The organism is Pseudomonas sp. WS 5411, from assembly GCF_012985595.1.
GTDB lineage: Bacteria > Pseudomonadota > Gammaproteobacteria > Pseudomonadales > Pseudomonadaceae > Aquipseudomonas > Aquipseudomonas shahriarae.
In genome coordinates this window covers 1-57155 of record NZ_JAARMC010000030.1, presented here as the reverse complement: position 1 = coordinate 57155, position 57155 = coordinate 1, and the positions used below count along the sequence as shown (strand labels likewise).

Annotated in this window: 51 protein-coding genes, 4 tRNA genes, 1 pseudogene and 1 riboswitch (1 of these 57 running past the window's edge); of the genes and pseudogenes, 41 read left to right on the top strand and 15 right to left on the bottom strand. The window is 59.2% G+C overall.

The window, feature by feature from the left end; genetic code table 11:
• From acs to astE, 14 genes are all read left to right on the top strand, one after another.
• Window positions 1-300 carry the end of an acetate--CoA ligase gene (gene acs / locus HBR93_RS24950; protein WP_057439717.1) on the top strand. 1656 nt of this gene lie to the left of the window's left edge, so only the last 300 of its 1956 coding nucleotides appear in the window; the start codon falls outside the window, past its left edge; it ends in the stop codon at window positions 298-300.
• Window positions 301-883: 583 nt separating this feature from the next.
• Entirely contained in the window at window positions 884-1669 is a 786-nt protein-coding gene (locus HBR93_RS24945) for an ABC transporter substrate-binding protein (RefSeq protein WP_057439716.1), read from the top strand.
• A 91-nt stretch (window positions 1670-1760) separates the two neighbouring features.
• Entirely contained in the window at window positions 1761-2450 is a 690-nt protein-coding gene (locus tag HBR93_RS24940) for an ABC transporter permease (protein ID WP_029294434.1), read from the top strand.
• Window positions 2447-3145, top strand: a complete 699-nt coding sequence (locus tag HBR93_RS24935) for an ABC transporter permease (protein ID WP_029294436.1) — start codon at window positions 2447-2449, stop codon at window positions 3143-3145. Before HBR93_RS24940 ends, HBR93_RS24935 begins: the two co-directional genes overlap by 4 nt.
• A 1-nt stretch (window position 3146) precedes the next feature.
• Window positions 3147-4259, top strand: coding sequence for a succinylglutamate desuccinylase/aspartoacylase family protein (locus tag HBR93_RS24930; protein WP_057439715.1), 1113 nt, complete (start codon window positions 3147-3149; stop codon window positions 4257-4259).
• A 27-nt stretch (window positions 4260-4286) separates the two neighbouring features.
• On the top strand, window positions 4287-5051 hold the full coding sequence (locus HBR93_RS24925) for an ATP-binding cassette domain-containing protein (protein ID WP_169961312.1): 765 nt from the start codon (window positions 4287-4289) through the stop codon (window positions 5049-5051).
• A 228-nt stretch (window positions 5052-5279) separates the two neighbouring features.
• Entirely contained in the window at window positions 5280-6260 is a 981-nt protein-coding gene (locus HBR93_RS24920; protein WP_057439714.1) for a GlxA family transcriptional regulator, read from the top strand.
• A gap of 241 nt (window positions 6261-6501) precedes the next feature.
• Window positions 6502-7722, top strand: coding sequence for an aspartate aminotransferase family protein (locus tag HBR93_RS24915; RefSeq protein WP_057439713.1), 1221 nt, complete (start codon window positions 6502-6504; stop codon window positions 7720-7722).
• A 194-nt stretch (window positions 7723-7916) separates the two neighbouring features.
• Entirely contained in the window at window positions 7917-8936 is a 1020-nt protein-coding gene (aruF, locus tag HBR93_RS24910; RefSeq protein WP_032861580.1) for an arginine/ornithine succinyltransferase subunit alpha, read from the top strand.
• 51 nt (window positions 8937-8987) lie between these two features.
• Window positions 8988-10013 (top strand): arginine N-succinyltransferase, encoded by a 1026-nt coding sequence (astA, locus tag HBR93_RS24905; RefSeq protein WP_057960449.1) that lies wholly within the window; start codon window positions 8988-8990, stop codon window positions 10011-10013.
• The gene (astD, locus tag HBR93_RS24900; protein ID WP_169961313.1) at window positions 10010-11479 is read left to right on the top strand and encodes a succinylglutamate-semialdehyde dehydrogenase; all 1470 of its coding nucleotides are present in this window, start codon (window positions 10010-10012) and stop codon (window positions 11477-11479) included. Before astA ends, astD begins: the two co-directional genes overlap by 4 nt.
• A gap of 204 nt (window positions 11480-11683) precedes the next feature.
• Complete coding sequence (gene astB / locus HBR93_RS24895) at window positions 11684-13030, top strand: N-succinylarginine dihydrolase (RefSeq protein ID WP_057439710.1); 1347 nt, start codon at window positions 11684-11686, stop codon at window positions 13028-13030.
• Between the two features lie 23 nt (window positions 13031-13053).
• The gene (locus HBR93_RS24890; protein ID WP_029294458.1) at window positions 13054-13344 is read left to right on the top strand and encodes a hypothetical protein; all 291 of its coding nucleotides are present in this window, start codon (window positions 13054-13056) and stop codon (window positions 13342-13344) included.
• Between the two features lie 12 nt (window positions 13345-13356).
• Entirely contained in the window at window positions 13357-14361 is a 1005-nt protein-coding gene (astE, locus tag HBR93_RS24885; protein ID WP_169961311.1) for a succinylglutamate desuccinylase, read from the top strand.
• A 130-nt stretch (window positions 14362-14491) separates the two neighbouring features.
• Here astE and HBR93_RS24880 read toward each other — a convergent pair whose 3' ends face one another.
• Entirely contained in the window at window positions 14492-15001 is a 510-nt protein-coding gene (locus tag HBR93_RS24880) for a 6,7-dimethyl-8-ribityllumazine synthase (protein ID WP_057960446.1), read from the bottom strand.
• Window positions 15002-15114: 113 nt separating this feature from the next.
• Window positions 15115-15284: riboswitch (FMN riboswitch) on the bottom strand.
• 185 nt (window positions 15285-15469) lie between these two features.
• On the opposite strand from HBR93_RS24880, the gene ltaE reads away from it, so the two are divergent.
• The 8 genes from ltaE to mgtE all read left to right on the top strand — a co-directional run bounded on the left by ltaE (window position 15470) and on the right by mgtE (window position 23255).
• A complete protein-coding gene (gene ltaE, locus HBR93_RS24875) occupies window positions 15470-16474 on the top strand; it encodes a low-specificity L-threonine aldolase (protein ID WP_057439708.1) in 1005 nt (334 codons plus the stop codon).
• Between the two features lie 146 nt (window positions 16475-16620).
• The gene (alaS, locus tag HBR93_RS24870; protein WP_169961310.1) at window positions 16621-19239 is read left to right on the top strand and encodes an alanine--tRNA ligase; all 2619 of its coding nucleotides are present in this window, start codon (window positions 16621-16623) and stop codon (window positions 19237-19239) included.
• A 97-nt stretch (window positions 19240-19336) separates the two neighbouring features.
• Window positions 19337-20578 carry an aspartate kinase gene (locus tag HBR93_RS24865; RefSeq protein WP_057439706.1) on the top strand — a complete coding sequence of 414 codons (1242 nt, stop codon included), beginning with the start codon at window positions 19337-19339 and terminating at the stop codon, window positions 20576-20578.
• Window positions 20579-20761: 183 nt separating this feature from the next.
• Entirely contained in the window at window positions 20762-20950 is a 189-nt protein-coding gene (csrA, locus tag HBR93_RS24860) for a carbon storage regulator CsrA (RefSeq protein ID WP_003178872.1), read from the top strand.
• 62 nt (window positions 20951-21012) lie between these two features.
• Window positions 21013-21103: transfer RNA gene (locus HBR93_RS24855), tRNA-Ser, on the top strand.
• Between the two features lie 108 nt (window positions 21104-21211).
• A tRNA-Arg gene (locus HBR93_RS24850) sits at window positions 21212-21288 on the top strand.
• A gap of 72 nt (window positions 21289-21360) precedes the next feature.
• Window positions 21361-21437 (top strand) — tRNA-Arg (locus HBR93_RS24845).
• Between the two features lie 375 nt (window positions 21438-21812).
• A complete protein-coding gene (mgtE, locus tag HBR93_RS24840; protein WP_169961309.1) occupies window positions 21813-23255 on the top strand; it encodes a magnesium transporter in 1443 nt (480 codons plus the stop codon).
• Window positions 23256-23351: 96 nt separating this feature from the next.
• Here mgtE and HBR93_RS24835 read toward each other — a convergent pair whose 3' ends face one another.
• The 3 genes from HBR93_RS24835 to HBR93_RS24825 form a co-directional block, all read right to left on the bottom strand.
• A complete protein-coding gene (locus HBR93_RS24835; RefSeq protein ID WP_057439705.1) occupies window positions 23352-23678 on the bottom strand; it encodes an Arc family DNA-binding protein in 327 nt (108 codons plus the stop codon).
• Between the two features lie 412 nt (window positions 23679-24090).
• Window positions 24091-24270: a PA3371 family protein gene (locus HBR93_RS24830; RefSeq protein ID WP_057439704.1), complete on the bottom strand. Its 180-nt coding sequence runs from the start codon at window positions 24268-24270 to the stop codon at window positions 24091-24093.
• An 11-nt stretch (window positions 24271-24281) separates the two neighbouring features.
• The gene (locus HBR93_RS24825) at window positions 24282-24506 is read right to left on the bottom strand and encodes a hypothetical protein (protein WP_115128775.1); all 225 of its coding nucleotides are present in this window, start codon (window positions 24504-24506) and stop codon (window positions 24282-24284) included.
• A gap of 330 nt (window positions 24507-24836) precedes the next feature.
• Here HBR93_RS24825 and HBR93_RS24820 point away from each other — a divergent pair.
• Window positions 24837-24913, top strand: a tRNA-Arg gene (locus HBR93_RS24820).
• Between the two features lie 190 nt (window positions 24914-25103).
• Window positions 25104-25736 carry a hypothetical protein gene (locus HBR93_RS24815; RefSeq protein ID WP_169961308.1) on the top strand — a complete coding sequence of 211 codons (633 nt, stop codon included), beginning with the start codon at window positions 25104-25106 and terminating at the stop codon, window positions 25734-25736.
• An 82-nt stretch (window positions 25737-25818) separates the two neighbouring features.
• Here the strand turns inward: HBR93_RS24815 and HBR93_RS24810 are convergent, their stop codons facing one another.
• From HBR93_RS24810 to HBR93_RS24795, 4 genes and pseudogenes are all read right to left on the bottom strand, one after another.
• On the bottom strand, window positions 25819-26247 hold the full coding sequence (locus HBR93_RS24810; protein ID WP_169961307.1) for a recombinase family protein: 429 nt from the start codon (window positions 26245-26247) through the stop codon (window positions 25819-25821).
• A gap of 441 nt (window positions 26248-26688) precedes the next feature.
• Window positions 26689-28056, bottom strand: coding sequence for a PIN domain-containing protein (locus HBR93_RS24805; protein WP_169961306.1), 1368 nt, complete (start codon window positions 28054-28056; stop codon window positions 26689-26691).
• A 314-nt stretch (window positions 28057-28370) separates the two neighbouring features.
• A pseudogene (locus HBR93_RS24800) lies at window positions 28371-28838 on the bottom strand (IS3 family transposase); the annotation flags it as partial.
• Window positions 28839-28978: 140 nt separating this feature from the next.
• Entirely contained in the window at window positions 28979-29902 is a 924-nt protein-coding gene (locus tag HBR93_RS24795) for a universal stress protein (RefSeq protein WP_057439697.1), read from the bottom strand.
• Window positions 29903-30165: 263 nt separating this feature from the next.
• On the opposite strand from HBR93_RS24795, the gene HBR93_RS24790 reads away from it, so the two are divergent.
• From HBR93_RS24790 to HBR93_RS24780, 3 genes are all read left to right on the top strand, one after another.
• Entirely contained in the window at window positions 30166-31239 is a 1074-nt protein-coding gene (locus HBR93_RS24790; RefSeq protein WP_057444072.1) for an NAD(P)-dependent alcohol dehydrogenase, read from the top strand.
• Between the two features lie 315 nt (window positions 31240-31554).
• The gene (locus HBR93_RS24785; protein ID WP_169961305.1) at window positions 31555-32793 is read left to right on the top strand and encodes a DUF4010 domain-containing protein; all 1239 of its coding nucleotides are present in this window, start codon (window positions 31555-31557) and stop codon (window positions 32791-32793) included.
• Window positions 32794-32894: 101 nt separating this feature from the next.
• The gene (locus HBR93_RS24780) at window positions 32895-33818 is read left to right on the top strand and encodes a universal stress protein (RefSeq protein WP_057439696.1); all 924 of its coding nucleotides are present in this window, start codon (window positions 32895-32897) and stop codon (window positions 33816-33818) included.
• 54 nt (window positions 33819-33872) lie between these two features.
• Here the strand turns inward: HBR93_RS24780 and HBR93_RS24775 are convergent, their stop codons facing one another.
• Window positions 33873-34436, bottom strand: a complete 564-nt coding sequence (locus HBR93_RS24775; RefSeq protein ID WP_169961304.1) for a GNAT family N-acetyltransferase — start codon at window positions 34434-34436, stop codon at window positions 33873-33875.
• A 280-nt stretch (window positions 34437-34716) separates the two neighbouring features.
• Here HBR93_RS24775 and HBR93_RS24770 point away from each other — a divergent pair, with 280 nt between their 5' ends.
• Both HBR93_RS24770 and HBR93_RS24765 read left to right on the top strand, forming a co-directional pair.
• Window positions 34717-36105 (top strand): MBL fold metallo-hydrolase, encoded by a 1389-nt coding sequence (locus HBR93_RS24770; RefSeq protein ID WP_169961303.1) that lies wholly within the window; start codon window positions 34717-34719, stop codon window positions 36103-36105.
• Window positions 36106-36489: 384 nt separating this feature from the next.
• Window positions 36490-37869: an MFS transporter gene (locus tag HBR93_RS24765; protein ID WP_057960434.1), complete on the top strand. Its 1380-nt coding sequence runs from the start codon at window positions 36490-36492 to the stop codon at window positions 37867-37869.
• 60 nt (window positions 37870-37929) lie between these two features.
• Here HBR93_RS24765 and HBR93_RS24760 read toward each other — a convergent pair whose 3' ends face one another.
• The 4 genes from HBR93_RS24760 to flgA all read right to left on the bottom strand — a co-directional run bounded on the left by HBR93_RS24760 (window position 37930) and on the right by flgA (window position 40514).
• A complete protein-coding gene (locus tag HBR93_RS24760; RefSeq protein WP_169961302.1) occupies window positions 37930-38679 on the bottom strand; it encodes a flagellar brake protein in 750 nt (249 codons plus the stop codon).
• Between the two features lie 95 nt (window positions 38680-38774).
• The gene (locus HBR93_RS24755) at window positions 38775-39242 is read right to left on the bottom strand and encodes a flagellar protein FlgN (protein ID WP_057439691.1); all 468 of its coding nucleotides are present in this window, start codon (window positions 39240-39242) and stop codon (window positions 38775-38777) included.
• Between the two features lie 48 nt (window positions 39243-39290).
• Complete coding sequence (gene flgM / locus HBR93_RS24750; RefSeq protein WP_057439690.1) at window positions 39291-39608, bottom strand: flagellar biosynthesis anti-sigma factor FlgM; 318 nt, start codon at window positions 39606-39608, stop codon at window positions 39291-39293.
• 141 nt (window positions 39609-39749) lie between these two features.
• Window positions 39750-40514, bottom strand: a complete 765-nt coding sequence (flgA, locus tag HBR93_RS24745; RefSeq protein ID WP_057439689.1) for a flagellar basal body P-ring formation chaperone FlgA — start codon at window positions 40512-40514, stop codon at window positions 39750-39752.
• 81 nt (window positions 40515-40595) lie between these two features.
• Here flgA and HBR93_RS24740 point away from each other — a divergent pair, with 81 nt between their 5' ends.
• From HBR93_RS24740 to HBR93_RS24705, 8 genes are all read left to right on the top strand, one after another.
• Window positions 40596-41528: a chemotaxis protein CheV gene (locus HBR93_RS24740; RefSeq protein ID WP_057439688.1), complete on the top strand. Its 933-nt coding sequence runs from the start codon at window positions 40596-40598 to the stop codon at window positions 41526-41528.
• Window positions 41529-41571: 43 nt separating this feature from the next.
• Complete coding sequence (gene cheR / locus HBR93_RS24735; RefSeq protein WP_057439687.1) at window positions 41572-42399, top strand: protein-glutamate O-methyltransferase CheR; 828 nt, start codon at window positions 41572-41574, stop codon at window positions 42397-42399.
• 215 nt (window positions 42400-42614) lie between these two features.
• Window positions 42615-43520 carry a hypothetical protein gene (locus HBR93_RS24730; RefSeq protein WP_162947764.1) on the top strand — a complete coding sequence of 302 codons (906 nt, stop codon included), beginning with the start codon at window positions 42615-42617 and terminating at the stop codon, window positions 43518-43520.
• Between the two features lie 308 nt (window positions 43521-43828).
• Window positions 43829-44236, top strand: a complete 408-nt coding sequence (gene flgB, locus HBR93_RS24725; RefSeq protein ID WP_057439685.1) for a flagellar basal body rod protein FlgB — start codon at window positions 43829-43831, stop codon at window positions 44234-44236.
• A gap of 3 nt (window positions 44237-44239) precedes the next feature.
• On the top strand, window positions 44240-44683 hold the full coding sequence (gene flgC, locus HBR93_RS24720) for a flagellar basal body rod protein FlgC (RefSeq protein ID WP_029294486.1): 444 nt from the start codon (window positions 44240-44242) through the stop codon (window positions 44681-44683).
• A 16-nt stretch (window positions 44684-44699) separates the two neighbouring features.
• On the top strand, window positions 44700-45431 hold the full coding sequence (gene flgD / locus HBR93_RS24715; protein ID WP_057439684.1) for a flagellar hook assembly protein FlgD: 732 nt from the start codon (window positions 44700-44702) through the stop codon (window positions 45429-45431).
• Window positions 45432-45462: 31 nt separating this feature from the next.
• Window positions 45463-46782 carry a flagellar hook protein FlgE gene (gene flgE, locus HBR93_RS24710; RefSeq protein ID WP_115128765.1) on the top strand — a complete coding sequence of 440 codons (1320 nt, stop codon included), beginning with the start codon at window positions 45463-45465 and terminating at the stop codon, window positions 46780-46782.
• A gap of 216 nt (window positions 46783-46998) precedes the next feature.
• Window positions 46999-47991 (top strand): hypothetical protein, encoded by a 993-nt coding sequence (locus HBR93_RS24705; protein ID WP_262377380.1) that lies wholly within the window; start codon window positions 46999-47001, stop codon window positions 47989-47991.
• A 101-nt stretch (window positions 47992-48092) separates the two neighbouring features.
• On the opposite strand, the gene HBR93_RS24700 is transcribed toward HBR93_RS24705, so the two are convergent.
• Window positions 48093-50984 carry a ribonucleoside-diphosphate reductase subunit alpha gene (locus HBR93_RS24700; RefSeq protein WP_115128763.1) on the bottom strand — a complete coding sequence of 964 codons (2892 nt, stop codon included), beginning with the start codon at window positions 50982-50984 and terminating at the stop codon, window positions 48093-48095.
• A 787-nt stretch (window positions 50985-51771) separates the two neighbouring features.
• On the opposite strand from HBR93_RS24700, the gene HBR93_RS24695 reads away from it, so the two are divergent.
• Window positions 51772-52497 carry a response regulator gene (locus tag HBR93_RS24695; protein ID WP_115128762.1) on the top strand — a complete coding sequence of 242 codons (726 nt, stop codon included), beginning with the start codon at window positions 51772-51774 and terminating at the stop codon, window positions 52495-52497.
• Window positions 52494-54104, top strand: coding sequence for an ATP-binding protein (locus HBR93_RS24690; protein WP_057960424.1), 1611 nt, complete (start codon window positions 52494-52496; stop codon window positions 54102-54104). Before HBR93_RS24695 ends, HBR93_RS24690 begins: the two co-directional genes overlap by 4 nt.
• Window positions 54105-54122: 18 nt before the next feature.
• On the opposite strand, the gene HBR93_RS24685 is transcribed toward HBR93_RS24690, so the two are convergent.
• Complete coding sequence (locus tag HBR93_RS24685) at window positions 54123-54839, bottom strand: 4'-phosphopantetheinyl transferase superfamily protein (RefSeq protein ID WP_169961300.1); 717 nt, start codon at window positions 54837-54839, stop codon at window positions 54123-54125.
• 148 nt (window positions 54840-54987) lie between these two features.
• On the opposite strand from HBR93_RS24685, the gene HBR93_RS24680 reads away from it, so the two are divergent.
• Complete coding sequence (locus HBR93_RS24680; protein WP_057960423.1) at window positions 54988-55665, top strand: response regulator transcription factor; 678 nt, start codon at window positions 54988-54990, stop codon at window positions 55663-55665.
• On the top strand, window positions 55662-57008 hold the full coding sequence (locus HBR93_RS24675; RefSeq protein ID WP_057439679.1) for an ATP-binding protein: 1347 nt from the start codon (window positions 55662-55664) through the stop codon (window positions 57006-57008). Before HBR93_RS24680 ends, HBR93_RS24675 begins: the two co-directional genes overlap by 4 nt.
• Window positions 57009-57155: the final 147 nt, after the last annotated feature.

Here is a 57155-nt window from a genome sequence, read left to right as displayed (position 1 = left end):
GACATCAAGGGCCAAGGCATCTATGTGTATGTCACCCTGAAAAACGGCGAGGAGCCGACCGAAGCGTTGCGCCTGGAGCTGAAGAACTGGGTGCGCAAAGAGATCGGCCCGATTGCTTCGCCGGACGTGATCCAGTGGGCACCGGGTCTGCCGAAGACCCGTTCGGGGAAAATCATGCGCCGTATCCTGCGCAAGATTGCCACGGCCGAGTATGACGGGCTGGGCGATATCTCCACCCTGGCCGATCCAAGCGTGGTGCAGCATTTGATTGATACCCACAAGACCATGAACGCCGCGTAAGCGGGTTGATGGGACCAAGCCCCATTCGGTGTAAGCCGGGTGGGGCTTTTTTGTGGGAATTCACTTTGAAGTACCAGCAATGTGGCAGTTGGCGGCTGACAGACTGCTCTCAGCAGCAAGCCAATAAATATCGGTTTATCTCGTAGGGCATTTCTGAATGTTACCCAGCGGTGCAAATGTGTAACCTTGCGCCCAAACATGAGGCAAAGTGCTACATCAGCGCCTTGAAAATGCCCGTTTTAGACGCCCGGCAAAATAAGATCAAACGCTACACTTGCCGGGATAGAAGGGTTTGCGAATAATAGGCCCGCAATTTGCAGCGTTAATAGGTTTAGTATCTTTTGCCTCTGCATAAATTTCAGGGGTTGTCAATGTGTTGGAGTCGCTTTCTCGGTGCTTCTGTAAATTGTTGTCGCATTGAGGAAATATCGGCTTCCGGCCTGTCGTTAGAATGCCGATCACTCGCTCGTCGTCGCCGTGTTGAACTGGTGTAGGACGCAGCACCGCTATTCGGTTTCACTCAGTCGCATCGTGGGCCATGGCTCATACTGCTGTTTTTGTCCTATACCGATGGAGTCCCAAGATGAAGAAACTCGTGCTGTTGGGCGCCCTGGCGCTGTCCGTGCTGTCCATGCAAGCCTTCGCTGAAGAGAAGCCGCTGAAAATTGGTATCGAAGCAGCCTACCCTCCGTTTGCCTCGAAGGCGCCGGACGGCAACATCGTCGGTTTCGACTACGACATCGGCAATGCCCTGTGCGAAGAGATGAAGGTCAAGTGCACTTGGGTCGAGCAGGAATTCGACGGCCTGATCCCGGCGCTCAAAGTCCGCAAGATCGACGCGATTCTGTCGTCCATGTCCATCACTGACGACCGCAAGAAGTCCGTGGACTTCACCAACCGCTACTACCTGACCCCGGCGCGCCTGGTGATGAAGGACGGCGTTGCCGTCAGCGACAGCCTGGTTGAGCTCAAGGACAAGAAGATCGGCGTACAGCGTGGTTCGATCCACGACCGTTTCGCCAAGGAAGTCCTGGCGCCTAAAGGTGCGACCATCGTTCCTTACAGCACCCAGAACGAAATCTACCTGGACGTGGCTGCCGGTCGCCTTGATGGCACCGTGGCTGACGCGACCCTGCTCGAAGACGGTTTCCTGAAGACCGACGCGGGCAAAGGCTACGCGTTCGTAGGTCCTGCGTTCACCGACGCCAAATACTTCGGCGACGGCATCGGCATCGCAGTGCGTAAAGGCGACAAGGCCAACCTGGAGCGCATCAATGCGGCCATCGCTGCGATCCGCGCCAATGGCAAGTACAAAGAAATCGAGAAAAAGTATTTCAACTTCGATATTTACGGCGCTGACGCCAAGTAAACCTTCGCAGTTGTCTGTCCAGAATGGCGCAAGCACCAGGGTCTCTGAAGTTTGCGCCATTTTTTCATCCGCCTTTTCGAGGACCTGAATCATGTTGAAAGGCTACGGGGCCGTTATCCTCGATGGCGCATGGTTGACGCTTCAGCTCGCCTTGTCGTCCATGGCCTTGGCCATTGTTCTGGGTCTGATTGGGGTTGCACTACGCCTGTCGCCGGTCCGCTGGCTGGCGTGGCTGGGCGACCTGTATTCCACGGTGATCCGCGGGATCCCCGACCTGGTGCTGATCCTGCTGATTTTCTACGGTGGTCAGGACCTGCTCAACCGCGTCGCGCCGCTACTGGGCTACGACGACTATATTGACTTGAACCCCTTGGCCGCCGGTATCGGCACCCTGGGTTTCATCTTTGGCGCCTACCTCTCGGAAACCTTCCGTGGCGCCTTCATGGCTATCCCCAAGGGGCAGGCCGAGGCGGGCATGGCCTATGGCATGAGCCCGTTCCAGGTATTTTTCCGGGTGATGGTGCCGCAGATGATCCGGCTGGCAATCCCTGGTTTTACCAACAACTGGCTGGTATTGACCAAGGCCACTGCGCTGATTTCGGTGGTGGGCCTGCAAGACATGATGTTCAAGGCCAAGCAGGCGGCGGATGCCACCCGCGAACCTTTTACCTTCTTCCTCGCGGTGGCGGCGATGTACCTGGTGATCACCAGCGTCTCGTTGCTGGCCCTGCGTTACCTTGAGAAGCGCTACTCGGTAGGCGTAAAGGCGGCTGATCTATGATCTTCGACTACAACGTCATCTGGGAGGCCATGCCGCTGTACCTTGGCGGCTTGCTGACCACCCTCAAACTGCTGCTGATCTCGCTGTTCTTCGGCCTGCTCGCCGCCGTGCCCCTGGGCCTGATGCGGGTGTCCAAGCAGCCGCTGGTCAATGGCGCGGCCTGGCTCTACACCTATGTGATCCGCGGCACGCCGATGCTGGTGCAGCTGTTCCTGATCTACTACGGCCTGGCCCAGTTCGAAGCGGTACGCGAGAGCTTCCTCTGGCCGTGGCTGTCCAGCGCAACCTTCTGCGCCTGCCTGGCCTTTGCCATCAATACCAGTGCCTACACCGCAGAAATCATCGCCGGCAGCCTCAAGGCCACGCCCCATGGCGAGATCGAAGCCGCCAAGGCCATGGGCATGTCGCGCTACAAGCTGTACCGCCGCATCCTGCTGCCCTCGGCCCTGCGCCGGGCACTGCCGCAGTACAGCAATGAAGTGATCATGATGTTGCAGACCACCAGCCTGGCCTCCATCGTTACCCTGATCGACATCACCGGTGCCGCGCGCACGGTGAACGCCCAGTACTACCTGCCGTTCGAAGCCTATATCACCGCGGGCCTGTTCTACCTGTGCCTGACGTTCATCCTGGTGCGCCTGTTCAAGCTGGCCGAGCGTCGCTGGTTGAGCTACCTGGCTCCACGGAAGCACTGATATGGAACGCATCGACCACGTATTGCCCTGGGGGCACCTGGGCTGCGAGCGCCAACTGACGGTGTTCCGCTTCGGCCACGGCGAGCGCAAGGCGTATCTGCAGGCCAGCCTGCACGCCGATGAGTTGCCGGGGATGCGCGCGGCCTGGGAGCTGAAAAAGCGCCTGCTTGAGCTGGAGCAGCAGGGTGCGCTCAACGGGGTGATCGAACTGGTGCCGGTGGCCAACCCGATGGGCCTCGGGCAGTTGCTGCAAGGCAGCCACCAGGGGCGTTTCGAGATTGGCAGCGGCAAGAACTTCAACCGTGATTTCGTCGAGTTGAGCGCGCCGGTGGCGGCCCTGCTGGAAGGCCGGCTGGGCGACGATCCTCACGCCAACGTGCGCATGATCCGCCAGGCGATGAGCGATGCGCTCAATGCATTGCCCGAGCCGAGCAGCCAGTTGCAAGGCATGCAGCGGGTCTTGCTGAGCCATGCCTGCACCGCCGATGTGGTCCTCGACCTGCACTGCGATGCCGAAGCTGCGCTGCACATGTACGCGCTGCCCCAGCACTGGCCGCAGTGGCGTTCGTTGTCGGCGCATTTGAATGTGAAGGTCGGCCTGTTGGCGGAAGACTCCGGCGGCAGCTCGTTTGATGAAGCCTGCTCGTTGCCGTGGCTGCGTTTGTCGCGGGCGTTCCCCGAGGCGCAGATCCCCCTGGCTTGCCTGGCAACCACCCTGGAGCTGGGCGGTCAGGCCGACACCGGTCGGGATGAGGCGATTTTTCACGCCGAAGGCATCCTCGCGTTCCTCGCCGAGCAGGGCCTGATCAAGGGTGAGTGGCCGGCGCCGCAACATGAGCCGTGTGAAGGGGTGCCCTTTGAAGGCACCGAATTGCTGTTCGCACCCCACGCCGGGGTGATCAGTTACCTGCGTAAAGCCGGTGACTGGGTGGAAACCGGCGAACCGATTTTTGAAGTGATTGATCCTTTGGCCGACCGCGTCAGCATTGTCTGTGCCGGTACGTCGGGGGTGTTGTTTGCCGTTGAACGGCTACGTTATGCCCAAGCGGGTTTCTGGCTGGCCAAGGTGGCGGGGCGCGAAGCGCTGCGTCACGGGCGCTTGCTCAACGACTGACCAACTGTTTTTGTGAGAACCGACCGCATGTACAAACTTGAAGTCCAAGACCTGCATAAACGCTATGGCAGTCATGAAGTGCTCAAAGGCGTGTCCTTGGCCGCCGCGGCCGGTGATGTGATCAGCATCATCGGGTCCAGTGGCTCGGGCAAAAGTACCTTTTTGCGCTGCATCAACCTGCTGGAGCAGCCTCACGCCGGCAAGATCCTGCTCAATAACGAAGAGCTGAAGCTGGTGGCCAACAAGGACGGCGCGATGAAGGCCGCCGACCCCAAGCAGTTGCAGCGCATGCGTTCGCGCCTGTCCATGGTGTTCCAGCATTTCAACCTGTGGTCGCACATGACCGCCCTGGAAAACGTCATGGAAGCCCCGGTACACGTGCTGGGCATGTCGAAAAAAGACGCCCGCGAAAAGGCCGAGCACTACCTGGCCAAAGTGGACGTGGCCCACCGCAAGGACGCCTTCCCCGGCCATATGTCCGGTGGCGAGCAGCAGCGCGTGGCAATTGCCCGGGCGCTGGCGATGGAGCCTGAGGTGATGCTGTTTGACGAGCCGACTTCGGCCCTCGACCCGGAGCTGGTCGGCGAAGTCTTGAAAGTCATGCAGGACCTGGCCCTGGAAGGCCGGACCATGGTGGTGGTGACTCACGAAATGGGCTTTGCCCGTGAAGTGTCGAACCAGTTGGTGTTCCTGCACAAAGGCATTGTCGAAGAGCGCGGCAACCCGCGTGAAGTGCTGGTCAACCCGCAGTCCGAGCGGTTGCAGCAGTTCTTGTCCGGCAGCTTGAAGTAAACAGGGCTGCGTTTATGCACTGAAATAGTGCATGCTTCGCAGCCTTGAGGTTGGCCTCGATTCCCTGTGGGGGCGGGCTTGCCTGCGATGGCGAGGTGACTGGCCCGCCGCTGTCGCAGGCAAGCCAGCCCCCACATCAGATCTCTGTTTGTGTTGAGTTTTGTGTTTACTTACGGGCTAGCATTGGCCCATGCCTCTACTCCCGTTTTTCGTTTCGGATAGCATTCCATGACAGCCCATCGCATCGGTTTCCTGATTTGGCCCAGCACTAAAGCCCTGACGCTTGCGCTGGCTGAGGAGGCCTTGCGCGTTGCCCAGCGGGTGCATCCGGATGTGGTCTACGAGGTGTCATTCCTGCAGGCCGAGCCGCCGGTCGAGGGTGAGTGGAAATTGCCCGGCGAACCCTGGGCCGGCAAGCTGGAAGGTTTCCAGAAGCTGTTCCTGCTGGCCGATGAGCCGCCGACGGTGATCGCCTCGCAACTGGGCTCTGCGCTCAAGCAGCTGGTACGCGCCGGCTGCGTGATCGGTGGCTTGTCGGCAGGGGTGTATCCCCTGGCGCAACTGGGGTTGCTCGATGGCTATCGTGCTGCCGTGCACTGGCGCTGGCAGGACGACTTTGCCGAGCGTTTTCCCAAGGTCATTGCCACCAGCCATTTGTTCGATTGGGACCGCGATCGCCTGAGCGCCTGTGGCGGCATGTCGGTCCTCGACCTGATGCTGGCAGTGCTGGCCCGTGACCACGGCGCCGAACTGGCGGGCGCGGTCTCCGAAGAACTGGTGGTGGAGCGCATCCGTGAAGGCGGCGAGCGTCAGCGCATCCCTCTGCAAAACCGCCTGGGCTCCAGCCATCCGAAGCTGACCCAGGCGGTGTTGCTGATGGAGGCCAATATCGAAGAACCGCTGACCACCGACGAAATCGCCCAGCATGTGTGCGTGTCGCGACGACAACTGGAACGGATCTTCAAGCAATACCTCAACCGCGTTCCCAGCCAGTACTACCTGGAGCTGCGCCTGAACAAGGCGCGCCAGATGTTGATGCAAACCAGCAAGTCGATCATCCAGATCGGCCTGTCCTGCGGCTTCTCCTCGGGGCCGCACTTCTCCAGCGCCTACCGCAACTTCTTCGGCGCCACCCCGCGTGAAGACCGCAACCAGCGTCGCAGCAGCAGCCCGTTCGAGTTGTCGTCGGTGCCGTCCGAGCGCGGCTGAGCAGCGTCTTGTCCGGCGCATGCAACTGAGCAAAATTCCCACGGCACTGCCGCAACCGCCTGTCTTCTGTTTAAACTGCGCCATTGCGAAGCTATTTGTCGCATTGGCGTAAACCCGCGTAAAACGGGGGTTGGCGCTATAAGAAGTTGTCGCTTGGCGGCAAGGCCGCGCTGAAAACTGTCCTTACAATCCCTGCATCGCCCGCCAGTTTCAGGCAGGCGTTCCTCTTCAGGAGACTCCGATGTCCGTTGAGCAAGCCCCGGTGCAACGTGCCGATTTCGACCAGGTCATGGTGCCCAACTATGCCCCTGCCGCCTTTATCCCTGTGCGTGGCGAAGGTTCCCGTGTGTGGGACCAGTCGGGTCGCGAGCTGATCGACTTTGCCGGCGGCATCGCAGTAAACGTGCTGGGCCATGCCCACCCGGCGCTGGTCGGTGCACTGACTGAACAGGCCAACAAGCTGTGGCACGTCTCTAACGTGTTCACCAATGAGCCGGCCCTGCGCCTGGCCCATAAGCTGATCGACGCCACCTTTGCCGAGCGCGTGTTCTTCTGCAACTCCGGCGCCGAAGCCAACGAGGCCGCCTTCAAGCTGGCCCGTCGCGTGGCGTTCGACCGTTTCGGCAGCGAGAAATACGAGATCATCGCCGCACTGAACAGCTTCCACGGCCGCACCCTGTTTACCGTCAACGTCGGTGGCCAGTCGAAGTACTCCGATGGCTTCGGTCCTAAAATCACCGGCATCACCCACGTTCCTTATAACGACCTGGACGCGCTGAAAGCTGCGGTGTCGGACAAGACCTGCGCCGTGGTGCTGGAACCGATCCAGGGTGAAGGCGGCGTGCTGCCGGCCGAGCTGGCCTACCTGCAAGGTGCCCGCGACCTGTGTGACGCCAACAATGCACTGCTGGTGTTCGACGAAGTGCAGACCGGTATGGGCCGTAGCGGCCATCTGTTTGCCTACCAGCACTACGGCGTGGTGCCTGACATCCTTACCAGCGCCAAGAGCCTGGGCGGTGGTTTCCCGATTGCCGCGATGCTGACCCGTGAAGACCTGGCCAAGCACCTGGTGGTCGGCACCCACGGCACCACCTACGGCGGCAACCCGCTGGCATGCGCGGTGGCGGAAGCGGTGATCGACGTGATCAACACCCCTGAGGTGCTGGCCGGCGTGAATGCCAAGCACGACCTGTTCAAGGCCCGCCTGGAGCAGATCGGCCAGAAATACGGGATCTTCACCCAGGTGCGTGGCATGGGCCTGCTGCTCGGTTGTGTATTGAGCGATGCCTTCAAAGGCAAGGCCAAGGACGTGTTCAACGCGGCCGAGAAAGAAAACCTGATGATCCTGCAAGCCGGCCCGGACGTGGTGCGCTTTGCGCCGAGCCTGGTGGTGGAAGATGCGGATATCACTGAAGGGCTGGATCGTTTTGAGCGTGCTGTAAAAACACTGACGCAAGCCTGATAGATACACATTTATCTAACGAACCGGATCAAATGTGGGAGCGGGCTTGCCCGCGATAGCGATCTGTCAGTCGACGTTGTTGTGACTGGCCCACCGCAATCGCGGGCAAGCCCGCTCCCACATTGGAACCTGGGTGATTCCAGGTTCGGTGTCCGGCATTTTTTTATGAAGTTTTCGAGTTAAGGAGTGACACCATGCTGGTGATGCGCCCCGCGCAAATGGCTGATCTGGGCGAGGTACAGCGTCTGGCTGCGGACAGCCCGATTGGTGTCACCTCCCTGCCGGATGACGTTGAACGCCTGAGCGACAAAATCGCCGCCAGCGAAGCGTCCTTCGCCGCCGAAGTGAGTTTCAACGGCGAAGAAAGCTATTTCTTTGTTCTCGAAGACACCGTTGCCGGCAAGCTGGTGGGCTGTTCGGCCATCGTCGCCTCGGCCGGTTATTCCGAGCCGTTCTACAGCTTTCGCAACGAGACCTTCGTCCACGCCTCCCGTGAACTGAAGATCCACAACAAGATTCACGTCCTGTCCCAGTGCCACGACCTGACCGGCAACAGCTTGCTGACCAGCTTCTATGTGGTGCCGGAGCTGGTGGGGTCGGCCTGGTCGGAGCTCAACTCCCGTGGCCGCCTGTTGTTTGTCGCCAGCCATCCGGAGCGGTTTGCCGATTCTGTGGTGACCGAGATTGTCGGCTACAGCGATGAGAACGGTGACTCGCCGTTCTGGGACGCCATCGGCCGCAACTTCTTCGACCTCAACTATGCTGCCGCCGAGCGCCTGTGCGGGTTGAAGAGCCGCACCTTCCTCGCCGAACTGATGCCGCACTACCCAATCTACGTGCCGCTGTTGCCGGATGAAGCCCAGGAAGCCATGGGCCAGGTACACCCGCGTGCGCAGATCACCTTCGACATCCTGATGCGCGAAGGCTTTGAAACCGACCATTACATCGACATCTTCGACGGTGGCCCGACCCTGCATGCGCGGGTCTCGGGCATTCGTTCGATCGCCCAGAGCCGCGTGGTGCCGGTGAAGATCGGCGAGATGGTCAAGGGCGTCGGCCGCCAGTACCTGGTGAGCAACGCGCAGTTGCAGGATTACCGCGCGGTCATGCTCGAACTGGACTACGCGCCGGGCAAGCCCGTGACCCTGGACCTGGAAGCAGCCGAAGCCCTGGGCGTCGGCGAAGGCGCCAGCGTGCGTCTGGTCGCGGTTTAAAAGCAGAGTTTCGCGGGTGGCTGCAGCCAGCGGCCCGTTTGAGGAGATAGCATGATCGTTCGTCCCGTACGCAGCAGCGATTTACCGGCCCTGATTGAATTGGCGCGCAGCACTGGCACCGGTCTCACCACCTTGCCGGCCAACGAAGAGCGCCTGACCCACCGGGTGGGCTGGGCTGAAAAAACCTTTCGCGGCGAAGCCGGGCGCGGGGATGCCGACTACCTGTTTGTGCTGGAGAACGACGAAGGCCGCGTGGTGGGGATTTCCGCGATTGCCGGCGCCGTCGGCCTGCGCGAGCCGTGGTACAACTTCCGGGTCGGCCTGACGGTCAGCGCCTCCCAGGAGCTGAACATCTACCGCGAGATTCCTACGCTGTTCCTGGCCAACGACCTGACGGGCAACTCCGAGCTGTGCTCGCTGTTCCTGCATGCCGATTACCGCAACGGCCTCAACGGTCGCATGCTGGCCAAGGCGCGGATGCTGTTTATCGCCGAGTTCCCGCAGCTGTTTGGCAACAAGATCATCGCCGAGATGCGCGGGGTGTCCAATGACGCCGGGCGTTCGCCGTTCTGGGAAAGCCTGGGCCGGCACTTCTTCAAGATGGAGTTCAGCCAGGCCGACTACCTCACCGGCGTGGGCAACAAGGCGTTTATCGCCGAACTGATGCCCAAGTTCCCGCTGTACACCTGCTTTTTGTCCGAGGACGCCCGCAACGTGATCGGCAAGGTTCATCCCGACACCGAGCCGGCCTTGAGTATGCTCAAGAGCGAAGGCTTCAGCTACCAGGGTTACGTCGATATCTTCGACGCAGGTCCGGCGGTGGAGTGTGAGACCAGCAAGATCCGCGCGGTGCGCGACAGCCAGGCGCTGGTACTGGCCATTGGCACGCCGGGGGACGACGCCACGCCGTTCCTGATGCATAACCGTAAACGTGAAGAGTGCCGCATCACCGCCGCACCGGCGCGCCTGGCTGCCGGCACGCTGGTGGTCGATCCGCTGACCGCCAAGCGCCTGCAACTGGTGGCTGGTGATCAAGTGCGTGCGGTACCGTTGTCTGCTGCCCGGGAGTCGAAATAATGAATGCGTTGTATATCGCAGGGAGCTGGCTGGCTGGCCAGGGTGAACGCTTTGAGTCGCTGAACCCGGTGACCCAGCAAGTGGTCTGGGCCGGCAATGGCGCCAGCGTCGAGCAGGTCGAATCCGCGGTGCAGGCCGCACGCCAAGCGTTCCCGGCCTGGGCCAAGCGCCCGCTGCAAGAGCGCATCAGTGTGCTGGAAACCTTTGCCGCCACCCTGAAAAGCCGTGCCGATGAAATCGCCCGCTGCATTGGCGAGGAAACCGGCAAGCCTCTGTGGGAATCGGCCACCGAAGTCACCAGCATGGCCAATAAAATCGCGATCTCGGTGCAAAGCTACCGCGAGCGTACCGGCGAGAAGAGCGGCCCCCTGGGCGACGCCACCGCTGTATTGCGCCACAAGCCTCACGGTGTGGTCGCAGTATTCGGCCCTTACAACTTCCCTGGCCACTTGCCCAATGGGCATATCGTCCCGGCCTTGCTCGCGGGTAATACCGTATTGTTCAAACCGAGCGAGCTGACCCCTAAAGTGGCCGAGCTGACGGTGCAGTGCTGGGTCGAAGCCGGCCTGCCAGCGGGCGTGTTGAACCTGCTGCAAGGCGCGCGCGAGACCGGGATTGCCCTGGCCTCAAATCCAGGTATCGACGGGCTGTTCTTCACTGGCTCCAGCCGCACCGGCAACCACCTGCACCAGCAATTCGCCGGGCGCCCGGACAAGATCCTCGCGCTGGAAATGGGCGGCAACAACCCGCTGGTGGTGGACCAGGTGGCCGATGTGGACGCTGCGGTCTATACCATCATCCAGTCGGCCTTTATTTCCGCCGGCCAGCGCTGCACCTGCGCCCGGCGCCTGCTGGTACCGGAAGGCGCCTGGGGCGATGCACTGCTGGCGCGCCTGGTGGCGGTCAGCGCGACCATTGCCGTCGGTGCCTACGACCAGCAACCGCCGCCGTTCATGGGCTCGGTGATCTCCCTGGCGGCGGCCAAGGCCTTGATGGAGGCCCAGGAACTGATGCTGGCCAACGGCGCCGTGGCGCTGCTGGAAATGACTCAGCCCCAGGCGCAGGCAGCCTTGCTGACGCCAGGCATCATCGACGTCACGGCCGTGATCGAGCGCGAGGACGAAGAGCTGTTCGGCCCGTTGCTGCAAGTCATTCGCTATACGGATTTTGAAGCGGCGATCAGTGAAGCCAACAACACCCAGTACGGCCTGGCCGCCGGTCTGTTGTCGGACTCCGAGGCGCGTTACCAGCAGTTCTGGCTGGAGAGCCGGGCCGGTATCGTCAACTGGAACAAGCAACTGACCGGCGCCGCCAGCACCGCGCCCTTTGGCGGGGTAGGGGCATCGGGCAATCATCGCGCCAGTGCGTATTACGCGGCGGATTATTGCGCGTACCCGGTGGCGTCCCTGGAAACCCCGAGCCTGGTCTTGCCGGCCGCGCTGACTCCGGGTGTGACGCTGATCTAAATGTGGCAGCTGGCGTGTGTGGGAGCTGGCTTGCCTGCGATGCGGACACCTCGATCTTTCAGTCAGATTGAGGGGATGCCATCGCAGGCAAGCCAGCTCCTACACTCGCCGGCGCCTACAGTTGATCGGGTTTGCAGAGACAGATTTGTGGTGTGTTGAAGACCTTTGATGCCTATAAAAACAGATGTTCGTGGAGCCTCGCCGATGAAATCCTGTGAAGTCAATTTTGACGGTCTTGTGGGGCCGACCCATAACTACGGCGGTTTGTCCTACGGCAACGTCGCGTCCCAGAGCAACAGCCAGCAATCTTCCAACCCCAAGGAAGCGGCGTTGCAGGGCCTGGCGAAAATGAAAGCCCTGATGGACATGGGCTTTGTGCAAGGCGTGCTCGCCCCCCAGGAACGCCCGGATGTGGGCGCATTGCGCCGCCTTGGCTTTGCCGGTAGCGACGCCCAGGTGATCCAGCAGGCGGCCAAGCAGGCCATGCCGTTACTGGTGGCCAGTTGTTCCGCATCGAGCATGTGGGTGGCCAACGCCGCCACGGTCAGCCCGAGCGCCGACACGGCCGACGGCCGCGTGCATTTCACCGCCGCCAACCTCAACTGCAAATACCACCGCAGCATCGAACACCCGACCACCAGCCGCGTGCTGGGGGCGATGTTTGCTGACCAGAAGCACTTCGCCCACCACGCCGCGTTGCCGGCCGTGGCGCAGTTCGGTGACGAAGGCGCGGCTAACCACACGCGTTTCTGCCGCGAATATGGTGAGGCGGGCGTGGAGTTTTTCGTGTTTGGGCGCAGTGCGTTCGACACCCGTTACCCGGCGCCGCAAAAGTACCCGGCACGCCAGACCCTCGAAGCGTCCCAGGCGGTTGCCCGTTTGCATGGCCTGCAGGATGACGGTGTGGTCTACGGCCAGCAGAACCCGGCCGTGATTGATGCCGGTGTGTTCCACAACGATGTGATCGCGGTGGGCAACGGCGAAGTGCTGTTCTATCACGAGGATGCGTTCCTCAATACTGAGCAAATGCTGGCTGAGCTGCAGGCCAAGCTGGGCAAGGTTGGCGGCAACTTCCAGGCGATCTGCGTGCCCCGCGCCCTGGTCAGCGTCGAAGACGCCGTGCGCTCTTACCTGTTCAACAGCCAGTTGCTGAGCCGCGCCGACGGTTCGATGCTGTTGATCGTGCCCGAAGAGTGCCACAACAACGAGCGCGTCTGGCACTACCTGCAAAGCCTGACCCGTTCCGGTGGGCCGATCGGCGAAGTGAAAGTCTTCGACCTCAAGCAGAGCATGCAGAACGGCGGCGGCCCGGCCTGCCTGCGTTTGCGCGTGGCGCTGAAGGAGGCTGAACTGGCGGCGGTCAACCCAGGGGTTATCATGACGGCACCGCTGTATGAAACGTTGACCCAATGGGTCGGCAAGCACTACCGCGACAGCCTGCGCGAAACCGACCTGGCTGACCCGCAGTTGCTGCTCGAATGTCGCACGGCATTGGATGAACTGACGCAAATCCTTAAACTGGGCTCGGTTTATCCTTTCCAGATCAATTAAAGCCCCACGGCTGAGACTTATTTATGACCACCGATACCCTGAAGCTGATCCTTGAAGACACCGACGGCACCCAGCTGGAAACCTCCTGCACCCGCCTCGCCGTGGTGTGGCAGGGCAAGGAAATCTGGATCCAGCACGACGGCCGTGGCCAACTGCTGATCGGCGTGGACGTGGAAGAGGGTGATGCCGAATACGCCAACCTGCTGATGCGCCCCCTGGCGACCAACCTGATGAGCCTGCAACTGGAAATGGAACCGGCCGACGTTGAAGGTGATGACGACGATCACGTCCACGGCCCAGGCTGCAACCACTAAGGAAGCTGCTCTATGCTCGCCCTCGGCAAACTGCTTGAACTGACCCTCGCCGGTCGTGAACCGGCGCAAAAAATTCAACTGACTGTCGACGGCGTGCAGATGCGCTGGCTCAGTGAGGGCGCGCTTGAAGTGCGGCCTCCCGAAGCCCGGGACAACGGCGCCGATGTGCTGTTGTCGTCCGGTATCCATGGCAACGAAACCGCGCCGATCGAATTGGCCGACCGCTTGTTGCATGGCATCGCCCGTGGGGAGATCAAGCCTCGCACCCGTATTCTGTTCCTGTTCGGCAACCCCGAGGCCATACGCCGCGGCGAGCGTTATCTCGAGCAGGACGTCAACCGGCTGTTCAACGGCCGTCACGAACAAAGCATCGGCCCTGAAGCCATGCGTGCCGCCGAACTCGAGCAGTTGGCCCGCACCTTCTTCAGCGTTCCCGGCCGTAGCCGCTTGCACTACGACCTGCACACGGCCATCCGTGGCTCGAAGATCGAACAGTTTGCCCTGTACCCCTTCAAAGAAGGCCGTCAGCACTCACGCGCCGAACTGGCCCGTTTACGTGCGGCTGGCATGGAAGCGGTGCTGTTGCAGAACAAGACCTCCATCACCTTCACCGCGTTTACCTACGAGCAACTGGGCGCCGAGTCGTTCACCCTGGAGCTGGGCAAGGCCCGGCCATTTGGGCAGAACCAGGGGGTGGATGTGTCGCGCCTGGAAACCCGTCTCAAGCAGATCATCGAAGGTACCGAGCCGGCCACCGAGGGCCTGGACGGCCTGAAGTTGTTCAGCGTGGCGCGGGAAGTCATCAAGCACAGCGACGCCTTCACTCTGCATTTGCCGGCGGACGTGGAGAACTTTTCAGAGCTGGAGAAGGGCTATCTGCTGGCCGAAGACATCGCCAAGACCCGCTGGGTGATCGAGGAGGAGGGTGCGCGCATCATCTTCCCCAATCCGAAGGTCAAGAATGGCTTGCGGGCGGGGATATTGATTGTGCCGACCACAGATGTTGGCCTGGCCTGAACCCCGAGACTGACTCGGTCGAATGTGGGAGCGGGCTTGCTCGCGAAGGCGGAGTGTCAGTCAATACCTGTGTGACTGATCCAGCGCTTTCGCGAGCAAGCCCGCTCCCACATTTGCTTTGCAGTGTCGCTTAAACCGCTACAGCACGCGGCTCATTGCGACGGATCGCGCGGATCTTGTGCAAGGTGTCGGCGCAGGTCTGCGCGGCTTCCTTGCCCTTGTGCACAAAGTGCTCAAAGAAGAAGTTGTGGTGCTCGCTGCCCGCGTGGAAATGATGCGGCGTGAGGGACACCGAGAACACCGGCACTTCGGTTTCCAGCTGCACCTGCATCAGGCCGCTGACCACCGATTGCGCGACGAACTCATGGCGATAGATCCCGCCGTCCACCACCAGGGCGGCAGCGACGATGCCGGCGTAACGGCCGGACTTGGCCAGCAGCTTGGCGTGCAGGGGCATTTCAAAGGCGCCGCCGACTTCAAAGAAGTCGATATCCGACTCCTGGTAGCCCTGGACGAGCATTTCGGCGAGGAAGCCTTTACGGCTTTGATCAACAATATCTTTGTGCCAGCAAGCCTGGATAAACGCGACGCGCTCACCGTGGTGGTTTTTGCTCTTGCTGTCGATTGCGGTGGGTTGCATGTTCTGACTCCTGTTTATGAAAAAAACAGGGCGTTATGAATCGAATGGGATTTAAGGGTGCGAGCGGCTGGGGCATGCAGGCATGCCATCAGCGTTCGGCCCTTAGGCGCCAATCCCGTTCTCTCTTCATCCGGACTATGACCGTCGGCCCCGGGATCACACCGGGTCTGCTGACCTTGCCGCCGTCCTGCGTGAGCAGTTCGAGGCGCCAAGCGCTCGCGGGCTATGCGCATTGCGCGCAATTACCGCCGGTGGGGAATTACACCCCGCCCTGAGAACGTTGCCGCCAGAACCCTGGCGGCGGAGAGTTTTTACCATACATTTCGAAAAACTGCATAGGGTGCTTGTTAATATCGACTATCGACAGGTTTGCTGGCAGCTCCATCCACGAGCCGGCTTGATATTTGCCGGTGATGCCCGCAGTAATCGGTTACAACAGGGAACTCCCCACTCGCAGAGGCAGATTTGATGTCGGTTATTGATCTTCGTAGTGACACCGTGACCCAACCCACCCCTGGCATGCGAGCTGCCATGGCCGACGCCCCCAGCGGCGATGATGTCTACGGTGAAGACCCCAGCGTCAACCTGCTGGAGGCCGAACTGGCCAAGCGCCTGGGCTTCGCTGCGGCGCTGTTCGTGCCTACCGGTACCATGAGCAACCTGTTGGCGCTGATGGCCCACTGCGAGCGGGGCGAGGAATACATCGTCGGCCAGCAGGCCCACACCTACAAATACGAAGGCGGCGGCGCGGCGGTGCTGGGTTCGATCCAGCCGCAGCCCCTGGAAGTCCAGGCCGACGGTTCGCTGGATCTGGCCCAGGTCGCAGAGGCGATCAAACCGGACGACTTCCACTTCGCCCGCACCCGGCTGTTGGCCCTGGAAAACACCATGCAGGGCAAAGTCTTGCCCATCAGCTACCTGGCCGCTGCCCGCGCATTTACCCGTGAGCACGGCCTGGCCCTGCACCTGGACGGCGCGCGCCTGTACAACGCGGCCGTCAAGCTGGGCGTGGATGCCCGGGAGATTACCCAGCACTTCGATTCGGTTTCGGTGTGCCTGTCCAAGGGCCTTGGCGCGCCGGTTGGCTCGGTGCTGTGTGGCTCCAGTGCGTTGATCGCCAAGGCCCGTCGTTTGCGCAAGATGGTCGGCGGCGGCATGCGCCAGGCCGGCTCGCTGGCGGCGGCCGGGCTGTATGCCCTGGACCATCAGGTGGCGCGCCTGGCCGACGACCATGCCAATGCCCACTGGCTGGGCGACGAGCTGCGCAAGGCCGGCTACAGCGTGGAGCCGGTGCAGACCAATATGGTCTACGTGCAGATCGGCGAGCAGGCCCAGGCCCTGAAGGCGTTTGCCGAGGCCCGTGGGATCAAGTTGAGCGCCGCGCCGCGCCTGCGCATGGTCACGCACCTGGACGTCAGCCGGGCGCAGATCGAGCAAGTGCTGGCGACATTTGTCGAGTTTTCCCGGAAATGACCGTGCAGACCGTCTAATTGACTGTTTCTATCGTATAAACACGCTGTACCACGGGCAAAGGGCCGATATAATGCGGCCCTTTGCCGTCGCTCCGTCTGATGACGTTTAGCACTGGCCTTTGGCCGCAGCCTCCGTGGAAGAACCTAATGAAAAGCGCAGAAATCCGTGAAGCCTTCCTTCGCTTCTTCGAAGAGCAAGGTCACACCCGTGTCGCCTCCAGCTCCTTGATCCCAGGCAATGACCCTACCCTGCTGTTCACTAACGCGGGGATGAACCAGTTCAAGGACTGCTTCCTGGGCCAGGAAAAGCGCGCCTACACCCGCGCCACCAGCAGCCAGAAGTGCGTGCGCGCCGGCGGCAAGAACAGCGACCTGGAGAATGTTGGCTACACCGCCCGTCACCACACCTTTTTCGAAATGCTCGGCAACTTCAGCTTTGGCGATTATTTCAAGCAAGACGCGATCAACTTCGCCTGGACCTTCCTCACTGGCGTGCTGAAGCTGCCGAAGGAAAAACTCTGGGTCACCGTCTACGCCACCGATGACGAAGCCTACGACATCTGGACCCAGCAGATCGGTGTGCCGGTCGAACGCATGATTCGCATCGGCGACAACAAGGGCGCGCCTTACGCCTCCGACAACTTCTGGACCATGGGCGATACCGGCCCGTGCGGCCCGTGCACCGAGATTTTCTACGATCATGGCGCCGACATCTGGGGTGGCCCGCCGGGCTCGCCGGAAGAAGACGGTGACCGTTACATCGAGATCTGGAACAACGTGTTCATGCAGTTCAACCGCACCGCCGATGGCGTGTTGCATCCGCTGCCTGCGCCGTCGGTCGATACCGGTATGGGCCTGGAGCGGATCAGCGCGGTGATGCAGCACGTTCACTCCAACTACGAAATCGACCTGTTCAAGAACCTGCTGAGCGCGTCGGCCGCGGCCATTGGCTGCGCCAACGACAACCAGTCTTCGCTCAAAGTGGTGTCGGACCATATCCGTTCTTGCGGTTTCCTGATTGCCGACGGCGTGCTGCCTTCCAACGAAGGCCGTGGCTATGTGCTGCGCCGCATCATCCGTCGTGCCTGCCGCCACGGTAACAAGTTGGGCGCCACGGGTAGCTTCTTCTACAAAATCGTTGCCGCGCTGGTGGCCGAGATGGGCGAAGCCTTCCCGGAACTCAAGCAGCAGCAAGCCAACATCGAGCGCGTGCTCAAGGCTGAAGAAGAGCAGTTCTCCAAGACTCTGGAGCACGGCCTGAAGATCCTGGAACAGGACCTGGCTGAGCTCAAAGGTACCGTGGTGCCGGGTGATGTGGTGTTCAAGCTGTATGACACCTATGGCTTCCCGATGGACCTGACGGCCGACATCGCCCGCGAGCGTGAACTGACGGTCGATGAGGCTGGTTTCGAGCGTGAGATGGAAGCCCAGCGTGTACGCGCTCGTTCCGCGAGCTCTTTTGGCCTGGACTACAACACCCTGGTCAAGGTTGACGTGGCGACCGAGTTCACCGGCTATCACGCTACCGTCGGCTCGGCCAAGATCGTGGCTATCTATAAAGATGGCAAGTCGGTCGATGTCTTGAGCGAAGGCGAAGAGGCGGTCGTGGTGCTCGATCAGACGCCGTTCTACGCCGAGTCCGGCGGCCAGGTCGGTGACTGTGGTTTCTTGCGTTCGACATCCGGTCGTTTTGACGTGCGCGACACCACCAAGACCGGCGGTGCTTTCCTGCATCACGGTGTGTTGGTGCTGGGTAACCTGACGGTCGGCGCTCCGGTAGAAACTCAGGTTGATGCTGAGGTGCGGCATGCAACCGCCTTGAATCATTCGGCCACCCACTTGCTGCACGCCGCGCTGCGCCAGGTATTGGGCGAGCACGTCCAGCAGAAGGGTTCGTTGGTCGACAGCCAGCGCCTGCGCTTCGACTTCAGCCATTTTGAAGCGATCAAGCCTGAGCAATTGAAGGCACTGGAAGATATCGTCAACGCCGAGATTCGCAAGAACACCCCGGTAGAAACTGAAGAAACCGATATTGAAACCGCCAAGAAAAAAGGCGCCATGGCGCTGTTTGGCGAGAAGTACGGCGACGAAGTGCGCGTGCTGAGCATGGGCGGCAGCTTCTCCGTGGAGCTGTGTGGCGGTATCCACGCCGCGCGCACCGGCGACATCGGCCTGCTGAAAATCACCAGCGAAGGCGGTGTGGCTTCCGGTGTACGGCGTATCGAGGCAGTGACCGGCGCTGCGGCCCTGGCCTACCTGAATGCGGCCGAAGAACAACTCAAGGAAGCGGCGACCCTGGTCAAGGGCAGCCGTGACAACCTGATCGACAAGCTCTCTGCCGTACTGGAGCGCAACCGCCAGCTGGAAAAACAGCTGGAGCAGTTGCAAGCCAAGGCGGCCAGCGCCGCGGGCGACGATTTGTCGGCCTCGGCCCTGGACATCAAGGGCGTGAAGGTTCTGACTGCACGTCTGGACGGTCAAGATGGCAAGGCGCTGTTGGCCTTGGTCGATCAGTTGAAGAACAAGCTCGGTCGCGCAGTGATCCTGCTCGGCAGTGTCCATGAGGAAAAGGTCGTACTGGTTGCCGGTGTAACCAAAGACCTGACTGGCCAACTCAAAGCCGGTGATTTGATGAAGCAAGCCGCCGCGGCAGTGGGCGGGAAGGGCGGTGGTCGTCCGGACATGGCGCAAGGCGGTGGTGTAGATGCCGGAGCCCTGGACGCGGCCCTGGCCCTGACCGTGCCGTTTGTCGAGGCCGGTATTTAAGGCGCTGTTAATGAGCCCATGGTCTAGTCATGGGCTCGCTTAGCTGCTGGAAGATTTGTTTATTGGGCGCTCCTTTACGGGCTGAGGCGGCTTAGAAATGGCTTTGATCGTACAGAAATTTGGAGGCACCTCGGTCGGCTCTGTCGAAAGAATCGAGCAGGTCGCCGACAAGGTTAAGAAATTCCGCGATGCCGGCGACGACCTGGTGGTGGTGCTGTCGGCCATGAGCGGCGAGACCAATCGCCTGATCGACCTGGCCAAGCAAATCAGTGGCGATCAGGCGCCGCTGGCGCGTGAGCTGGATGTGATCGTGTCCACCGGTGAGCAGGTGACCATTGCCCTGCTGGCCATGGCGCTGAACAAGCGTGGCGTGCCGGCGGTGTCCTACACGGGCACCCAGGTACGGATCCTGACGGACAGCGCGCATACCAAGGCGCGCATCCTGCAGATCGACGACCAGAAGATTCGTGGTGACCTGAAGGCCGGTCGCGTGGTGGTTGTCGCCGGTTTCCAGGGCGTCGACGAGCACGGCAATATCACGACCCTGGGCCGTGGCGGTTCCGACACCACCGGTGTGGCGCTGGCGGCAGCCTTGAAGGCTGACGAATGCCAGATCTATACCGATGTGGACGGCGTCTACACCACCGACCCGCGCGTCGTGTCCGTGGCCCAGCGCCTGGACAAGATCACCTTCGAAGAGATGCTGGAAATGGCCAGCCTCGGGTCCAAGGTGCTGCAGATCCGTGCGGTGGAGTTCGCCGGCAAGTACAACGTACCGCTGCGCGTATTGCACAGCTTTAAAGAGGGTCCGGGCACCCTCATTACTATTGATGAAGAGGAATCCATGGAACAGCCGATCATTTCCGGCATCGCTTTTAATCGCGATGAAGCCAAGCTGACCATCCGTGGCGTGCCAGACACCCCGGGCGTGGCGTTCAAGATTCTCGGGCCTATCAGCGGCGCGAACATTGAAGTCGACATGATCGTGCAGAACGTTGCGCACGATAACACCACCGACTTCACCTTCACTGTGCACCGCAACGAGTACGATGCGGCCGAACGTATCCTGCAGAACACTGCCAAGGAAATCGGTGCTCGTGAAGTGGTCGGCGACACCAAGATCGCCAAGGTATCGATCGTCGGTGTGGGCATGCGCTCCCATGCGGGTGTTGCCAGCCGCATGTTCGAATCCCTGGCCAAGGAAACCATCAATATCCAGATGATCTCCACGTCGGAGATCAAGGTATCGGTGGTGATCGAAGAGAAGTACCTGGAACTGGCTGTGCGTGCACTGCACACCGCTTTCGAACTAGACGCGCCGGCCCGACAGGGCGAGTAACGCGTTGCCAGGAAGGCGCGGTTGATCCGCGCCTTTCTTTTTTGTCGGGTGAGGGCGCAAGCCTGTTCTTTTGCCCGTGCTCGACAATACTAAGGCGTGCAGGTCCATGGCCGTTTGGTCATAGGCCCAGGGCCTTTTTTTGCAGACTGTTGTTCCCGAAATGAAATGCGTGAGGAGAAAGGTATGCTGATTCTGACTCGTCGATGCGCAGAAAGCCTGATTATTGGTGATGGCGAAATCACCGTGACCGTGCTCGGCGTCAAAGGCAATCAAGTGCGGATTGGGGTCAATGCCCCCAAAGAGGTGGCCGTCCACCGTGAGGAAATCTACCTGCGGATCAAGAAAGAGAAGGACGACGAACCAAGCCATTAATTTTTATCGTTTTTTATGTTTGCAAACGGGGATGAAGCTGGTTAATATACGCCCCGTGTTGCGGAGAGCTGGCCGAGTGGCCGAAGGCGCTCCCCTGCTAAGGGAGTACACCTCAAAAGGGTGTCGGGGGTTCGAATCCCCCGTTCTCCGCCATTATTTGCTTAGTACGTTGCAATCTGGTTTTTTCGCTAAGTGCTTGAAACTAAACGAAAAAATAGCTTTACATAGAGATTGAACGGCCTATAATGCGCGGCAACAAATGCACTCGTAGCTCAGCTGGATAGAGTACTCGGCTACGAACCGAGCGGTCACAGGTTCGAATCCTGTCGAGTGCACCATTTAAGAGTTAGTTGCAGCAATGCAGATAACTTGGCTTCAACCAGTTGTGATCTGGTATAAAACCACAATCTGCACTCGTAGCTCAGCTGGATAGAGTACTCGGCTACGAACCGAGCGGTCACAGGTTCGAATCCTGTCGAGTGCACCATACAAACAAAAAGCCCGCCTAGTGCGGGCTTTTTGCCGTCTGGGGTTTTTATTTTCCCGTGGGGGTGTGCTTGTGTAGGAATCGTCTGCGGCCTGCATGTTTTTCTCTCGGCCATGTGTTTTCTTTTCTGTCAGCGTCGTCGCAGTTTCATACGTGTGGCCAACACTCAGCTTTGTTGCGCAAGCGCTTGTTCTTTCCAGTTTTTTAACGTTTAAAACGGCCGGGCGGTGTATCATTGCGCCCGTCAGCCCCGCCGGGGCTTGTGGAATACCTCCATGGACTTACCCAGTAGTTACTCAGTACCCCGTTTTACCAATCATGAATTGACTGATTGATCCTTCCGGCGTGCCCCGCTGCTGGGAGTGGAGTTCGCCTATGACCGAAGTAGAAGTAAAGAAAACACAAGAAAGCCTGCAGGATCGCCTGGCTCAAGTCGTTGAGCTGCTGCAGCGCCAGCGTGTGGTCGAAGATCTGACCCATCGCCAGGAAGGCCCTCATCAAGACCGGGTCGAGAACCTGGTCCATCGGCAGAATCTCGTCGAGTTGCAGCGCAAGCTCGATGACCTGCACTCTGCCGACGTTGCCTACATCCTTGAAGCTCTGCCGCTGGACGACCGTCTGACGCTTTGGCAGTTGGTCAAGGCGGATCGCGATGGCGACATCCTCCTCGAAGTATCCGATTCGGTTCGTGAAACCCTGATCGCCGACATGGACGATCACGAGCTCCTGGCCGCCGCCAAGGAGATGGACGCTGACGAACTGGCCGACCTGGCCCCTGAACTGCCCCGTGATGTTGTCCATGAGCTGATGGAGACCCTCGACGGTCAACAGCGTGAGCGTGTGCGCTCCGCGTTGTCCTATGACGAGGAACAGGTCGGCGCATTGATGGACTTCGAAATGGTCACCATCCGAGAGGATGTCAGCCTGGAAGTGGTCTTGCGTTACCTGCGGCGTCTCAAGGAGCTGCCAGGGCATACCGACAAGCTGTTTGTGGTGGACTACGACGGCATCCTCAAGGGCGTGCTGCCGATCAAGCGCCTGCTGGTCAACGACCCGGACAAACAAGTGGCTGACGTCATGGCCAGTGACCCGGTGAGCTTTCATCCTGATGAAGACGCCTACGATGCCGCCCAGGCATTCGAGCGTTATGACTTGATCTCGGCCCCGGTGGTCGACAAGAACGGCAAGCTGATTGGCCGTTTGACCATCGACGAGATGGTCGACCTGATCCGTGAGGAAAGCGAAAACGAAGTCCTCAACATGGCGGGTCTGCGTGAAGAGGAAGATATTTTTGCGTCAGTCTGGCGCTCCCTGAGCAACCGTTGGGCGTGGCTGGCGGTCAACCTGGTCACTGCGTTCATTGCCTCGCGGGTGATTGGTCTGTTCGAGGGCTCCATCGAGAAGCTGGTGGCGTTGGCGGCACTGATGCCGATCGTCGCCGGTATTGGGGGTAACTCGGGTAACCAGACCATCACCATGATCGTGCGGGCGATGGCCCTGGATCAGGTAAGCACCGGCAACACCTCGCGCCTGATGCGCAAGGAGCTGGCTGTGGGCCTGATCAATGGTCTGGTATGGGGTGGCGTGATCGGCGTGGTGGCCTACCTGCTGTATGGCAGTTGGTCCCTGGGCGTGGTCATGACCGCGGCCATGACCCTTAACCTATTGCTGGCGGCACTGATGGGGGTATTGATCCCCATGACCCTGGCGCGCCTTGGGCGCGATCCTGCGATGGGGGCCAGTGTGATGATCACGGCCATGACCGACAGTGGCGGCTTCTTCATCTTCCTGGGCCTGGCGACGATCTTCCTGCTTTGAACCTACTGGGAGCCGGCACGCCGGCTCCTGCACAAAAGTAAAAATCCCGGGCAAAAAAAAGCCAGCGCAAGGCTGGCTTCAGCTTTCAGTTGCCGATTATTCGGCTTCTGCGGCTGCCTCAACGTCATGAGCAATCAGCGACACAAGCGCATTTTGCTGACGGTGGGACAGTTGGCGAAACCGCTGTAGCAGCTCGCGTTCGTGCAGTGACAGCTCCGGGCTGTCCATGCGCATGCTCGGCTCATCACCCAACGCGCCTTCCTGAATAAGGCTTTGCTCCATGCGCGCGATGATTTCAGAGTTCATGCTGCGATGATGATTGCGAGCCACCTCGGCAATGCGTTCCCGCATTCCGTCTGGCAGACGTACGACGAACTTGTCAGCCGTACGGCTGGAATAAATTGCCTGTTTCAATGGGCGCATATATTTAACCGGTTAGTTCAGGGGAGCGGTTTTTGGAATTGGCCGCAACATGTGTGTTAGGACAAGGCTTGCGGACAAATGTTCAACCCGAATTGCAAAGAGGCCGCATCATGCCTCAGTTTTGCCGGTTCCTTGGCGTCAATTCTGTGACAAATATTGAGCTTCCTACAGGCTTTGTGCCAGTACTCATTTTCAAATTTGCGGACTGGTTGGAAAACTTTTCTGCGCAAGAACCGGGCCGCAGGCTCTCGCTAAGATGGGGTTTTCGGGCGCATATCCTATAGCAATGTGGCCTTTTGCCCTTAATTTTAAGACTAGTGGCAAATGGCCGATTTGCGAGCCGGGGCGACATAAGGTAGGGCGGTCAGGCGAGCAGGATTGAGACGGTGTCAATCTCTCGTCACAGGCAGGGTCAGCGCAGGATCGGGTCGAACTTGAAGCGACGCCCGACGACCATGGCGATCACCAGCGCGACTGTGAATAGGGCGCAGGCGCCCAGGCAAAGGGCTTGCCAGTCATTCGACGGAAGGTTGAGTCCCAGAATACCCGTGGCAATGGCCAGGATCAGAAATAGCCAGACTGACTTGGTCATGATGGGCTCACTTAGAAAATCAGGTGTTCAGAAGAGCTCGCGGCCTGTGCGCCCTGTGCCAGGTGCACCGATGATTGTCCATCGCCTGTCATCAGGGCCAGTTGAGGTCGTTGTTGAGCGTGGTGGCTGCCCGCTTGGCTGATCTGCGCTGAATCGCTGTCGTTGCCGGCCTGGAAGTGGAATGTCACCAGTACGGCCAAGGCCAGGGCGTTCAGAAGCAGAAGGGTGCTGTTCATGGGTGTTTCCCCGTGTTCACGTGCAGGACAGTTTTATAAGTACAAAGAGTGCAGTCATCATGCCAGCTATTATTTTGATTTAAATCCTTTTAAAACAATAAGTTAAGTTGATCTCAAAAGTATGGCTCATTGCAATATGCAATGATGGCATTTCGTGCCAATGCATTTTGCACGATGGGGTCGGCAGGCCTGTGGGCAACCGCTTATCGCCGGTTGGGTGGGATAAAGGCTTACGCCTAAAAAGCTGACGGACGACATGACAAAACCCACCCTGACCGTTAACATGCACGCCGTCCGTCGCAACGCCATCTGGCCCTGCGCCTGTCATTAGTCCCAGTAGCTCAATTGGATAGAGCATCCCCCTCCTAAGGGGAAGGTTGGCCGTTCGAACCGGCCCTGGGACACCATATAATTCAATACCTCCAGCCAATGTATGTAGTTCTTGCACAGTCTCATGGGTGCATGATGGGTGCATACGCAATAATTTAGACTGAAAAAGCCGCAACAAAATCAGTTGAGGGCTGGGTGTACGTGGAGGTATGAAGAGCGGGGTGATAATTCTGCCACCATGAAAAAGTCGACAACAGGGAAGCAGTGATGCGAATTCTATTTTTTGCGATGTGCTGTTTGTTGATCACCGCCTGTTCAAGCAACCCAGCAGCACTCTTTGAAGAGCAAGTCAAAAACAGCACCACGCCGTTAGCACGGACCCCCTCTGAGGCCATGCACAACGCGCAAGCTGTGCCCATGCCGATCAACCCAGGATGGCGGCCACCCCAGTGGAAGATCACCGCTGCGGAACCGCGCATCCTGATCAGTGGGGTACCGTCGAACTATCGATTATTCAGCGTCGCGTTGACAAAGGACAAACCCTTTCATATTGACGTTAACTCCTGGTGCGTCAATGGGTGCCTGGGGTTCAGCAAGTACGCCCTGAACCCTTATTTGATCTTGATGGACGCCAAAGGCAACGTCCAGGCTGAAGGTTTTGGCAAGGCGACTGGCATAGTGGGAGTCATCAGCCAAGTGTTGAAGGGCACGGTGACAACCAGCGGCACTTACTACCTGATAGTCGCGGCGGATAACCGTGCGCCTGGGGAAACCATTGTCATCGACAACGTGCTGCTGATTGGGGCAGCGGCGAGCCCAATCACGCCGTTGCGGATTGGGATGGGTAGTTATCCGTTTGGGTCGGTTGGGCCGTTGTTGAATACGGAAGAGACGCCTTGAGGCTGTGAGGCAAGAGAGCGAACACGCCCGCTGCTAATACTGAAATAAAATCAGTGCTGGAAGAGGTGGAGAAAGTGCCGGGTTAAGCCCTATCTCTGATTCGTAATACTGTCGTAGTCGAGCAGTTAGCATGACGTGCTGTGGCACGTACACCAAGGCCGGCACCGAGCAGTTCGGTCACCCGCTTATGCAGGTCAATGTTGACGGGGCGGCCTTGATACTTGCCGGCGGCCTTGGCCTTCTCGATGCCTTGAGCCTGGCGCTCGCGCCGCTGCTCGTAATCCTTGCGCGCGATCGCGGCCATCATCTCCACCAGCAATACATCACCCTTGCGCGCATCTTTCAGAAGGCGCAGCAGCTCGGGCCGGTCGGCGGTAGCGCCGCTGGCGTTCTCCAGGTACACGCTTGCAATGACCTTGTTATGGTCGCTGGCGAACTGCTCGAGCGAGGCCCGGGCACGGCCGGCGTCTTGTTCGTCGGTGGAGGCTCGGAGGTATGCGCGGATGAACATGATGTGTGCCTGTATCAGTTAGGGCGTTCTACTAATGCTGTTGCACTTTGGGTGTTACTTATCAAGCGGAAAGCCCGAAAAAGGCAAAATAAGCCTGTATCTGGATAGGCGTACTATAGGTGATACACACAACCGGATTAAACGGGACTGAAATAGTTAGTTTTGGCGGGATTGAAGAGGGCATTTTTGTTGCAGTAAGTCGAAGGTATGCAAAGTGATACGGAACCAGACTTTCGGCTTAGTCCAACCTCAGATTGAGGATGGAGCGGGGAGGGCTGACCTACCGTTTCGGTACGTCAGGTTTCGCGCCACGTTTTGCAAGAAGTTGAAAACGTGGCGCGGAGAATTGGTGCGGCGGCGGAACTACCTAGCAATCCTCGTCAGTTCGATCAGGTGTTGCTTTCATCGCAACACCTGTTCCAGCCTGCTGTCAGGGTTGCGTCATTTTACTAATTGTCTATAGGTACCTGAAACGTGGCATGTGAAGTGGGAGCTACCCTCGTCCAGCATACCAATGGCGAGTAGAACCTGTTCGGGCATATTATGGATTTTATGTTGGCTTAGAAGGCGTATTAGCTCTTCTATTTCCTCTGTGGAATTTAGGCAGAAGGCAAAGGTGAATGTGCTGACCTCTCCATTGTTGAGGTTGCTAATGGCCCTCTTTGTAAGGTTTTTAATGAAAGTTGGAAATTTTGATGTGTCTTGTATCATTGGCCTGACTTCGTAGCCGTGTTTGTTGCCATTGTTATTTACTACTAGGTCTAGATTGTCATGTGGTACTTCTGTTCCTCCCCAAGTAAGTACCCAAGTGCTAAATGAAGCTCTTATTTTCTTCATTTGAGCAAATAATTGTTCGATGCTAGGAGGTTCGTTTGAATTCTCTTTGGATGTGTCACGTACGTCTTCGATAGTTGCTTCAGAGATTTCTGTTTTTAGGAATTCTTTCGCATACTGTAAAAAACTTTCAGGGTTGTACATGACGAATGTTTCGATTCCTCCCGAAAGAGCAGCTTCCTCTATCAATTCTGGTCGTGGGCCAATAGTTTTATTTCCATCCAAATTAAACTTTAGCCACCAGTCCTCTTTTGCGTCATCTGTGACAAAAATGATTTCTTTTTTTGATTCTGACTTTGCAAAGGAAAGTAATTGTGTCCAGATTATATAGTCTCCGAATTTACGCTTATAAATTATGCCGCCGTGTAGAAATTCATCTGGTGCATCTTCATCCTTCTTGCTATCCATATATCCTGGAGGGATCTTAAATTTATAACGTTGTTCAGCTGCTTTGAATAATTCATCAATGGTTTTTTGGTCTGTAGGGATTGGACCTACGCGGTTCTCGAATAGCGATTCAATTCGTTCTTTTAAAGAGTCTGGTTCGTTAAGCTTTTGATGTGTCTTTTGCGAGGCTTCAAGTTGAATTAGGAATTCACTTGTCAGTTCGTCGAATCTTGTAGTAAGAGAATCAAAGTCGATTAGTGTGTGTCGCTTTTTTAAGTTTAGTCTTTCTGCTTCGGAGGAAATAGTGGTCTTGATTTTATCGATGCTTTTTCGAACCTCAGAGAACTTTTTTCCTTGAGTTGCAATGACTTTAAGTCTATTTCTTTGAAATTCTAATGCTACATGAAATGGTATCCAAACCTTATCTGATAGTTCGTCTAGTACAGATAGAAGCTCGTCCCGGGTTCCTTGTTGGTATCGGTACAGGTTTAAGAGTACATTGCTGTCGAATACGAAAATCGCATCTTTCCAAACAGTTCGATAATCTAGCTTGCGTTGTGCCTCATATTGTGGAAAGAGTCCTTTCATTTGCCCTCCAGGCGTTATCGTTGATGCTCAAACCGACACTGGTTCGCTGCTTAGCATGATGTGAGACAGGCCCTATCATCTGAATGAGACGGGTTGGTCTGTCTCATAAGTTTTTGACAGAGGTATCCCTTACGTAAGCCACGGTATGGGGATGGCAAATGGCTTTCAAGGCAATTCGCGAAATTTTGGGCGTTCCCAGTGAGACCAAATCGTCACACATCGAGATATTTCACTGTGGGAGCGGGGTAGCGTGGGGCTTTTACCCAATGGGAGATGCACTCAAGCCTGAGGGCATTTGAATCGCCCCGGATTCTCTAGACACCTTGCGAGCTCATTGCGTAACGTTTTTCAAACTCTACCGATGACAGTTGATTGTTGAAACCATGGCGGCGTTTTGCGTTGTAGAACATCTCGATGTAATCGAACACATCACTACGAGCATCTTGCCGCGAGGTGTAGATTTTCCGCTTGATTCGTTCCCGTTTCAGAAGCTGGAAAAAGCTCTCAGCCACGGCGTTGTCATGACAATTGCCTCGGCGGCTCATGCTGGCAACCAAATTGTTCGCTTTCAAAAAACTGCGCCAATCGGAGCTGCTGTACTGGGCGCCCTGGTCGGAGTGAGCCATCACCTCTTGTTTCGGTTTTCGCCTCCAAACCGCCATTAATAACGCATCAATGGCCAAATCACTGGTCATCTGCGCCTTCATTGACCAGCCAACGACCTGACGAGAAAACAGATCCAGCACCACCGTCAAATACAGCCAGCCTTCATACGTACGAATGTTGAGTCGCATGGCGATGGCCTGAAGCCATTAACATTAGGGGCTTATCTCCATTTCCCGAACGTCCAGGCCGAGCGCTAGGACGGGGCCCCCCGTTCCTCTCCCGCCCAGCCCCGCCAGATCCTCATCCCATCCTGCCTTCAAATCAGCTCCTGCGGAGAAATCACCCAAACGCTGCAGGGCATCTTGTACAGCAGGTGTTCCACCGTGCTGCCGATTAATCGGTCCATGGCTCGATGGCCTATTCGGCCCATCACAATCACATCGGTTTCATAGGCACTCGCGTAGCTGGCAAGCACCTTGGCGGGGTTGCCCATGATCATGTGCTGGCGCTCCGGTGGAATACCGTTGCGCTCCGCCAGTTCGTGGAAGGCATCGGCCTGGGCATCAAACAGTGTCCGGGCTTTGCTGGAGGAGAAGAAGCTTGCGCCATTTTCGAAACCGAATTCATCGGCACTGATAGCTGAAAGGTCGTGGGCATAAATGACGTCTAGTTCTGCGTGACAGATGCTCGCCAGTTTCGCGGCCTCTTGCACAATGGTGTCGTTGAAATCTTTGTATTGCCCGTCGCGATGAAAAGGGTCTACTGCAGCGATGATCTTGCGGGGTAGGGCGTGGTGCATATGGCTGACGAAATGCAAAGGTACCGGGCATTCGCGCAACAGGTGGACATCCAATGGCGTAAACATCAGGCGTGAAAGCAGCGATTCATGCTCCAGCGCCTTGATCAACACCGCCATGGGTTGTTCTTTGAGGTGGATGAGGATTTCCTGCAAGGGGTCGTTCACCCAGACCACTTCAGTGGTGACATGCACCCCGATTCTGCGCAACGGGCGGGCCTGGTCTTCCAACCATTGGCGATGGCGTTCGACATAGCCGATGCGCATTTGCTCCAGCGCTTGCTCGTTGACCAGCCCGGCCGTTGCCAGCCCCTCGAGATAGTCAAATGCCACGATGTGCAATGCCGCATCCGCAGCCTTGGCCAGGGCGGCGGCTCGATCGAAAGCGGGGCTGTTCTCCATCAAGGGTGGGACGACCAACATGAAGCGTGATTGATCAGACATGACATCTCTCCCGTAGGTAAATGCGCAGGTGCCCGCCCCAATCGCCGCGCAGCCATTGGAACCTGAAACCTCGCAATTAGAGTGTGGCGGGCTGCGGGAGGCCGGGTTGATCTTTGTCAAACCCCGGGGGCAATCGGGTGGCAACCCGACGTGCGGTCGGTCAGCGACGAAATTGTTGACCATTATCAATCTTTCCAGTGTTTCCTCGGCGCAGTCTTATAGGCGTGCCGAACCTGGCGCACCCACAGTGGCGGAGGATCACCATGGCGACCATGAAAGCGGCTGTTTTCGTTGAAAAGAACCGGATCGTCCTGGAAGACAAACCCATCCCCACTGTGGGGCCCCTGGATGCCTTGATCCGTATTACCACGACGACCCTCTGCGGTACCGACGTGCACATCTTGCGCGGTGAGTATCCGGTGGCCAAAGGGCTGACGGTGGGGCATGAGCCCGTAGGGGTCATTGAACAGTTGGGCTCGCAGGTGCGCGGCTTTGTCGAAGGGCAGCGGGTCATTGCCGGCGCCATCACCCCCAGCGGGCAAAGTTACGCTTGCCTCTGTGGCTGTGCTTCGCAGGATGGCCCGGACACCCGCCACGGTTTTCGCGCCACGGGTGGCTGGAAGTTCGGCAATAGTATTGACGGTTGCCAGGCGGAGTACGTGCTGGTGCCAGACGCCACCGCCAATTTATGCCCGATTCCGGACGGCCTCAGCGATGAGCAGGTGTTGATGTGCCCGGACATTATGTCCACCGGTTTTTCCGGGGCGGAGCGCGCCGAGGTCAGCATCGGCGATACCGTTGCGGTGTTCGCCCTCGGGCCAATCGGCCTCTGTGCAGTGGCCGGCGCGCGTCTCAAAGGCGCGACTACCATCATTGGCGTCGATGCCGTACCTGCGCGGATGAGTGTTGCGCGGCGCCTGGGGGCCACCCATGTGGTCAACTTCAAGGACGGTAATGTCGTCGAGCAAATCATGGCCTTGACCGATGGCCGTGGGGTGGATGTGTCCATCGAGGCATTGGGCACGCAAGGCACGTTCGAGTCCGCTTTGCGGGTCTTGCGCCCCGGTGGTCGGTTATCCAGTCTCGGCGTTTATTCCAGTGACTTGCGCATACCCCTGGATGCCTTCGCCGCCGGGCTCGGGGACTACAGCATTGTCACGACCCTGTGCCCCGGCGGTAAAGAGCGTATGCGCCGGCTGATGGCGGTGGTTAACAGCGGCGGTGTGGACCTGTCACCCCTGGTAACCCATCGTTTCAAGCTCGACGACATTGAAGCGGCCTATGAGCTGTTTGCTCACCAGCAGGATGGTGTGATGAAGGTCGCGATTACGCCGTGAAGATGGGGTTAAAGGTGGTCTGGAGGTCGTCAATGATGATTGATATCACGCAGGAGCAGGCAACCGCATGCTGGGTTGTGCACATGGAAGGTGTCGCAGTGGAGTTCAAAACCCTGGAAGGTGCGCAGGCATTCGTCAGGCGACTCCGGACGCGTATAGACGCGCCGCATGCCTGGCCGATCAATGTCGATCCGCCCCCTGTCCGGCGAGCGGCCCACGCAGCCCGATAGCCCGGCGACATGGTTGCAACGGTTCGGCCGACCTCGTGGAGTCACGAGTGGGTCGCAAGACAAGGCCAGCATCGATGACAAAACCATGAATGAAACCCTCGGCATGGCAGGCGCGGCAACCGCACTGGGGATCGGCATGCTCATTGGGCTGGAGCGCGAGCGGCACAAAGGGCAGGGACAAGGCCGCGCCTGTGCAGGACTGCGCACGTTTGCGATCACCGCGCTGTTGGGTTATGTGGCGATGCAGGTCGGCGCCGGTCTGCTGGTCGGGATCGTGGCGATAACCCTTGGGTTGCTGGTCACCGTGGCGTACTGGCGCAGCCTGAGCGATGACCCGGGCGTTACCAGTGAAGTGGCATTGATCACGGTTTTGCTGCTGGGGGCGATGTGCAGTACATCGCCCGAACTGGCGATCGCCATCGCCGTGGTGATCGCGGGCCTGCTGACCTATCGACAGAAGCTGCACTACTTTGCCCGTAACCAACTGACTGATGTGGAAGTGCGCGACGGCCTGGTACTGGCGACTGCCGCGCTGGTGGTGCTGCCGCTGGTCCCTGACCGCTTTATCGGCGCCTACGCCGCGATCAACCTGCGCACCATTTGCACGCTCACGGTATTGCTCATGGTAGTGGGGGCGGTGGGGCATATTGCTGTGCGCACCCTGGGCACCCGGTATGGGTATGCAATCAGTGCCATTGCTTCCGGGTTTGCCTCCAGCACCGTGACCATTGCCGCCATGGGGCATATCGCCGCCAGGGAGCCGGACAACATCAAGGTCTTGAGTGCCGCCGCGATCTTCTCCAACCTGGCGACGGTCACCCAAGTCGGGCTGATCATGGGGGCGGTCGACAGCAGTCTGTTACGTCATATCTGGGGGCCGCTGTTGTGCGGCGCCGCTGCCACAGCGCTGTATGGACTGTGCTTGATGTTTCCCCGGCCCGCGAATGGCGTGGGGCAACCGATCAAGGTCGGTGGCGCGTTCAATCTCAAGCTGGCGCTGGTGGTCTCATTGACCATGACCGGTATCACTTTCCTGTCGTCGGTGATGCTCAGTCACTTCGGTGAAACCGGAGTCATGCTCACGGCGACCCTGTCCGGCTTCGCCGATGCCCATTCCTCGACAGCATCAATTGCGACATTGGCCAAGTCCGGTCAGTTGCCACTTAGCGCCACCACCATTCCTATACTGATTGCAGTCAGCAGTAACACGCTGAGCAAATGCCTGGTGGCGTGGATCAGCGGCGGGCGACGGTTCGCCGCTTACGTTATCCCGGGTCAGGTCTTGCTGACGCTGGCCATGTGGGCCGGGATCTTGCTTCTTTGAATCACATTCAACCTGGTACCTGATGAAGATCAAGTTGGCTGAGTCGGGTGCGTTCACTCTATAGGTGTCAGCAACCAAAAGGCCACGTGCCGAGGTGTCCCATGTCGCAGGCTCAGCGTTTACTGTTAATTGCCCCCTCAACCCTGACCCGTACACCCGCGTTCGAGCGGGCCGGCGCGTTGGCCAAGGCGATGCAAATGCCTTTGCACATTGTCGCATTTGACTACTTGCAGGCCTTGGCGGTGGCCGGCCTTTTTGCCCCTGAACAAATGAACCGGGCCCGTGACGGTTATTTGCAAAACCACAGGCAGTGGCTCACGGAGCAGGCGGGGTTGATCAGCCAGCACGGGGTGCAGGTCACCAGCGAAGTGGTGTGGGTGCAACACCCTTACGAAGAAATCATGCACTTTGTCAGTGAGATGCCACTGGCGTTGATCATCAAGGATGCGCAGGAAGAATCAGCCTTGCAGCGGATCTTTTTCGCACCGCTGGACTGGCAGTTACTGCGCGATTGTCCGGTACCTGTGCATTTGGTGACCAACGCGCTCAACCCTCGGCCGCGCAATATCCTGGCCATCGTCGATGTGCTGCGCGACGAGGAGCAGGACAATGTGTTCAACGACCAGATCATCAACGCAGCGGTAAAGCTGGCCAACGAATGCGATGCCCACCTTGAGTTGATGCATGTGTATGACTGGGCGGCGATTTACGTCCAGGACATGGGCTTTGGTGCCTTGCCCCTAGCCACTGGGATTTATGAGGCGCTGGGCACGACTCAGCGGGAAGTGTTTGCCGCCATGGCTGAACGCCATGGTGTACCGCCGGAGTATCGCCACTTCATCGAGGGCAACCCGGTGTTGAGTATTTGTGAGTTCGCTGCCGAGCATCGCACGGACATCATTGTGATGGGCACGGTTCAGCACAAGGGGTTGAACAAGTTGCTCGGGACCACCGCTGAACAACTCCTGCAGCGGGCGCCCTGCAGTGTGCTGGCAATCAAGCCCGGGCGGGTATTGCAATCCTGAGCAGGCAACGGCCCCGCGCTTGAGCGTTGAGCGCAGCAGCGCGGGGCCGTGGTTCTACAGGTGCCGGCTATGGATCACTTGGTGGGAGTCACGGGGATCAATGCATGACTCGAAGCCCAGTGCTCTGACCAGGTTACGCATGGGGATATTGCTGGCGGCATCCACCGAATACATCCGGCGGTAGCCATTCTTGCTGGCGGCGTTGATCAAATGTTTCATCAGTAGAGTGCCCAGGCCCAGGTGCGCCCATTCATCGGCTACTGTCACTGCGCACTCACAGTCATCCTTGCCGGTAGCGGCGTAACGGCTGATGCCGATCTCGATCAGATGACCGTTTTCGTGCGCCAGCGCGATATAGGCCACTCGATGTTGGTTATCGGTGTCCATCAACGTATTGAGCAGGCTGTCACTGGGCTCGTTGATCTGCGCCAGGAAGCGCATATGCCGCGATTCGGGGGACAAGCGTTTGATAAACGCATACTCACGCTCGCGATCCTTTTCCTCGAGCGGCCGTATCAGTACGTGGCGACCGTCCCTGAGCGCTTCGATCCAGTGTTCTGCGGTGACGGTGGCATAAACTGCCGCCGCCCGATCATTGTGGTCTTTGAAGGTGGGCATGGGTGAACCTCCATCTGATGTGAAAGGCCGGCGCGCGCAGATAAACCTCGCGGTGCTTCCTTTCTACGTCGTTGAGGGCTTTGGGCGCTGATCTGGATCAGCTACTTGTGTTGGCATCCTTGATTTTCGGACGACTGAGGTGGATTACGCGGCGGCCCTGGGCGGATCAGCCATTTGCGGAATTGGCGGCCCGCCACCCAGGCAGTTGATTGAAATCAACTGCACCTGCGTCATTAAGAGCGATCAATGGCACTTCCCTTGAGTATTCATGGAGACGGCTATGCATATGACATTTCTCGGTGCTGCGGGCACGGTCACCGGCAGTAAATACCTGCTGCAGCACCACGACCATCATGTACTGATCGACTGCGGCCTTTTCCAGGGCTATAAACAGCTGCGGCTGCACAATTGGGATGCGCTGCCGTTTCCGATTGGTGAACTCGATGCGATTGTGCTTACCCATGCCCACCTGGATCACAGTGGCTATCTACCGGTCCTGGTACGCAATGGCTATCGCGGGCCGGTCTATGCCACGCCTGCGACCTGTGATCTGCTGAAGATCCTGCTGCTAGACAGTGGTCGCCTCCAGGAAGAGGAGGCTGAGTTTGCCAATCGGCATGGCTTTTCCAAGCACAGCCCGGCGGCGCCGCTGTATACCGAACAGGACGCCGAGCGAGCGCTGAAGCTGTTACGGCCGATCGAGCTGCATAACAGGATTGAGATCGTCACCGGCATGACCCTCCAACTGCGCGGCGCCGGGCATATATTGGGCGCGGCCACGGTCGAGGTGGTCGCCGATGGCGTTACGCTTGTGTGCTCGGGAGACTTGGGGCGACCCGACGACCCCCTGATGTTCGCTCCGGAGACCATCGAGCAGGCGGACTACCTGTTGGTGGAGTCGACCTACGGTGACCGCAAGCACCCGGCCGAGCTGCCAGAGGAACAATTGGCCGACGTCATCACCCGCACCGCGCTGCGCCATGGCATTACCCTGGTACCTTCCTTCGCCGTCGGTCGGGCGCAGTTGCTGATGTACCACTTGTATCGGCTCAAGCAGCAACACTTGATTCCCGATGTGCCGATCTATCTCAATAGCCCCATGGCCACCGACGTCACCACGTTGTACCAGCGTTTTCGCAGCGAACACCGTTTGACCGCGCAGGAGTGCGAAGGCATGTGCCACGTCGCGAAGTTTGTGCGCACTACCGAAGATTCGATCCGCCTGGACCAGCAACGCACGCCGGCGGTGATTATCGCTGCCAGCGGCATGGCTACCGGGGGACGGGTGATCCACCATCTCAAGGCGTTGGCCCCCAACCCGATCAATACGTTGCTGGTTCCTGGCTTCCAGGCGGGCGGCACCCGCGGCGCGCAAATTGTCGCGGGGGCTCCTTCCGTGCGTATTCATGGCAAGGAGGTGCCCATCAGGGCCGAGGTGGTGCCGATGCAGTCCCTGTCGGCACATGCGGATGCCGATGAAATCATGCAATGGCTTCGCGGGTTCAAGCGGCCACCGAAACACACCTATGTGGTGCACGGCGAACCCAATGCCTCGGATGTGCTGCGCCGACGTATCAGCCTGGAGCTGGGCTGGTCGGTCTCGGTGCCGGAGTATCGCGATAGCGTCGAACTCAGCGCCACCGACCACCCTTCGAACACATCGGGCTGATAGCAAACAGTCCTTGCCGCTTTACGGCAGGCTCCAGACTGGCCAAGGGGTTGACGCAGCCAGCCGCTGACGCTCGGGTTTTTTCCAGAAGCAGGGCCTCGTTAGCCGTTTGGCCAGTGCCGTCTGGCTGGTGGGCGCGATATATTGTGCAGACCTTGTACCTTGCCCCCGGTCTGAGTGCGTCTGACACGTAACTCACAGAAGACGGAACTGTTGGGTGTCGAGTTCATCGAAGGCTTCATGCTTCGATAAACCCGAAGTTGTCCCGCTTGTCGGATCAAAATATTCCCGGGTGCCTAAGGTGCCTGGGCTTAACGACGCTTCGCCTTCAGGCTATCGTGTAAATAGCCTGACACCCACTGCAAGGAGCCGCTCGGAACGCCGATGCGCCAAATCTGGAAATCTTTTCGAGCCCTTTATTTCGCCTCCTTGATGATGCTGATCGGCTCCGGCCTGCTCAGTACTTACCTGGCCTTGCGCCTGGCGGCGGATAACGTCGACAGCCTGTGGGTCGGTGCGCTGATGGCGGCCAACTATTTTGGCCTGGTGCTGGGGGGCAAGATCGGGCATCGCCTGATCGCCCGGGTCGGGCATATCCGGGCCTATGCCACGTGTGCCGGGATCGTCGGTGCGGCGGTGTTGGGCCATGGCCTGGTGGATTGGCTGCCGGCCTGGATCGTGCTGCGGATAATCGTCGGCCTCGGCATGATGTGCCAGTACATGGTCATCGAGAGCTGGCTCAACGAGCAGGCCGACGCCAAGCAGCGGGGTGTGGTGTTCAGCGGTTATATGATCGCCTCCTACCTGGGCCTGGTGCTGGGCCAGCTGATTCTGGTCATGCACCCCCAATTGGGGCTGGAGCTGCTGATGTTGGTGGCGCTGTGTTTCGCCCTGTGCCTGGTGCCGGTGGCCATGACTCGGCGTATTCACCCGGCGCCCTTGCATCCTGCGCCCATGGAGCCACGCTTCTTTATCAAGCGCGTGCCGCAGTCCCTGAGTACGGTGTTGGGTGCCGGCCTGATCGTCGGCTCCTTCTACGGTCTGGCGCCGCTGTATGCGGCCCAGCAGGGCTTGAGCACCGAGCAGGTCGGTCTGTTCATGGGTAGCTGCATTTTTGCCGGCCTGCTGGTGCAGTGGCCGTTGGGCTGGCTGTCGGATCGTTATGACCGTGCGCTGCTGATCCGCTGCTTCGCCCTGTGCCTGGCGGTGGCGGCATTGCCGCTGGCGATCATGACCCAGGTGCCGTTGGAAGTGCTGTTTATAGCCGGCTTCCTGTGCTCGCTGGTGCAGTTCTGCCTGTATCCGCTGGCCGTTGCATTTTCCAATGACCATGTCGAAGGTGATCGCCGGGTCTCGCTCACGGCGATGTTGCTGGTGACCTACGGGGTGGGGGCCAGTGTCGGGCCGTTGCTGGCCGGCGTGGTCATGAAACTGTTCGGCAACCAGATGCTGTATGCGTTCTTCAGCTTGTGCGCCTTGATCCTGGTCTGGCGCATCCGCCCCAAGGCAGTGACCAATCTGCATCAGGTGGACGATGCGCCGCTGCATCACGTGGCGATGCCCGACAGCATGTCCAGCTCGCCCCTGGTGGCTGCCCTCGATCCGCGTGTGGATGAGCAAGTGGTGCAGGACCAGATGCAAACCACCGCGCCGGAACCTGCGCCCGAAGCCGAACCTGAAGTGGAGCCACAACCTGAGCCCGAGCCGCCGGAGCATCCGGACCCGGAAGACCACCCCCATGACCTGAGCCGGGCCCGTCCCTGAAACAAAAAACGGGCAGTTCCCCAAGGAACTGCCCGTTTTTTTGTGCCTGTGGTTCGGCGCTTACATATCGTCGTCTTTATCGAACCGGCGCGCCTCGCGCTGCAGTTGATAGACAAAACGCTCAACCTGACGCTGCACCAGGCCGCTCATGTTGTGGAAGCGCACACCGGCAAAGGTGGTGTTGATCCTTTCTTCAAAGTGCAGGTAACGCAACTCCACCGCCGTGGTCATGCTGCCAAAGGGCAGGGCGGCGATAAAGCGGTCGTAAACCTGGCCCAATTGCAGGCGCTCGGAGATATCACCTTCAAAGCGCAGCTTGCAGCCGGTGGCGGAGATATCCAGCAACTTGCCGCCGAGAGGCGCCTTGAGTTTCTCGCCGCCCAATTCAATATTCACCAGTTGCGCCAGTTTCAATGCCGCACGAAAGGCATTGCGGCGCTGATGGTAGACCACTTCTTCAGGCAGGCTGCCCTTGTAGATGCGGTGGCCGTCTTTTGTGCCGATGGTCAGGCTGCCATTGCTCTCCCAGGCCACGCGCACGCCTTCGTGGAAACCTTCGATGCGAAATGCTTCGCCATTTTCCAGATAGCGTTCACCTTCGGGCGGGATCATTTCGTCCAGGCTCAGGGTCTTGCTGTCCTTGTCGACATCCACCAGGTAGCTCTGGAAGCGCTGGTTGCGTTCGTGGAAGGTGATGATCAGCGGGTCGTGGCTCTCTTGCAGCAGCCGCAGGGTGCCGGCAATTTCCAGAGGGGTGGTGAGGACCTTGGGTGGCTGCGGAGCATCTTCCGCGTTGAGGGTGTTGAACACGGTTCTTCCATCTCCAGACAAAATACGACTACACGCAAGAACCGGCATTTTGCCAGTATGTGGCGCGCCTTGATAGGGCGCGCGATAAACCGGCGTCAGGCTTGGCTGAGGGTGCTGGGCTTGACCAGCCGTGAGGTGGAGCCCTGGGCGTTATACAGTGCTGGAGGTTCGCCACCGTGGAGGATGCGCAACTGGTTGGCGGTGGTGGCTTGCTGCAGTTGGATCGACTGGCCATTGAGCACATTGGCCTCCTGACAGCTGATCAACAACTGATTGAGCGCTGCGCTCTGAGCCAGCAACTGGTCACCGACCGATGAATGGCTGGCGAGCTGTTCCAGGCCGCTGTGATCAGCGGGCAGGCCCAGGCTGAGCAGGATCTGGCTGCGTTTCTGGCCGTGTTGTTCAAGCAGGATGATCAGCGATTGCTTGCGTGCCAGGATGTCTTCCAGCACGCGCATATCGCGGCCGCACAGGGCCACGAATTCGTCTTGAAGCAGCTCCAGCAGCTGTTGCGCCGGAGCCAGGTCTTCATTGATCAGTTGCAGCAGATTTTCGTCGTGCATGGCTGGCCTTGGGGTTTAAGCGTCCAAAAGCCTGGCGCAGGCCTTGGCCTAGCGCTCGGCTTTGATGATTTTGCCGGCTAAACGGTCGTTGTCGATCTGATAGCTGCCATCGGCAATCGCCTGCTTCAATTCGGCCACACGGGCTTTATTGACCACCGGCTGATCGCGCAGCGAGTCTGTGATCTTCTGCAACTGTTGAGCCTCGTTGCTCAAATGCACCGATTCGCCACTCTGGGTCGAAGCGGTCTGTTCTGCCTTGGCAGGCTGTGCCGGGGCCTTGGCTTCAACGCTGTCCTTGGCCGCGTTGGTACGCGTGCCGCCGGGCGTTGCCTGGGCGCTGTTCAATCGGCTGAAATCAATGACCATGTTAAAAAACCTCTGGGTATTTGGACGCTTGCCATGTTTTCGGCCATACCCGGACAAACTTTAGGCGCGATCGACAATAAACCTGTACACCGCCAGATCATGCGCACAGTGTAGGAAAAGCCAGCGTCCCACGCCAGTGATCTATAGCGCCACCTCCACTTGGCCAGGGGCTGTTACCCGGGCCTTGATCACGCGCTTGGAGTTGAGGTTCTTCACGCGAATCTGCTCGCTCATCCCGCCATTGGCCAGGGCTTCCCCCGGCATTTTCACGTTCAGCCCGCCGCTGCTGGCGGATATCACTACCTGGTCGCCCTTGCGCACCACTTCTGCCTGTTCCAGGTGAACCAGGGTGATGACCTGGTCGGTGACCATTGGTCGGGTCAGTTTCTGCCCGACGGCCTGGTCCACGGAGGTGAGGTAACCCTGGCTGATCTGGCTGATGTCCCGTTCGCGCAGGGCCACGTCTTCAAAACCGATGATGCCGGTGCGCTTGAGCGGGCGGGTGACGGTGACCACGTCGCGAAACAGGCGGACCTGGGCCGGCACGAACACGGTCCAGGGCGAACTGCCGTCGCAGCGCACGCGCACGGTCACGCGGCCAATGGGCTGGGCGGGGCTTTCCAGGGAGCCTGTCAATTCCTTGTCACACATGGGCATGCGCAAACGCGGGTCCAACTGGTTGACCTGGATTTCATAACGGCCCGGTGTCTGTGTGGTCGCCAGATAATCTTCTACAGTGAACTCAAGAAAGCCTTGGGTGACGCCGATAAGTAGATCAGGCAAGGTGACGTTGTCGGCACGGGCTGCAAGGCCGGTGCCCAAGGCAAACAACGCCGTCCAGGCGCAGAGCAATCTGCGGTACTGTGGCGAGCGAAGGCGTCGGGAAACTGTCGTTTTGATGTCCATGGCCAATAAATAGCAAAGCGCGTGCCGTTTTGTGTTGGGTACGCGTCGTACCCGTAAGTTTTGTAGCGTAGGAGTCTGGGCATGGCGGGTGTAATGGATTCAGTGAACCAGCGCACACAGCTGGTAGGGCAGAATCGCCTGGAGTTGTTGCTGTTTCGTCTCGATGGCAAGCAGCTCTATGGCATTAACGTCTTTAAAGTGCGGGAGGTGCTGCAATGTCCCAAGCTCACCATAATGCCCAAGTCCAACCCGGTGGTGTGTGGCGTGGCCAACATCCGGGGTGCGACGATTCCGATTCTTGACCTGGCGATGGCCACCGGCTCTTCCGGCTTGCAGGATCGTGAGAGCCCGTTTGTGATCATCACCGAGTACAACACCAAGACCCAGGGTTTCCTGGTGCGCTCGGTGGAACGCATCGTCAACATGAACTGGGAAGAGATCCATCCACCACCCAAGGGCACCGGGCGCGATCACTACCTCACGGCAGTGACGCGGGTCGATAACCAGTTGGTGGAAATCATCGACGTCGAGAAGATCCTCGCGGAAGTGGCACCGACGTCGGAGCAGATTTCGGTGGGGGTCGTGGATGAGCAGACCCAGCAAAAGGCCGTGTCCCTGCGGGTGTTGACGGTGGATGACTCCTCGGTGGCGCGCAAGCAGGTGTCCCGTTGCCTGCAGACCGTGGGTGTCGAAGTGGTGGCGCTCAATGATGGCCGCCAGGCGCTGGATTATCTGCGTAAGCTGGTGGACGAAGGCAAGAAGCCGGAAGAAGAATTCCTGATGATGATTTCCGACATCGAGATGCCGGAAATGGACGGCTACACCCTCACGGCCGAGATACGCAACGACCCACGCATGCAAAAATTGCATATCATCCTGCATACTTCATTGTCCGGTGTATTCAATCAGGCGATGGTCAAGAAGGTCGGTGCCGATGACTTCCTGGCCAAGTTCCGTCCTGATGACCTGGCATCCCGGGTAGTCGACCGGATCAAATCTGCAGATCACGGCTAGGGGCTTTCTCCCTGGCGGTCACACGAGTTAAGAGGCGGTTTCATTGTCTACGGGTAATTTGGATTTCGAACAGTTCCGGGTATTCCTGGAAAAAGCCTGTGGCATATTGCTTGGTGAAAACAAGCAATACCTGGTATCAAGCCGTCTCAACAAATTGATGGAACAGCAGGGCATCAAGTCCCTGGGCGAGCTGGTGCAGCGCATCCAGGGCCAACCGCGCAGCGGGCTCAAGGAGATGGTGGTCGATGCCATGACCACTAACGAAACCTTATGGTTTCGCGATACCTATCCCTTTGAGGTGCTCAAGAACAAGGTATTGCCCGAGGCGATCAAGGCCAGCCCTGGCCAGCGCCTGCGCATCTGGTCGGCGGCGTGTTCGTCGGGGCAGGAACCGTATTCGCTGTCGATGTCCATTGATGAGTTCGAGCGGACCAACATGGGCCAGTTGAAGGCAGGGGTGCAAATTGTCGCCACTGACCTGTCGGGCACCATGCTGACCAACTGCAAGACGGGCGAATACGACAGCCTGGCCCTGGGCCGCGGTCTGTCGCCGGAGCGCCTGCAGCGTTATTTCGACCCCAAGGGGGCCGGGCGCTGGGCGGTCAAGGCGCCGATCAAGAGCCGGGTGGAGTTCCGCTCGTTCAACCTGCTGGACAGCTACGCCAGCCTGGGCAAGTTCGACATCGTGTTTTGCCGCAACGTCTTGATCTACTTCTCGGCTGAAGTGAAGAAGGACATCCTGTTGCGCATCCATGGCACGCTCAAGCGTGGTGGCTATCTGTTTCTCGGTGCTTCCGAGGCGCTCAATGGCTTGCCGGATCATTACCAGATGGTGCAGTGCAGCCCCGGTATTATCTACCAGGCCAAGTGATGGCTTGAGCCCGTTCTTCAGGACGCGGCAAGCCGTGCAAACAAGGGAGACCCGCAAGGGTCTCCCTTTTTTTTGCGCGGGATGTTCCCCCCTTCTGGAACTTATGTTTCTCAGCTCGCCACGGATGGGTGGGCAAGTTCCGTTCGTTCAAAACGTAAACCGTGTTGACGAGGGCGCGAAGTCTTTATCGCCACGTTCACCGGAAGGAGGAGGGTATGGGAAACATTTCGACAGAGCATCGTCCGGGAGGTGCACGTTTTGCGTTCGATCCGGTTATTGAATCGCGGCGTGTGCAGGATCCCCCCGCAGGGGCGGCAAGGGGGTGGGCAGGTTCCAGCCCTATGCCTGGCACTCAGGCGTCCGGGGCGCCGAGCATCAGCTTTTCTCCGGTCAATAGTGGGGTTTCGAGACAGGCTTTTAGCTACGACTCTTTTGCCTCCAGTGACTCTATGCCGACAAACGATTTCTCTTCTTTTGGAGGGGGCGATTCAGTCCGTGCCGGACTCAAGGCCGGGAAAGATACCGGGGATGTTTTTGCAGGGTTTTTTCAAGGGCGAAATGGTAACTGCGCCACGGTTTCAGCCATCAAGGCAATGATGGAGCGCTATGGCAAGAAGGAGACCGACCTCTTCAAGGATGTGAAGGAAACCAAGAATGGCTACCACATCACGTTGAAGGACGGGAGTGAGGTGAATTTGACTCGCCAGGAGATGGAGGCGGCAGAGCGTCATGCCGGCTTTAAAGGTAATGATCCTGTGATGAAAAAGACCGCAGTCCTGGCCTATGCCACCAGTGCCAAGAAAGCACAGGAAGCCAACCATGAAAATTCGAAATATGACTTTTCCAAGGCCCTGGACTCTCTTGGCAATGGTGAGCACACCAAGGACGCCTTTATCCGGCTAGGCATGAAGGATCATATTCGGCAGGGGACCGTAAGCGATCTGCAGAATGGCCGGTTGGGCATCATAGAGAAGGACGTCGCGGGGCCCGGTACGGCCCATTCGATGGTGGTGGTTGGAGGAGTAGAGGACCACTGGGGGAGCAAGGGCGGCCGGGTCCAGAGGGGAACCATGACCGGGAACGGCGTCGTATTTAAGGAAAACGTAATCCTTTTGACTTGATGGCGCCTTCAAGGCGCGTGATGCCGGCAGTGGAAACCTTGCAAGAAAAGACCTTTGGTTGCTCATCGTCGACCAAAGGTCCCGGCCGGCCATCGCTGGCAGCAACGCCATCGATTATCTCCCCGGCACAAAACGGCAACACCTATTGCCGCTTTCCTGACGTTTCGCGGTCAAGCGTTGCCGCTTTTCCGGCATTGCCACCGGCAATATCTCCCTAAGCCCTTGATTTATGGGCTCTGAAAAACCTGGCATGGCGCTTGCTATAACCCTGTTACAGAAAAGCAGGTCAGCCCTTAAAGGTTTCCGCCATGAGCATCAGCTTCGATAAAGCGCTCGGTATCCACGAACAGGCCCTGGGCTTCCGCGCCCAGCGTGCCGAAGTCCTGGCTAACAACATCGCCAACGCCGATACCCCGAACTACAAGGCTCGGGACCTGGACTTTGCCGCCGTGCTCGCCGCACAGAGCGACAAGACCAAGAACGGCTCCTTCGCCTTGAACATGACCAATAACCGTCATATCGAAGCGCAGGGCTTGAGCAGTGGCGATGAGTCGCTGATGTATCGCACGCCGATGCAGCCGTCGATCGACCAGAACACGGTCGACGCGCAGCTGGAGCAATCGAACTATGCCGAGAACTCGGTGAACTTCCAGGCCAGCTTCACCCTGCTCAACAGCAAATTCAAAGGGCTGATGTCAGCCCTGCGCGGAGAATAAGCCATGTCTCTATCCAGTGTTTTCAATATTGCCGGTAGTGGCATGAGCGCCCAGACCACGCGTCTGAACACGGTCGCCAGTAACATTGCCAACGCCGAAACGGTGTCGTCGAGCATCGACCAGACCTACCGCGCCCGGCACCCAGTGTTCGCCACCATGTTCCAGGCCGGTCAGAACGGCGGCAGCGATTCGTTGTTCCAGAGCCAGGATGCCGCTGGCCAGGGCGTCCAGGTGCTGGGGGTGGTCGAAGACCAGAGCAACCTCGACGCGCGCTACGAGCCCAATCATCCTGCCGCGAACGAAAAGGGTTACGTGTATTACCCCAACGTCAACGTGGTCGAGGAAATGGCTGACATGATTTCCGCCAGTCGCTCGTTCCAGACCAACGCGGAAATGATGAACACCGCCAAAGCCATGATGCAGAAGGTCCTGACCCTCGGTCAGTGATAAGGGGCGCTAAAGCATGTCTGTCACTAACGATGTGTCGAGTAATTCGACGATCCAGAGTCTGTTCGACTCCAAGGTCAAGGATGCCAAGTCCACCCAGGGCAACCTGGCCGATACGGCCAAGGCGGCCTCGGGCAATCAGTCCCTGGGCAAGGATGCGTTCCTGCAACTGCTGGTTACCCAGTTGAAGAACCAGAACCCGCTGTCGCCCCAGGACAACGGCGCGTTCGTGGCCCAATTGGCGCAGTTCAGCAGCCTGGAAGGCATCAACACCTTGAACGACTCGGTGAACACCATCACCGGCAACTACAAGTCGTCGCAGGCACTGCAAGCCTCGTCACTGGTCGGGCGTTCGGTAATTATCGAAACCAACAAGGCCATGGTCGACACCAGCAAGAGCTTCACCGGCTCGGTCGCCGTGGGTTCGTCGGTGGGCAACGTCACCGTCAAGGTCACCGACAAGGACGGCAAGCTGGTCAAGACCATCGATCTGGGTGCCCAGAGCGCCGGCAAGTCGGACTTTATCTGGGACGGTAAAAACGAAGCGGGCGAGCAGCTTGATTCTGGCACCTACACCTTCGCCGCCAGCACCAAGAATGACGCCGGTGATCCGGTCGCCCTGAAAACCTCGCTGCCGGCCACGGTCACCAGCGTGACCTTGAGCCAGACCGGCGGCGAAATGCTGCTCAATCTTTCTGGCGGCATGGGCAGCATCAAGCTGTCGCAAATTCAGACTATCGGTACATAGAGCCGGCTAAATACGGCAAGAGGAGAGAAACATGTCTTTTAATATCGGCCTTAGCGGCCTCTATGCGGCCAACAAACAACTGGACGTGACCGGCAACAACATCGCCAACGTCGCGACCACCGGTTTCAAGTCGTCCCGCGCAGAATTCGGCGACATTTATGCCGCGTCCCGCCTGGGCACCGGCAATAAAACCATCGGCACCGGCGTTAACCTGGCGGCGGTCTCCCAGCAATTCACCCAGGGTGAAATCAACGGCAGCGGCGGCGTGTTGGATATGGGCATCCGGGGCGGCGGCTTCTTCGTGCAGAAGGGCAGCGACGGTTCGCTGGAGTACACCCGTAATGGCTCGTTCCAGGCGAACAAGGACGGCTACATCACCAACAACACCGGCACCTCGCGCCTGCAGGGCTATGCTGCCGATGAAGATGGAAAAATCTCCAAGAGCGGCCTGACCGACCTGCGGATCAACCTGTCCAACTTGCCGCCCAAAGCGTCGACCAAGGTTGACTCCAGCAGCAACCTGAACTCCTCCAAGCCGGTGATCGACCAGACGACCAGCCCGTTTGACCCGACTGTAGCGAGCTCGTTTACCGAGCAGTACGGCACCACTTTGTATGACACTCAAGGCAATGCCCATGAGATGGTGCAGTACATGGTGAAAACCGGCTCCAATACCTGGAAGTCCTACACCCTGATCGACGGACGCAATCCTGACGGTACGCCGGTCAAGGGTACAGGTGCGGTTGCGCCGGTAGCGTCCACGGTGACATTTGATACATCAGGCACGCTGAAGGGGATCGTCACTCCGCCAAGCACCGTATCCAACACCACCCTGACCATCAGCAACTGGAAGCCGGGCGTCATGGATAATGGCGTGTGGAACCCTGACAACGGGGCTGCTGCCAACCCGGGCGGTATCGCGATCAACATGTCCGATATCACTCAGTACAACTCGGCCAGCTACCGTAACCCGCCGATCACTGATGGCTATGCCACCGGCGAAATCACCGGGCTGAAAATCGACGGCAGCGGTGTGCTGTTCGCCACCTTCAGCAACCAGCAGAGCAAGGCCATCGGCCAGATCTCCCTGGCCAGCTTTAACAATGAGCAAGGCCTGCAGCCTGCCGGTGGCACCACCTGGAAAGAAACCTTTGCCTCGGGCCAGCCTGGCTACGATGCACCAGAGTCCGGGACCTTGGGCTCGATCGTGGCCAACTCCCTGGAGAACTCCAACGTCAACCTGACCAATGAGCTGGTGGACCTGATCAAGGCCCAGAGCAACTACCAGGCGAACGCCAAGACGATCTCCACCCAGAGCACCATCATGCAGACCATCATTCAGATGACGTGATGCGCTAGCGCTCGACAAGAAGCCCCTCGGAAGAGGGGCTTTTTTGTGGGCGTTGGAAAATCCCCCGCGACGCGTCAGGTAACGCGGTGAAATCCTTAGGAAGGAACACGCCGCTTCTGCCTTGCCACTGATTGGTCCAGAGCCCTGCGGGCTCATCAATCATGGGGGCTGAGAATGTGGAGTTCAGGGGTGTCTGCGCCAGGTGCTGGGCGCGCAATGTTTGTACCTGCAGCATCAAACGTGCCGTCGCCTGCCCTGTCCGTAAGCGCAGAGTCTACGGTCACGACGTCGCTGCGCCAGATGTTCGATGCTGAGCAAGGCGCCAGGACCCAGACGGTTCAGGATCTCCGCGACAAGTTGAATGCGCTGCGCGAGAAGCTGGGTGACGAGAAATTCAAGGAAATTCTCAACAGTGAGATCAAAGACGCTGATGACAAGTTTCTTGAGTTTCTCAAGCGGTTACTGGAGGAATGGTTTCCCGAGGATGTAGCACCACCGACCCCGCCATCGCCAAGAGGTGGCGGCGGGGGTGGCGGCGGTGGCGGTAGAGTGAGTCCGGGTGGGTTTGGCCCCACCGAGTCCATGAGCAATAAGCCGATTACCGAAGGCTCAAAGTATTACAACTACAAACCGGACAATAGTAACCCCGGGAAAAAACCGAGCAATATCTGGAGCGGCTTCAGCCAGGGCGATGATGGCAACTGCATTACCGTTTCGGCGATAAAGGCCGCCATGATGCGGTACGGCCAGAAACCTACGGACATCTTCAAGGAGGTGAAGGAGACGGCCAACGGCTATGAAGTGACCATGCGCGATGGGGTCAAGGTGTCTTTTACCAAGGACGAATTGAAGCAGGCGGCCACACACGCTCGTTTCAAGGGTGACGACCCTCAGATGTTGACCGATGCCAACTTCCTGTATGCCGCAAGTGCCAAGCGCGCACAGATGGAAAACAACGACGGCACGGCCGGACGCAGTTTCACGGCTGCGATGGACAGCCTCAACGATGGTGAGTACTCCCGCGAGGGGTTGGATCGTTTGGGCCTGAAGGGGCTTTACCGGCCGGCGACCGATGTCGACTTGAGAAACAGCAAGGTGGGAACCGTGGAATACAACGGCCACTCAATGGCCGTGATTGATGGCCGCATCGAGTTGTGGGGGCGGCGAGGCGGTGTACCTCAGTCGGGCCTGGCGACTGTGTTGATCTAGCCTGGGCCGGGTTTCTTGCCAGGCAAAAAAAGCCCCCGATACACCACTGGGCATATCGAGGGCTTTTCAGCCTAGGGAGTTAAACCCAGGGCAGGCTCAGCTTATTGGCAAGCTTCGCAATCCGGCTCGTCAATCGCGCAGGCCTTTGGCACTGGTGCCGGGCCGGCTGGAGCAGCGAGTACCGAATCGTCACCGTGGTTGCCGCTGGATACAGCGTTCAGCTTGCCGGTGTTGATGGTCGACTTCTCGGTGCTGGTCGCGGCCAGGGCACGGAGGTAGTAAGTGGTTTTCAGGCCACGGTACCAAGCCATGCGGTAGGTCACGTCGAGTTTCTTGCCCGAAGCGCCGGCGATGTACAGGTTCAGGGACTGGGCCTGGTCGATCCACTTCTGACGACGGCTGGCGGCGTCAACGATCCACTTGGTGTCCACTTCGAAGGCGGTCGCGTAGAGCTCTTTGAGTTCTTGCGGGATGCGTTCGATCTGCTGCACGGAACCGTCGTAGTACTTCAGGTCGTTGATCATTACCGAGTCCCACAGGCCGCGGGCTTTCAGGTCGCGGACGAGGTACGGGTTGATCACGGTGAATTCGCCCGACAGGTTCGATTTCACATACAGGTTCTGGTAGGTCGGTTCGATCGACTGCGATACGCCGGTGATGTTGGCGATGGTCGCGGTCGGTGCGATGGCCATGATGTTGGAGTTACGAATGCCTTTCTGCACACGGGCACGTACCGGTGCCCAGTCCAGGGATTCGTTCAGGTCAACGTCGATGTACTTCTGGCCACGCTGCTCGATCAGGATCTGTTGCGAGTCCAGCGGCAGGATGCCCTTGGACCACAGCGAACCCTGGAACGTCTCGTAGGCGCCGCGCTCGTCGGCCAGGTCGCAGGAAGCCTGGATCGCGTAGTAGCTGACCGCTTCCATGGACTTGTCGGCGAACTCGACCGCAGCATCCGAACCGTAAGGAATGTGCTGCAGGTACAGCGCGTCCTGGAAGCCCATGATCCCCAGGCCGACCGGACGGTGCTTGAAGTTGGAGTTCTGCGCCTGTGGCACCGAGTAGTAGTTGATGTCGATCACGTTATCGAGCATGCGTACGGCGGTGTTGACGGTGCGTTCCAGCTTGGCGGTGTCCAGCTTGCCGTTGACGATGTGGTTCGGCAGGTTGATCGAGCCCAGGTTGCAGACGGCGATCTCGTCCTTGTTGGTGTTCAAGGTGATCTCGGTGCACAGGTTCGAGCTGTGGACCACGCCCACGTGCTGCTGCGGGCTGCGCAGGTTGCACGGGTCTTTGAAGGTCAACCATGGGTGGCCGGTTTCGAACAGCATCGACAGCATCTTGCGCCACAGGTCTTTGGCCTGGATGGTCTTGAACAGCTTGATCTTGCCTGGGTACTGGGACAGGGCTTCGTAGTACTCGTAACGCTCTTCGAAGGCCTTGCCGGTCAGGTCGTGCAGGTCCGGCACTTCGGATGGCGAGAACAGGGTCCACGGGCCGTCATCGAAGACGCGCTTCATGAACAGGTCAGGGATCCAGTTGGCGGTGTTCATGTCGTGGGTACGACGACGATCATCACCGGTGTTCTTGCGCAGCTCGATGAACTCTTCAATGTCCATGTGCCAGGTTTCCAGGTAGGCACATACCGCGCCTTTGCGCTTGCCGCCCTGGTTCACTGCGACGGCGGTGTCGTTCACTACCTTGAGGAACGGCACGACGCCCTGGGACTTGCCGTTGGTGCCCTTGATGTACGAACCCAGTGCACGCACCGGCGTCCAGTCGTTGCCCAGGCCGCCAGCGAATTTGGACAGCATGGCGTTGTCGTGGATCGCGTGGTAGATGCCCGACAGGTCATCCGGCACGGTGGTCAGGTAGCAGCTCGACAGCTGTGGACGCAGGGTACCGGCGTTGAACAGGGTCGGGGTCGACGACATGTAGTCGAAGGACGACAACAGGTTGTAGAACTCGATGGCACGGTCTTCTTTGTTCTTCTCTTCGATCGCCAGGCCCATGGCCACGCGCATGAAGAACACTTGCGGCAGTTCGAAGCGGATCCCGTCCTTGTGGATGAAGTAACGGTCGTACAGGGTTTGCAGGCCCAGGTAGGTGAACTGCTGGTCACGCTCGTGGTTGATCGCCTTGCCGAGTTTTTCCAGGTCGAAGGTGGCCAGGATCGGGTTGAGCAATTCGAACTCGATACCCTTGGCGATGTAGGCAGGCAGGGCCTTGGCGTACAGGTCGGCCATTTCGTGGTGGGTCGCGCTCTCGGCGACTTTCAGGAAGCCCAGGCCTTCGGCACGCAGGGTGTCCATCAGCAGGCGGGCGGTGACGAACGAGTAGTTCGGCTCACGCTCGACCAGGGTACGGGCGGTCATCACCAGGGCGGTGTTGACGTCGGTCAGGGCCACGCCGTCGTACAGGTTCTTCAGGGTTTCACGCTGGATCAGGTCGCCGTCGACTTCTTCCAGGCCTTCGCAGGCTTCGGTGATGATGGTGTTCAGACGGCCCAGGTCCAGCGGCGCGAACGAACCATCAGCCAGGGTGATGCGGATCGACGGGTGAGCTTGCACGGCTTCAGCGGACGGCGCGTGTACGGCACGCTCCTTGGCGCGCGAATCACGGTAGATCACGTAGTCGCGGGCCACTTTCTGCTCGCCGGCACGCATCAGGGCCAGTTCGACCTGGTCCTGGATTTCTTCGATGTGGATGGTGCCGCCCGAAGGCATGCGACGCTTGAAGGTCGCGGTGACTTGTTCGGTCAGGCGGGCAACGGTGTCGTGGATACGCGACGAAGCGGCAGCGGTGCCGCCTTCAACTGCAAGAAACGCTTTGGTGATGGCGACGGTGATTTTGTCATCGGTATAAGGAACGACAGTGCCGTTACGCTTGATCACGCGCAATTGGCCGGGCGCGGTGGCGGACAGATCCATATTCGAATCAGCGGCCTGCGGCACGGAGCCTTGCGGGTTCTCGCGAGTTGTGTCGGTTTGCATGGGGGGGTGTCTCCACATTCTATATTTATTTGGGCACCATCACGGTGCCCACCGTTCCGTCCTGAAGCACTTACAACAGGCCTTGGCCTGGCATAACAACCTCGGGACAGGAGGAAGGGAGCTGTTCGCGCCGCTTCCATGCCGAAGTCTTCGGTTCCGAGCCTTAAGCTCTTTGCCGTATTCCTGAGTGGGTGTTGCTTGTATTGCAACACCCGTACCGCTTTCTCCCATTCGGGGTTGGAAAACAGCAGCCATCCGCGTGCGCGGTTTGGGCTTTCGAAAAAGGTTTAAGTTCCACCAAACAGGAGCAAGAAAGGGCTTGAGTTTCTTGTCTGATTTGTGTTTGGTCTTTTCGCTTGAAACCCTACATGTAGGGTTTTTTTAGCGACGAGGTACAAGATAATGCGTTTTGGAAGGCTTAGCAACGCACTACCTGTGGATAACGCTGTGGGTAAAATGTGTATGAAAGGTGGAACCGCCGTGTAGGCCGCAGTACTGCTGCATCGCGCCGTTTGTCACCGAATATGCCAAGCCGAAAACACCCGCTTGGATTTTTGCGGGCGCGAACCCTATCACAAAAAAAGGCGATCACCGAATGCATTTCCTGGCTTGTGTTTGAGGGCGGGGCCATGGCTACAATCGGCCTTCATTCCTACACGATTATGCCCTTTGTGCATGACAAATTAGGTACGGCTGGCGAAGATCAAAATAGGGGGGCTGGCTTGCCCGCTGCCACATTTGAACCTGCGCAGTCCTGACAGATCGCTTATAAAAACGAGGACCACCCGTGGAGCAAGAAGCCTGGCAGGTATTGATTGTCGAGGATGACCAGCGTCTGGCTGAGTTGACCCGTGACTACCTGGAAAGCCACGGCCTGCGGGTCTCGATAGAGGGCGACGGGGCCCAGGCGGTGGCGCGGATCATTGCCGAGCAGCCGGACCTGGTGATCCTCGACCTGATGCTGCCCGGCGAAGACGGCCTGAGCATCTGCCGCAAGGTGCGCGAGCGCTACGACGGGGTGATCCTGATGCTCACCGCGCGAACCGACGACATGGACCAGGTCCTGGGCCTGGACATGGGCGCCGACGACTATGTGTGCAAGCCGGTGCGCCCGCGCCTGCTGCTGGCGCGGATCCAGGCCTTGCTGCGGCGCAGCGAAAGCCCCGAGCCCGCCGTCCCGGAAAAGCAGCGGCGCCTGCAGTTCGGCCCGCTGGTAGTGGACAACGCCCTGCGCGAAGCCTGGCTGCACGACGGCGGCATCGAGCTGACCAGCGCCGAATTCGACCTGCTGTGGTTATTGGTGGCCAATGCCGGACGTATCCTGTCCCGCGAAGAAATCTTCACCGCCCTGCGCGGCATCGGCTACGACGGCCAGGACCGCTCCATTGACGTGCGCATCTCGCGGATCCGCCCGAAAATCGGCGACGACCCCATCCACCCGCGCCTGATCAAGACCATTCGCAGCAAAGGCTACCTGTTCGTCCCCGAAGCTGCTGCCGATATGCTGTCGTGAACTCGATCTTCCTGCGCATCTACGGCGGCATGTGCGCGGCGCTGATCCTGGTGGCGCTGCTCGGCGTCCTGGCCCTGCACCTGCTCAATGAGGTGCGCAGCGGCCAGTACCGCGAACGCCTGGCCCACGGCACCTTTGCCCTGATGGGCGACAACCTGCAACCGATGAGCAGTATCGAGCGCCAGCGCGCCCTGGCGGTGTGGGAGCGGTTGTTGGGGATTCCCTTGCAATTGCAGGCGGTGGCGGATGCCCGCCTGGACCTGAGCCAGCGCAATCGCCTGCAACGCGGCCAGGTCCTGGTGGAGCAGACCGGACCCCATGCGGCGCGGGTCTTGCGCCTGGTCAGTGAGAAAGAGGAACTGCTGCTCAGCGGCGAAGTGCAGCAGATCAGCGAGCAATTGGCCCGGGCCACCATTTATTTGCTGGCCGACGAACTGGTGCGGTTTCCGGTGGCCGAGCAGCCGCAACGCTTGGCTGACCTGAAAGAGGCCAAGGGCTTCGGCTTTGAGATGCACCTGCTGAAGCTGGACGAAGCCGACATGGACGAGGACCAGCGGCGTCGCGTGGCCGAAGGCGACACGGTGATGGCCCTGGGCAAGGGGGGCGACTCGATCCGCGTGTTTGCCGGCATGGTCGGCACGCCATGGGTTCTGGAAATCGGCCCGCTGTACCAGATGAACCCTTATCCGGCGCAATGGCTGGTGCTGATTGCCCTGATCGGCCTGACCCTGATCGGCCTGATCGTGTACTTGCTGGTGCGCCAACTGGAGCGCCGCCTGCGTGGCTTGGAAGCGGCCGCCACGCGCATCGCCAAAGGCAACCTGGAAGCCCGGGTGCCGGCACGCGGGGCTGACTCGGTAGGGCGTCTGGCGGCGGCCTTCAATGGCATGGCCGAGCACTTGCAGCGCCTGCTGGCGATCCAGCGCGAACTGGTGCGCGCGGTGTCCCATGAGCTGCGTACGCCGGTGGCGCGCCTGCGTTTTGGCCTGGAGATGATCGGCGACGCCGCTACGCCCGAAGCCCGGCGTAAATATATGGAAGGCATGGACAGCGATATCCAGGACCTCGACGGCCTGGTGGATGAGATGCTGACCTATGCGCGCCTGGAACAGGGCTCGCCGGCCCTGAGTTTCCAGCGGGTCGACCTGAGTGCCTTGCTCGATCAGGTGATCGAGGAACTGGCGCCGCTGCGGCCGGGGATCGAAGTGGCGCGGGGGGTGTGCCTGTCATCGGCCCATCTGGACGCTGCCTGGGTCGATGCCGAGCCGCGCTACCTGCACCGCGCCCTGCAAAACCTGGTGAGCAATGCCATGCGCCATGCCCAGTCGCGGGTGCTGATCAGCTACCAGGTGGGCCAGGTGCGATGCCGTATCGACGTCGAAGACGATGGCCCGGGAGTTCCGGAAAGTGCCTGGGAACGGATCTTTACCCCCTTCCTGCGCCTGGATGACAGCCGCACCCGCGCCTCGGGCGGGCATGGCCTGGGCTTGTCGATTGTGCGGCGGATTATCTACTGGCACGGCGGGCGGGCGTTGATCAGCAAGAGCAACAACCTGGGGGGCGCCTGCTTCAGCCTGAGTTGGCCTCGGGACCAGGACAAAACTTGAGCCTGCGGTAGCTATCTATCAGGCGCCGATAGCCACCAAACTCAACAACTGCCCCTCGTGCACCACAAACTGCGCCTCCAGCTCCTTGCCATAACACCACTCACTGGACAGGTCCGTCAGCAACCGCAGGCGCAGCGAGCCCGCCTCAGACCACTCCAGCACCTCGGCATGTTCAAAATAGAAGCGCTTATGCACGATCGGGTAGAGCGCCTTGAACAGGCTCTCCTTGGCCGAAAACGTCAGCGTCACCCATTGCGCAATCTGCTCTCGTGGCCCGGCGGCCATGCGTTGCAGTTCATCCGGGGTGAGGATTTCCCCGGCCAGGCGCTCGGCCCGTTCAAGGGACAGCAGGTTTTCCAGGTCCATGCCCAGCCCGCGCCATTGCGACTTATGCCCGACGATGGCCGCGGCATGCCCGGTGCTGTGGGTGATCGAACCGCTGATATGGCCGGGCCATACCGGGGCGCGGTCCTCGCCGATGGCGGGGATGCAGTCCAGGCCTTCGAGCTGTTGCAAGGCGGCGCGGGCACACAGTCTGCCGGCGAGAAACTCGGCCTGGCGCTTGGCCACCGAGCGCTGGATACTGGCCGGTGGCGGCACAGCGCAGCGCTGGAAGTCGCCGGCCTCAAGCAGTTTAGGCTCGAAGCGGGTGCTCAGGAACACCGTGCCGGGCAACGTGTCGGGCAGCGGCCAATGGTCATCAAGTGGGGTGCAGCAGGCGGGTATCGGGTTCATGCCGGCTATTCTGCACGGGGCGGCACACACCTGGGTAGCCCGCCGGTTCAGACTGTGTTCAGTTCAACGGCCGTAAACTGCGCAAGCATACCTTCAGGGCCGCTATCATGTTTCCCTGCAGGACAGTGGATTGGCCTTGGAGAGTGTTATGAAATTGCTGGTTGTCGAAGATGAGGCGTTGTTGCGCCATCACCTGTTGACCCGTCTTGGCGACAGCGGCCACGTGGTCGAAGCCGTGGCTAACGCCGAAGAAGCGCTGTACCAGACCGGGCAATTCAATCATGACCTGGCGATCATCGACCTGGGCCTGCCAGGCATGGGCGGCCTGGACCTGATCCGTCAACTGCGGGCCCAGGCCAAGACCTTCCCGATCCTGATTCTCACGGCACGCGGCAACTGGCAGGACAAGGTCGAAGGCCTGGCCGCCGGGGCTGACGACTATGTGGTCAAGCCGTTCCAGTTCGAGGAGCTGGAAGCGCGGATGAACGCACTGCTGCGCCGCTCCAGCGGTTTTACCCAATCGACCATCGTCGCCGGCCCGTTGCTGCTGGACCTCAACCGCAAGCAGGCGTCCCTCGACGAGCAGCCCCTGGCGCTGACGGCCTATGAGTACCGGATCCTCGAATACCTGATGCGCCACCACCAACAAGTGGTGGCCAAGGATCGGTTGATGGAACAGCTCTATCCCGATGACGACGAGCGCGATCCGAATGTGATCGAAGTGCTGGTCGGCCGCCTGCGTCGCAAGCTCGAGGCCCCGGCCGGGTTCAAGCCCATCGACACCGTGCGCGGCCTGGGCTACCTGTTTAACGAGCGCTGCCGTTGATCCGTTCGCTCCGTGTGCGCCTGATGCTGGCGGCCACCACCCTGGCCGTGTTGTTCATGCTGGGGCTGTTGCCGGCGATGCAGGGCGCGTTCAGCCTGGCGTTGCAGGATTCCATCGAGCAGCGGCTGGCGTCGGATGTGACCACGCTGATTTCTGCCGCGCGGGTCGATAACAACCGCTTGCTGATGCCGGCACAGTTGCCCGATGAGCGCTTCAACCTGACCGATAGTCGCCTGCTGGGCTACATCTATGACCGCGAAGGCCATCTGGTCTGGCGTTCGCGGGCCACCAGGGAAGAAAACATCAACTACCGCCCGCGCTACGACGGGCGCGGTAACGAGTTTGCGAAGATTCGCGAGGCCAACGGCCAGGAATTCTTCGTGTATGACGTCGAGGTCAAGCTGCTGGGGGGCAAGAGCGCGGCGTTCAGTATCGTCGCCCTGCAACCGGTGCGCGAATACCAGGTGACCCTTGAAGGGTTGCGGGAAAACCTCTACCTGGGCTTCGGCGCCGCCTTGCTGGTGTTGTTGAGCCTGTTGTGGATCGGCCTGACCTGGGGCCTGCAAGCCTTGCGCCGGCTCAGCCAGGAACTGGATGAAATCGAAGGCGGCACCCGCGAAAGCCTCAGCGAGCAACACCCACGGGAGCTGCTGCGCCTGACCGGCTCCCTCAACCGCCTGCTGCACAGCGAGCGCGAGCAGCGCACCCGTTATCGCGACTCCCTGGATGACCTGGCCCACAGCCTGAAAACCCCGCTGGCGGTATTGCAGGGCGTGAGTGAAGACATGGCCCAGCGCCCCCAGGACCTTGAGCAGGCGCGGGTGCTGCAGTCGCAGATCGAGCGCATGAGCCAACAGATCAGCTACCAGTTACAGCGTGCCAGCCTGCGCAAAAGCGGCCTGGTGCGTCACCAGGTGCGCCTGCGCCCGGTGCTGCAGAGCCTGTGCGACACCCTGGACAAGGTCTACCGCGACAAGCGGGTGCGGGTGTCTTTTGCGTTGCCGGAGCAATGCGATGTGCCCATCGAGCAGGGCGCTTTGCTGGAATTGCTCGGCAACCTGCTGGAAAACGCCTACCGCCTGTGCCTGAGCGAGGTGCGCGTGACCCTGGATGAAAGTGCCGATGGCGTGCGCTTGTGTATCGAAGACGATGGCCCCGGCGTGCCACCCGACCAGCGCGCGCGGATCCTGCAGCGCGGCGAACGCCTGGATCGCCAGCATCCAGGGCAGGGGATTGGGTTGGCGGTGGTCAAGGACATTATTGAAAGCTATGGCGCGCGGTTGACCCTGGGGGACTCTCCTTTAGGGGGCGCGGCGTTCAGGATTCATTTTCCGGCACTGTGACCTTTATTGATTCGCCGGCCCCATCGCAGGCAAGCCAGCTTGTATGGTTAGACTTGTAGGGGTGGTGGGACTAAAAGCCAGCATCTGACTCTAGCCAGTACAGACCGTGGGAGACTTCGCCCCACCCCTTCACCAAAGCGCCGATAA

What these genes read in the sequence shown, in the direction of transcription:
- aruF (WP_032861580.1), top strand. Translation starts at nt 7,917, where the DNA reads ATGCTGGTGATGCGCCCCGCGCAAATGGCTGATCTGGGCGAGGTACAG.
- HBR93_RS24790 (WP_057444072.1), top strand. Translation starts at nt 30,166, where the DNA reads ATGGCGACCATGAAAGCGGCTGTTTTCGTTGAAAAGAACCGGATCGTC.
- HBR93_RS24815 (WP_169961308.1), top strand. Translation starts at nt 25,104, where the DNA reads ATGCGAATTCTATTTTTTGCGATGTGCTGTTTGTTGATCACCGCCTGT.
- flgC (WP_029294486.1), top strand. Translation starts at nt 44,240, where the DNA reads ATGTCTCTATCCAGTGTTTTCAATATTGCCGGTAGTGGCATGAGCGCC.
- HBR93_RS24930 (WP_057439715.1), top strand. Translation starts at nt 3,147, where the DNA reads ATGGAACGCATCGACCACGTATTGCCCTGGGGGCACCTGGGCTGCGAG.
- flgD (WP_057439684.1), top strand. Translation starts at nt 44,700, where the DNA reads ATGTCTGTCACTAACGATGTGTCGAGTAATTCGACGATCCAGAGTCTG.
- HBR93_RS24925 (WP_169961312.1), top strand. Translation starts at nt 4,287, where the DNA reads ATGTACAAACTTGAAGTCCAAGACCTGCATAAACGCTATGGCAGTCAT.
- astE (WP_169961311.1), top strand. Translation starts at nt 13,357, where the DNA reads ATGCTCGCCCTCGGCAAACTGCTTGAACTGACCCTCGCCGGTCGTGAA.
- HBR93_RS24830 (WP_057439704.1), bottom strand. Translation starts at nt 24,270, where the DNA reads ATGACCAAGTCAGTCTGGCTATTTCTGATCCTGGCCATTGCCACGGGT.
- flgB (WP_057439685.1), top strand. Translation starts at nt 43,829, where the DNA reads ATGAGCATCAGCTTCGATAAAGCGCTCGGTATCCACGAACAGGCCCTG.
- HBR93_RS24700 (WP_115128763.1), bottom strand. Translation starts at nt 50,984, where the DNA reads ATGCAAACCGACACAACTCGCGAGAACCCGCAAGGCTCCGTGCCGCAG.
- HBR93_RS24825 (WP_115128775.1), bottom strand. Translation starts at nt 24,506, where the DNA reads ATGAACAGCACCCTTCTGCTTCTGAACGCCCTGGCCTTGGCCGTACTG.
- HBR93_RS24685 (WP_169961300.1), bottom strand. Translation starts at nt 54,839, where the DNA reads ATGAACCCGATACCCGCCTGCTGCACCCCACTTGATGACCATTGGCCG.
- HBR93_RS24940 (WP_029294434.1), top strand. Translation starts at nt 1,761, where the DNA reads ATGTTGAAAGGCTACGGGGCCGTTATCCTCGATGGCGCATGGTTGACG.
- HBR93_RS24880 (WP_057960446.1), bottom strand. Translation starts at nt 15,001, where the DNA reads ATGCAACCCACCGCAATCGACAGCAAGAGCAAAAACCACCACGGTGAG.
- HBR93_RS24680 (WP_057960423.1), top strand. Translation starts at nt 54,988, where the DNA reads ATGAAATTGCTGGTTGTCGAAGATGAGGCGTTGTTGCGCCATCACCTG.
- HBR93_RS24780 (WP_057439696.1), top strand. Translation starts at nt 32,895, where the DNA reads ATGTCGCAGGCTCAGCGTTTACTGTTAATTGCCCCCTCAACCCTGACC.
- HBR93_RS24705 (WP_262377380.1), top strand. Translation starts at nt 46,999, where the DNA reads ATGTTTGTACCTGCAGCATCAAACGTGCCGTCGCCTGCCCTGTCCGTA.
- HBR93_RS24755 (WP_057439691.1), bottom strand. Translation starts at nt 39,242, where the DNA reads ATGCACGACGAAAATCTGCTGCAACTGATCAATGAAGACCTGGCTCCG.
- mgtE (WP_169961309.1), top strand. Translation starts at nt 21,813, where the DNA reads ATGACCGAAGTAGAAGTAAAGAAAACACAAGAAAGCCTGCAGGATCGC.
- HBR93_RS24945 (WP_057439716.1), top strand. Translation starts at nt 884, where the DNA reads ATGAAGAAACTCGTGCTGTTGGGCGCCCTGGCGCTGTCCGTGCTGTCC.
- flgM (WP_057439690.1), bottom strand. Translation starts at nt 39,608, where the DNA reads ATGGTCATTGATTTCAGCCGATTGAACAGCGCCCAGGCAACGCCCGGC.
- HBR93_RS24935 (WP_029294436.1), top strand. Translation starts at nt 2,447, where the DNA reads ATGATCTTCGACTACAACGTCATCTGGGAGGCCATGCCGCTGTACCTT.
- HBR93_RS24890 (WP_029294458.1), top strand. Translation starts at nt 13,054, where the DNA reads ATGACCACCGATACCCTGAAGCTGATCCTTGAAGACACCGACGGCACC.
- csrA (WP_003178872.1), top strand. Translation starts at nt 20,762, where the DNA reads ATGCTGATTCTGACTCGTCGATGCGCAGAAAGCCTGATTATTGGTGAT.
- HBR93_RS24785 (WP_169961305.1), top strand. Translation starts at nt 31,555, where the DNA reads ATGAATGAAACCCTCGGCATGGCAGGCGCGGCAACCGCACTGGGGATC.
- astB (WP_057439710.1), top strand. Translation starts at nt 11,684, where the DNA reads ATGAAATCCTGTGAAGTCAATTTTGACGGTCTTGTGGGGCCGACCCAT.
- HBR93_RS24810 (WP_169961307.1), bottom strand. Translation starts at nt 26,247, where the DNA reads ATGTTCATCCGCGCATACCTCCGAGCCTCCACCGACGAACAAGACGCC.
- HBR93_RS24730 (WP_162947764.1), top strand. Translation starts at nt 42,615, where the DNA reads ATGGGAAACATTTCGACAGAGCATCGTCCGGGAGGTGCACGTTTTGCG.
- HBR93_RS24805 (WP_169961306.1), bottom strand. Translation starts at nt 28,056, where the DNA reads ATGAAAGGACTCTTTCCACAATATGAGGCACAACGCAAGCTAGATTAT.
- ltaE (WP_057439708.1), top strand. Translation starts at nt 15,470, where the DNA reads ATGTCGGTTATTGATCTTCGTAGTGACACCGTGACCCAACCCACCCCT.
- HBR93_RS24865 (WP_057439706.1), top strand. Translation starts at nt 19,337, where the DNA reads ATGGCTTTGATCGTACAGAAATTTGGAGGCACCTCGGTCGGCTCTGTC.
- flgE (WP_115128765.1), top strand. Translation starts at nt 45,463, where the DNA reads ATGTCTTTTAATATCGGCCTTAGCGGCCTCTATGCGGCCAACAAACAA.
- HBR93_RS24770 (WP_169961303.1), top strand. Translation starts at nt 34,717, where the DNA reads ATGCATATGACATTTCTCGGTGCTGCGGGCACGGTCACCGGCAGTAAA.
- flgA (WP_057439689.1), bottom strand. Translation starts at nt 40,514, where the DNA reads ATGGACATCAAAACGACAGTTTCCCGACGCCTTCGCTCGCCACAGTAC.
- HBR93_RS24740 (WP_057439688.1), top strand. Translation starts at nt 40,596, where the DNA reads ATGGCGGGTGTAATGGATTCAGTGAACCAGCGCACACAGCTGGTAGGG.
- HBR93_RS24915 (WP_057439713.1), top strand. Translation starts at nt 6,502, where the DNA reads ATGTCCGTTGAGCAAGCCCCGGTGCAACGTGCCGATTTCGACCAGGTC.
- HBR93_RS24795 (WP_057439697.1), bottom strand. Translation starts at nt 29,902, where the DNA reads ATGTCTGATCAATCACGCTTCATGTTGGTCGTCCCACCCTTGATGGAG.
- HBR93_RS24835 (WP_057439705.1), bottom strand. Translation starts at nt 23,678, where the DNA reads ATGCGCCCATTGAAACAGGCAATTTATTCCAGCCGTACGGCTGACAAG.
- HBR93_RS24775 (WP_169961304.1), bottom strand. Translation starts at nt 34,436, where the DNA reads ATGCCCACCTTCAAAGACCACAATGATCGGGCGGCGGCAGTTTATGCC.
- HBR93_RS24765 (WP_057960434.1), top strand. Translation starts at nt 36,490, where the DNA reads ATGCGCCAAATCTGGAAATCTTTTCGAGCCCTTTATTTCGCCTCCTTG.
- HBR93_RS24920 (WP_057439714.1), top strand. Translation starts at nt 5,280, where the DNA reads ATGACAGCCCATCGCATCGGTTTCCTGATTTGGCCCAGCACTAAAGCC.
- astA (WP_057960449.1), top strand. Translation starts at nt 8,988, where the DNA reads ATGATCGTTCGTCCCGTACGCAGCAGCGATTTACCGGCCCTGATTGAA.
- alaS (WP_169961310.1), top strand. Translation starts at nt 16,621, where the DNA reads ATGAAAAGCGCAGAAATCCGTGAAGCCTTCCTTCGCTTCTTCGAAGAG.